Consider the following 57671-nt stretch of genomic DNA (forward strand, 5'->3'; position numbering starts at 1 on the left):
CGCTGTCGCCGCGCTACAACGTCTCCCTGCGCGACGACAAGAGTTACCCCTATGTGCTGCTGACGCGCGAGGACTGGCCGCGGATTGCCCTGCACCGCGGGCCGCGCGCGGTGCAGGGGCGCTACTTCGGGCCCTATACTGGCGTGACCGGCGTGCGCGAGACGCTGAGCCTGATGCACAAGCTGTTCAAGCTGCGCAGCTGCGAAGACAGCGTGTTCCGCAATCGCTCGCGGCCCTGCCTGCAGTACCAGATCGGCCGCTGCAGCGGCCCATGTGTGGATCTGGTGGCCGCCCCCGACTATGCCGAATCGGTACGTCGCGCCACGATGTTTCTCGAAGGCAAGAGTGACCAGCTCGGCGAAGAGATCATGCACTCGATGCAGCAGGCCAGCGAAGCGCTCGAATTCGAGCGTGCCGCACGCCTGCGCGATCTGTTGTCCTCGCTGCGCAGCATGCAGAACCGCCAGTACGTCGATGGCCGCGCCGCCGATCTGGACGTGCTGGCCTGCGCCACGCAATCCAGCCAGGCCTGCGTGTTGCTGCTCAGCTTCCGCGACGGCCGCAATCTGGGCACGCGCGCGTTCTTCCCCAAGACCAACGGCGAAGACAGCGCAGACGAAATCCTGGCCGCGTTCGTGTCGCAGTACTACGCCGAGCATTCGCCGCCACGCGAGATCCTGTTGGACCGCAAAATTCCCGATGCCGAGCTGATCGAAGCCGCACTCAGCGCCGCTGCCGAGCACAAGGTGGCCCTGAAGTGGAATGTGCGCGGCGAGCGTGCCGGCTATCTGCTGTTGGCCACGCGCAACGCGCAGCTGACCCTGGTGACCGAACTCACCAGCCAGAGCGCGCAACACGCGCGCAGCGAAGCCTTGCGCGAAATGCTGGGCCTGGCCGAGCCGGTCAAACGTGTGGAATGCTTCGACATCAGCCACACCATGGGCGAGGCGACGGTGGCTTCGTGCGTGGTGTTCGACGCCAGCGGCCCGGTACGCGGCCAGTACCGGCGCTTCAACATCTCTGGCATCACCCCGGGCGACGATTACGCGGCCATGCGCCAGGCGATCGAGCGGCGCTTCCGCCGCGCGGTGGAAGAAAACGGCGTGCTGCCCGACGTGTTGCTCATCGACGGCGGTGCCGGTCAGCTGGCGCAGGCGCAGGCGGCGCTGGCTGAGCTGGGCGTGGAGAACGTGCTGCTGGTCGGCGTGGCCAAGGGCGAGGAGCGCAGGGCAGGGCACGAAGCGCTGGTCATGACCGATGGCCGTGAACTGCGACCGGGCGCGGCATCGCCGGCGCTGCAATTCATTCAGCAGGTGCGTGACGAAGCGCACCGCTTTGCGATCACGGGCCACCGCGGGCGCCGCCAGAAGGCGCGCATGACCAGCAAGCTGGAGGACATTCCCGGTATCGGCCCGCGACGCCGGGCCAGCCTGCTCAAGCATTTTGGCGGCCTGGTCGGTCTCAAGGCCGCTGGCGAAGCCGAAATTGCCCGCGTGGAAGGGGTCAATGCCGCACTCGCCGCGCGAATCTACGCTAACCTGCACGGGCTGGCGCTTCCCGATGCGCTAGGCGAGCCGAGCCCGTAATGAAGTTGACCATCCCCACGTGGCTGACACTGCTGAGGATCCTGATGATCCCGGTGTTGGTCGTGGTGTTCTACCTGCCGTACACCTGGACCAATTTTGCATCCGCCGGCGTGTTCGCACTGGCCGCCATCACCGACTGGCTGGATGGCTGGGTGGCGCGGCGCTATCACCAGTATTCCGCGTTCGGTGCCTTCCTGGACCCGGTCGCCGACAAGCTGATGGTGGCGGTGGCGCTGTTCCTGATCGTGCAAGGCCACCCGACGCCGTGGATGGCGTTCTGGGCAGCGGTCATCGTCGGGCGCGAGATTGCCGTTTCCGCATTGCGCGAATGGATGGCCGAGATCGGCCAGCGTGCCAAGGTGCGTGTGGCGGTGATCGGCAAGGTCAAGACCACTGCACAGATGGTGGCGTTGCTGTGCCTGTTGTATTCGGTCACGCCCGGACAGATGCCGACGCACGACATCTGGCTAGGCAACCTGATCTTCCGCGCCGGCTACTGGACGCTGGCGATCGCCGCGCTGCTCACGCTGTGGTCTGGATTTCAGTACCTGCAGGCGGCGTGGCCGAGCCTGCGCGCGGACGAAAAAGCCGCAATCAGCAACAAGGCGAAGAAAATCGAAAGCAACAGTTGACACCTATGCTGTTCGCTGTAGAATTTCGCCTCCCAAGCGGGAATAGCTCAGTTGGTAGAGCGCAACCTTGCCAAGGTTGAGGTCGCGAGTTCGAGTCTCGTTTCCCGCTCCAAGTTTCAGCAGGCAGGACGCCTTGCGCTGGATGTTTCGGCCTGGTGGTAGAGTGGTTATGCAGCGGACTGCAAATCCGCGTACGCCGGTTCAATTCCGGCCCAGGCCTCCACCTAAAGCGTTTTCTTCTCATCGACAACGATGGGGGCTGGCGCAACGAAGTGACAAGCTGTACAATTTAGTTTCATGCGGGAATAGCTCAGTTGGTAGAGCGCAACCTTGCCAAGGTTGAGGTCGCGAGTTCGAGTCTCGTTTCCCGCTCCATATCAAGATGACCGATCATACGATCGAGTCGATCATAAAGAAAAAAGGCCGCAAGGCCTTTTTTGTTGTCTTGAATCCGCCCGGCGCTTTCTCTCAGCGCTGGTGGCAGTGCATGCATCCGATGCCGGCGATTCGATCGGTGGATGTCTCACCGCTGTGATGCGCACGCCTGTGGCAGGCGGGTCGTGTCTGCGCCAAGCGGATTGGTCGCGAAGTCTTCGGCCGGGGCCGTGCGCCGGCTCAGGCTGGCCGCTTGTTCGGCAGCGTCGCTGTCATGCACTTTGCAGGCGTTGATCGTACGGGTGTCCAGCGTCGCAGGGTGAGCACACCGATACTGATGATGCAATAAGCCTGTTGCAGCCGTGTACTGGCCCGATGCGCTTGCTTCATTTCGGCGACCAGACGTTAACGATCTTCCAGGACGATTCTCTGTCCTCGCCTTTCATGACGGCCGTCTTCAAATGTTTGACGACGCCAGTAAACGGCGGGTTCTGCCACTGGCTTGCTTTCGCGATGCAGCTCACGCTCAAGCATCGCCAATGTGGCGCCGATTCTGCCTGAGCTGCCGAATGTCGGGCCCACGCCCCTCGGCGCGGCAACGCTCAGCCGCGCAAGATCATGCACTGCACCAGCTGCCGCGTAGATACGCAGGAGCAGGTATGGCGATATATCTTTAAAGTGATTATTAGTATGTTATTTATTGCATAGTAAAGCCGGGTCATTCCTGCCGTGTTCGTAAATTCATCCGGACTTGATTGTGACTCAAATCACTTAATGTCTATGCTGGTGATCGCGCTTCATGATTTTCCGAAGCCTGCTTTCGTGTCTCGATTGATCCGCTGTTGCACGCAATGCCTACTTATAAGAAATAACTCTCGTTCTCGATACTCTAGTATGGAAGTTATCGTGATATCAATGTGCTGATGTAGTCGCACTCACGAGCAAGGAGGATGCAACGAAGCCATGCGGCTGCCGCTTCCATCGGATTTCAGTTCTGGGCACCCAGAAAAATCCAAGCGGCGAATGCAAGCGGTCATCCAATGATGCCACCCTGTGCCGGCTGTAGAAAATGGCGAGCGGATTCCCGGTCGTTGTCTTCTCCAGCATGGCCGGCAGCATAAACACTCCTGTTCGGTAGCACCGGCCCGGCGTAGAGCGGGGCCTACCCGCACGTTATCCATTTGCTGATACCACCGATAACCGTTCGAGCCACTCTCGTGCGTAGCTGTGCTGCGCCCATAGATCATCCTTGCAAGGAATAAAGGCTCATCGCGGATTCGTGTGGGTGCCTTGAGGCCCCTGAATCTGCGTTGAGCCTTGGAAACAGGCCCTTTCCACCGTCCCAGAAGGTGGTACATCCTGTGCTGACTTCTTGACGCGGTGTTCTGCATGAAAACGGGCCGTCGGCTGAGTGAGTTGTTTTCCTTCCCCGGCTTTGCGGCGGAGTCCACGCTCAAGGGCGTGTTCGGCGCCCCGAAGGCGCGGATCGTGACCTTGCGGCGCCGAAAAAAACGGCCGTGTGTTCCAACTGTGGCCATCGGTGTCGCAGCCGCTACGACAAGCGCCTGTGCCGCGCCCGCGACTTGCGGGCGGCCGGCTGGATGCTGTTCGTGGAGTTCGAGCGCTGGCGGGTCGATTGCCCGGGGTGCGGCGGCGTGCACGTAGAGCGGCTGGACTGGCTGGCCAAGAATCCGCGCTACACCGAGCGATTCGCCCTGCATGTGGGCAATCTGTGCCGAAGCATGACGCACAAGGCCGTGGCTGAGCTGGAGCGCCTGCACGACAGCACGGTCAAGGAGCTGTCCAAGCTGTACATGGCCGAGCAGGTGCGCCGGGCGGGGACGCCGGCGCCGCGCGCCATCGGCATCGACGAGATCGCGATCCACAAGGGCCATGACTACCGCGTTGTGGTCAGCGATCTGGAGCGCGGCCGACCGATCTGGTTCGGCGGCAGTGGGCGCACCGAGGCGGACATCGACCAGTTCTTCGCCGAATTGGGCCCAAAACGTAGCGCCGGCATCGACGTGGCGGTGATGGACATGTGGCGGCCGTTTCGCAACTCGGTGGGCAAGAACGTGCCCAACGCCAGCATCGTGTTCGACAAATTCCACATCATGCGCCACCTGTCCGACGCGCTCGATCAGGTGCGGCGCGACGAGTACAAGCGCCTTCAAGGCCAGGATCGCAGTTACATCAAGGGCCAGCGTTACACCCTGCTGAGCAATCGCGAAAACCTCACCCTGGACGGTCGAAAGGCGCTCGCCAAGTTGCTGGCGGCCAACAAACGTCTGAACACGGCGTACCTGCTGAAAGAGTCCTTCGGACAGCTGTGGAGCTACCGCACCGAGCGTGGTGCACGGGAGTTCTTCGAACGCTGGAAGCAGAGTCTGCGCTGGCAGCGGCTTGCGCCCTACCAGACGTTCGTGGGGATGATCGAGCGGCACTGGGACGGCATCGCGGCGTACTGCAGGCCGGAGAACAAGGTCAGCCTCGGCCTGGTGGAAGGGCTCAACAACAAGATCCGGGTCATCCAGCGCAGCGCCTACGGCTATCGCGACGAGGAGTTCCTGAGGCTCAAGATCATCGCCAGCTTCCTGCCCGCGCTACCCGAAAATGCTCGATTGCACCCACAGTGATCCGCGAAGACCCGGAATAAATTATGCCAACCAATGTTCGACCGAGCTTTCCCCTCAGCGGCCCACAGCGAGAGGTCTGGCTGGAGCAGCTGATGCTCGGCCACTCCCTTGCATCGATCATCGGGGGTTATGTTGAGATTGAAGGCGAAGTCGACGTGGCCTGTTTCCGCCGTGCCGTACAGTGCATGGCAGATCAATACGACGTGCTAAGAACGCATATCGTGCAGGAAGTGGACAGCGACGGCATTCCCTTGCAGGCGTTCGCCGACCATCTCGATGTACCGGTGGCCTTGGTCGATGCATCAGGACAGCCAAACCCCGAGCACTGGGTGACTACATGGATTCAGGAGCAGATGGAGACTGCCTTCGAGTTCGATGGCACCCCGCTGTGGCGAATCTCCCTGTGTTGTATTCGGGCGCGAAGATGGTGCTTCGTCGTAAGCGCCCATCATATTCTGCTGGACGGCTGGTCAATCTATCTGGTGCTCCAGACATTGAGCCAGATCTACAATGAGTTGCGCGCTGGCGGCGTTCCGAGCGTGGCGGTGAGGTCGTATAGGGACTTCATCGATCATGACCTGAGTTACCGAGTTTCGACGCGTTACCAGAAAGATCGTGCGTACTGGGCACAGAAGTACGCCATTGTTCCGCAACCAATGTTTGCGTCGGGATCCAAGCCTGCCGGCGATCATAAGAGTCAAGGCAGCACGAAGTTGACGCGCGAGTTTCCGCGTGCATTGCTCGATCGCATGACGGTGTTTGCACAAGCGCATGGCACTTCCCCGCTTCAGGTCAGTCTGGCCGCTCTGTACATTTACTTCTCGCGTACCTTGCAGCGCGACGACATCTCGATAGGCGTGCCGGTCCTCAATCGGTCAGGCCATCAATTCAAGTCATCCATCGGAATGTTCGCCCAAGTGACGCCGGTAAGGATGCGTTTCGATGGGGATCCAAGTTTCCTGGAATTGGTGTCGAACCTGTCCAAAGAACTACGTAAGGACTATCGCCACCAGAACTTCCCGATCAGCGAAATTGGACGCGAATGTGGATTGATGAGGAGCGGAGCTGCCCGCCTTTTCGATGTGTCGTTTTCCTTCGAACAGGAAGAGCACCTGTATCGTTTTGGTAGCGAGCATTCGCGTTCCTTCAAGTGCTCCAACGGCCATGAGGCCGAGCCACTGTCGATCTTCGTCAGAAGCAATGTCCATGACGATGTTGCCTTGTTGCATACCATTTACAACAACGCCTATTTCGAAGCCGGGGAGGTAGAGCTGCTGGCAGAGCGCTGGATCCAGCTGATCGACCAGGGCCTGACCCATCCGGAGCGGCATCTGCAGGCCTTCGAGGTGGCGGTTCCTGCCGAATTAGACGTCCTGGATGCGTGGAGCCAAGGCAAGCAGGCTGATGTCCAGGAAGCGACGTTCCAGGCGCTCTTTCAGGCACAGGCCGCCCGCACGCCGGATGCGATAGCCGTGGTCTGCGCCGACCGGCAGCTGACCTACGCGCAGCTCAATGCCCAGGCCAATCAGCTCGCCCACCACTTGATTGCGATGGGCCTGCAACCCGACGAACGCGTCGCTCTTTGTCTGGAGCGCAGTATCGAGCTGGTCGTGGCCTTGCTGGCGATATTGAAGGCTGGCGGCGCGTACGTGCCGTTAGATCCTCGCTATCCTGCCGAGCGCTTGGCCTACATGCTGGCCGACAGTACCCCGCGCGCTTTGCTGGTGCATGCCGCCACCTCCGCGCACCTGTCCAGCGCGCAAGTGCCGCGCCTGGATCTGGATGCGCCCGAGTGGCGCTCTGCCGCAGAGACCGACCCTTGCGTGAGCGGCCTGACCTTGTCGCATCTTGCGTACGTGATCTACACCTCGGGGTCCAGCGGCCGTCCCAAAGGCGTGATGGTGCCGCATGCCGCACTCGTCAATTATCTGGAGTGGGGCGCCGAATACTACAAGCCTCAACACGGCGCGGTGGTGTCCTCGTCGCTGTCCTTCGATGCCACCGTGACCAGCCTGTATCTGCCGCTGTTGTGCGGCGGCACGACCGAGCTGCTGCCAGAGCACGATGAAATCGACGCGTTGCAGCGTCGCTTGAGTTCAGGCAAGCCGCTGGGTCTTGTCAAGATCACGCCTTCCCATCTTGAAGTGCTTACCCAGCAGCTGATTGCCTGCAACGCAAGTCCCACCGCAGCACTGTTTGTGATCGGCGGCGAAGCATTGCCGGCCTTTACCGTGAAGCGTCTGCGAGCGCTCGCGCCCCACCTGCGGCTGGTGAACGAGTATGGCCCGACCGAGACGGTGGTGGGATGTGTCGTCTATGAGATTCCGCTGGGTTGGGAGTCAACGGCGGCGGCCAGCGTACCGATTGGAAAGCCGATTGCGAACATGCGCGTGCATGTGCTGGACACCGACGGGCGACCAATGCCTATCGGCATCGCGGGCGAAGTCTGTATTGCTGGTGCGCAAGTCACCCGGGGCTATCTGAATCGGGATGAATTGACGCAACAGCGCTTTGTTGCCGATCCGTTCGGTCCTTCGGCGGACGCACGCATGTATCGCACCGGGGATATCGCAAGATGGTTGCCGGATGGAACATTGGACTACTTGGGTCGCAACGACGATCAAATCAAGATTCGAGGCTTTCGTATCGAACCTGCGGAGATTGCATCCAGGTTGCAAGAGCATCCGCAGGTGCGCGATGCCGCCGTGGTAGCCCATACAGATGCAGTAGGACAGAAAGCGCTGTTGGCGTATTACGTGCAGGCCGAAGGGAACGAGCTGTCGCCGGAGCAGCTACGCGGCCATCTGCAGCAGCAGTTGCCGGAGCACATGGTGCCTGCGCTCTATGTGCAGGTGAACGAACTGCCGCTGACACCCAACGGCAAGCTCGATCACAAAGCCTTGCCCATGCCGCAGGCGCAGGCGTACGTCCAGCGCGGGTATGTCGCGCCTGAGGGACAGCTCGAGCAGCTGTTGGCGAAGTTATGGAGCGAGGTGCTCGATGTTGATCGGGTTGGGCGCCACGATCACTTCTTCGAACTCGGAGGACATTCGTTGCGGGTTGTCGCATTGCTGGAACGCATGCGCCGCCACGGATTGCACGCTGAGGTCAAGGTACTGCTGAGTCAGCCGACCTTGATGGCGATGGCGGCGGCAATCGGTGTCAATAGCGACCTGGTGGTACCAGAGAACAGGATTCCCTTGCAGTGCGACAGTCTGGTACCCGCACACTTTCCGTTGGTGGACCTGAGCCAGGAATCCATCGATCACATCGTGTCGACGGTGTCGGGCGGCATCAGCAATGTGCAGGACATCTATCCGTTGGCGCCTTTGCAGGAGGGCCTGGTTTATCACCATCTTTCGGCAAAACGTGGTGACCCTTATCTGCAGTGCGTCAGTTTCATATTTGCTGATCGTGGGCGCTTGGACGCGTTTGCCGATGCATTGCAGCAGGTAGTGGCACGACATGACATCATGCGCACCGCGATCGTGTGGGACTACGTCGATGACCCTGTGCAGGTTGTCTGGCGACATGCAACGGTGCCGTGGGTAGAGTGTCAGCTGGATGATGCAGACGGGGATGTCCTGCAGCAACTCCAGGCGCAGATGGATCCAGGCAGGCAACAGCTTGAACTGGGCATGGCGCCGTTGCTACGCGTCGGCTACGCGCACGATGCCGTTGGTCAACGGTGGATCGGCGTATTGCTTATCCATCACTTGATCGCTGATGCGACATCGTTGGGCAGCCTGCTCAAGGAGATCGGATGCCATCTACAGGAAAATACCGGCGAGCTTCCGCCACTTTTTCCGTATCGGGATTACACGATGCGGGCGCGGTGGAGCCAGCAGTCGCAAGAACACACTGCATTCTTTACCGACATGCTGGGCGAGGTGAACGAGCCGACGTTGTCGTTCGGACGTCAGCATTCTGAGGGTGACGATTGGGCCGTGCATGAGGCGGTGAGGTGGTTGGATGCATCGGTGGACCAACGGTTGCGCGTGCAAGCGAGGCAATGCGGGGTAAGCACCGGTGTTCTTCATCACCTGGCGTGGGCCCAGGTGGTGGGCGCGACGGCCGGCCGGGATGACGTGGTGTTCGGTACTGTCTTGCTTGGCAGAACACAGGGAAACAACATCGAACAAGCCATCGGCATGTTCATCAACACCTTGCCGATCCGGGTCAAACTCGGGAGCACGACAGTTCGTACAGCGATCAAGCAGGCGCAGATATACCTGAATGCCTTGTTGTCGAACGAACACGCTTCACTGGCGCTCGCTCAGCGGTGCAGTGGTGTCCCCGCGCCGTCCCCATTGTTCAACGCGTTGCTGAATTACCGCAGGATTGGCAGAGAACAGCTCGGCGGTACCGTGATAGAAGCTTGGCCCGGTGTCAGCATGCTGGGCGCGCAAGAGCGGAGTACCTATCCGGTGTGCCTGTCGGTGGACGATGTGGGGGACGGCACGCAGTTGACCTTGAGCACCTGTAATACGCTCGACGCAGAACGCCTGTGCAGCTACATGCAGGTGGCGCTGACGCAGTTGGTGGAGGCGTTGGAGGCAGCAGACGAGCGTGCGCTGCAGACGCTTTGCGTGCTACCCGAGGCCGAGCGCCAACGCGTACTGCACGATTTCAATGCGACAGAGCGTGCGTATCCGCAGGCGCAGACCCTCCATGGGTTGTTCGAGCAGCAGGTGGTGCGCGATCCGGACGCCGTTGCGGTGATCGATGGCCAGCAGCACTACAGCTACGCCACGCTCAATCGGCGCGCCAATCGCCTGGCGCACCACCTGGTCACGCTGGGGGTCGGGCCGGGCGATCATGTGGCGATCGGCCTGCCGCGTACGGTCGATCTGATCCTCGCGCAACTGGCGATCATCAAGTGCGCTGCGGCCTACCTGCCGCTGGATGTGCAGGCCCCGCCGGGGCGCTTGTTGACGATGCTGCAGGACAGTGGGGCCCGCTGGGTCCTCACGCACGCCGGGCAGGCGCTGCCAGAGGGTGTCGAGCGTCTGGATCTAGAGACGCTGGACCTGGGCAGGATGGCCGATCACGATCCTGCGCTGCCGCAGGCCAGCGATGCAGTGGCCTGTCTGATGTACACCTCCGGCTCGACCGGAGTGCCCAAGGGCGTGCGCGTGCCGCATCGCGCGATCAGCCGATTGGTGTGCAACAACGGCTATGCCGAGTTCACCGCGTCCGACCGGGTGGCCTTCGCTGCCAACCCCGCCTTCGACGCCAGTACGCTGGAGGTGTGGGCACCGCTGCTCAACGGCGGGTGCGTCGTGGTTGTCGAACAGGACGTGCTGCTGGCACCGGAGCGTTTGCGGCAGCGCCTGCTGGAAGAGCAGGTGACGGTGCTGTGGCTGACGGCGGGGGTGTTCCATCAGTATGCAGCGAGCCTGTCGCCGGTCTTTGCGCAACTGCGTTACCTGATCGTCGGTGGCGATGTCCTGGATCCGGCGGTGGTGGGGCGGGTGCTTGAAGAGGGCGCGCCGCAGGTGTTTCTCAACGGCTATGGTCCGACCGAGACCACGACCTTCGCGACCACCCACCGGATCACCGCGGCACCGGCCTCGGGCATTGCCATCGGGCGTCCGATCGGCAACACGCAGGCGTACGTGCTGGATGCGTATCGCCGGCCGGTACCGATCGGGGCGGTGGGCGAGCTCTACATCGGCGGCGATGGTGTGGCGCTGGGGTATTTGAATCGTCCCGCGCTGACCGCCGAGCGCTTCGTGCCCGATCCGTTCGGCGGCAACCGCAATGCGCGGCTGTACCGCACGGGCGACCTGGCGCGCTGGCAGGACGATGGCACGCTGGCATTCGTGGGGCGTGCCGACGAACAGGTCAAGATCCGTGGATTTCGCGTCGAGCTGGGCGAGATCGAAGCGGCGTTGCGAACGTACCCAGGCATCGCTGCTGTCGCGGTGGTACAGCGCGAGGATGTACCGGGGGCGCGGCAGTTGGTGGCCTACTACTGCGTCGATGCAGCGGTGAGCGAGCACATCGATGCGGCGGCCTTGCGCGAGCACCTGCAGCCGCAATTGATGGATTACATGATCCCGGCCGCCTATGTGCACCTGGACGCGTTGCCGTTGACAGCCAACGGCAAGCTGGATCGCAAGGCCTTGCCGGTGCCGGATGCCCAGGCTCATGCGCACCAACAGTATGAAGCGCCGCAGGGAGCGGTCGAGCAAGCGATTGCCGGGATCTGGAGCGAGCTGCTGGGTCTGGAGACGATCGGGCGGCACGACAACTTCTTCGCTCTCGGCGGCCACTCGTTGTTGGCCGTTCGGGTGACCTCGCGCCTGCGCCAGGCGTTGGGAGTCGAGATCAGCGTGGCTGAGTTGTTTGCAAAGACAACGCTGCAACAACTGGCTGGCTGTGTGGCATCGGCATCGGCCGCGGCCTTGTTGCCGATCGTGCCACTGCCCCCCGATGCGCCGCGCGTGGTGTCCTATGCCCAGCAACGGCTCTGGTTCCTGTCGCAATTTGAGGGCGTGAGCGAGGCCTATCACATCAGTGGTGGCCTGCGCTTGCATGGCAGGCTGCAGGTGCAGGCGCTGCAGCACGCCCTGGATCGCATCGTGGCCCGGCATGCGTCGCTGCGCACACACTTCGTGCAGAGCGATGGCCAGGTGCTGCAACAGATTGCCGCCGAGGACAGCGGTTTTGCGCTGGCCATACATGATCTGCGAGAGGTCCCCCAGCGCGAGGCGCTGCTGGAACGGGTGTTGGCCGACGTGGCGAGCGCCCCGTTTGTGCTGGAGAGCGGCCCGCTGATCCGTGGCGCGCTGGTGCGGCTTGCCGACACCGAGTCGGTGCTGGTGGTCAGCATGCACCACATCGTCTCCGACGGCTGGTCGATGGGGATCCTGATCGAGGAACTGAGCGTGCTGTACCGGGCGTTTGCACGCGGCCATGCCGATCCGCTGGCGCCGTTGCCGATCCAGTACACCGATTATGCGAGCTGGCAGCGGCAATGGTTGGCGGGAGAGAGGTTGCAGCAGCAGGCCAGTTATTGGCGCGAGACCTTGTCCGGTGCGCCGGTGTTGCTGGAACTGCCGACGGACCGCCCGCGTCCGGCTCAGCAGGACCACGCCGGGGCGATGCTGGAGGTACTGCTGAATCAGTCACAGGTGCAGGCACTGGAAGCATTGAGCCGGCGGCATGGGCTGACGCTGTACATGACGCTGCTGACCAGCTGGGCGATGCTGCTGTCGCGTTTGTCCGGTCAGGACGAGGTGGTGATCGGCAGCCCGGCGGCCAATCGTGGCCGCTCGGAGACCGAAGGGCTGATCGGATTGTTCGTCAACACGTTGGCGCTACGGGTGGATCTGTCCGGCTCGCCGACGCTGGCGCAGTTGCTGGCATCGGTGAAGCAGCGTGCGCTGCAGGCGCAGGCGCACCAGGACATCCCGTTCGAGCAGGTGGTGGAGCTGGTACAGCCGCCGCGCAGCCTGTCGCATACGCCGCTGTTCCAGGTGCTGTTTGCGTGGCAGAACACGCCACAGGGAATGCTGGATCTGGGTGATCTTGATGCCCGCAGAGTGGACCTTGCATCCGGGAGCGTGCAGTTCGATCTGGCGTTGTCATTGGGCGAGCATGCGGGGCAGATCGTGGGCAACCTGAGCTATGCCACCGCACTGTTCGAGCGTGCAACGCTGGAGCGATGGATCGGGCATTGGCGGCAGGTGTTGCAAGCGATGGTTGCAGCGGGGGCGGACGATCAGCCGGTGGAGCGTCTGCCTTTGCTGGGCGAGGCCGAGCGACGGCAAGTGGTGCTGGAGTGGAATGCAACGGCAGTGGATTATCCACGCGATGCCTGTGTGCATGCATTGTTCGAGGCGCAGGCGGCGCGGACGCCGGCGGCAGTTGCGGTGGTGCACGGGGAGAGCTCGCTCACCTATGAGCAGTTGAATGCGCAGGCCAATCGCCTGGCACATTACCTGCGCGAGGTGGGTGTTGGTCCGGACGACCGGGTCGCGATCTGCGTACAGCGCGATGTGCGGATGGTGGTCGCCCTGTTGGCAGTCTTGAAATCCGGCGGTGCCTATGTGCCGCTGGATCCTGCCTATCCTGCCGACCGTCTTGCCTACATGCTGGCAGACAGTGCCCCGGTCGCCGTGCTGGCGCAGACAGCGACGGTGGGTCTGCTGCCGATGGCCTCGGTGCCGGTCATCGACATGGATATGCCGTGCTGGCAGTCCCATGACATGGCGAACCCTTCGATCGCAGCGCTGACCTCGGCGCATCTGGCCTATGTGATCTATACCTCCGGCTCGACGGGCCGGCCCAAGGGGGTGATGGTCGAACACCGCAACACGGTCAACCTGCTGATCTGGGCGCATCGCTCCTTCGCGCCGTCCGTCCTGGCCAACACGTTGTTCTCCACGTCGTTGAACTTCGACCTGTCGGTCTACGAATGCTTCGTGCCGCTGACCTGTGGCGGCGCGATCACGGTGGTCGACAACCTGTTGGCACTGCAAGCAGGGTCCGATGGCATCACCTTGATCAACACCGTGCCGTCAGCGTTGAAGGCGGTGCTGGAATCGAGCGGGCTGAGTCCGGACGTGCACACCGTCAATGTCGCCGGCGAACCACTCAAACGGCAGCTGGTGGAAGATCTTTTCGCCAGGACGCAGGTTCGACGGTTGTGCAACCTGTACGGCCCATCGGAAACCACGACCTATTCGAGTTGGGTGACGATGGAGCGCGAGGACGGGTTTGTGGCGCACATCGGCAGACCGGTGGCGAACACGCAGTTCTATCTGCTGGATGCACATCGCCAGCCTGTGCCGATCGGCGTGATCGGCGAGATCTACATCGGTGGTGCGGGCGTGGCACGGGGATATCTCAACCAACCTGCCTTGACCGACGAGCGCTTCCTGCCCGATCCATTCAGTGCCGCTGCGGGAGCGCGCATGTACCGCAGCGGCGACCAGGGGCGCTGGCGCGCGGACGGTGCGATCGAGTTCCTGGGCCGCAACGACCACCAGGTCAAGATTCGCGGGTTCCGCATCGAGCTGGGCGAGATCGAGGCGCGCTTGAGTGCGCATGCGCAGGTGCGCGAATGCGTGGTGGTGGCGCTGGAGGCCAGTGGTGGCGATACGCGTCTGGTGGCGTACTGGGTCGCAACCGAGCATCTGGCTGAAAGCACAAGTGCCCAGGACTTGCACGCTTGGCTGGCGGCGGTGCTCCCCAGCTACATGATCCCCTCTGCCTATGTGCAACTGGAGGCCTTGCCGCTGACACCCAACGGCAAGCTGGATCGCAAGGCCTTGCCGGCACCGGATGGAGCGGCCTATGCGGCGCAGGCGTACGAGGCACCGCAAGGGGAGGTGGAGCAGACCCTGGCCGGGATCTGGCAGTCGGTGTTGGGCGTGGAGCAGGTGGGCCGGCACGACAACTTCTTCCAGCTGGGCGGCCACTCGCTGCTGGCGGTGACGGTGATCGAGCGCATGCGTCGGCAAGGGCTCAGTGCCGATGTGCGGGTGTTGTTCGGGCAGCCGACGCTGGCGGCGCTGGCCGCCTCGGTGGGCGCCGACCGCACCGTGGCAGTGCCGGCCAACCTGATTGCGCCGCAGTGCCCGCGCATCACCCCGGAGCTGCTGCCCCTGGTGGCGCTGTCGCAGGAGGCGATCGACCACATCGTGGCCAGCGTGCCCGGTGGCACGGCCAACGTGCAGGACATCTATCCGCTGGCGCCGCTGCAGGAGGGGGTGCTGTATCACCACCTGGCCGCCCAGGCAGGAGACCCCTATCTGCTGCAGTCGCAGTTCGGGTTTGCCGACCGCTCCCGGCTACAGGCATTTGTCGCCGCCCTGCAGTCTGTGATCGATCGCCATGATATCTTGCGCACCGCCGTGTTCTGGGAGGGGCTCGACCAACCGGTCCAGGTCGTCGTCCGTCATGCGCAGTTGTCGGTGGAAGAGGTGGTCCTCGATCCGGCACACGGCGACATCGCGCAACAGTTGCGTATGCGTTTGGATGCGCGCCATTACCGCCTGGACCTGGGCCATGCGCCGTTGCTGCGGCTGGTGGTCGCCGACGATCCGGCCAGACAGCAACTGGTAGGGACGCTGCTGTTCCATCACGCCGTGCTCGATCATATGGCGCTGGAGGTCGTCGGGCAGGAGATGCAGGCGGTGTTGGCCGGCGCTGCCCAGACGCTGCCTGCCGCCGTGCCGTACCGCAATTACGTGGCCCAGGTGTCCCTGGGTACCCCGCAGGCGGCGCACACCGCCTTCTTCACCAGGATGCTGGGCGACGTCGAGGAACCGACCTTGCCGTTGGGCGTGCAGGAGGTGCAAGGCGATGCATCCGCCATCGAGCAGGCCGTGTTGTGCCTGGATGCCGCGTTGAGCACGCGACTGCGGGCACAGGCCAGCCAGGCCGGGATCAGCGTGGCCAGCCTGCATCACCTGGCCTATGCACAGGTGCTGAGCGCGCTGTCCGGGCGCCAGGACGTCGTGTTCGGGACGGTGTTGTTGGGACGCCTGCAGGGCGGGGCGGGGGCAGACCGGGTGCTGGGCATGTTCATCAACACCTTGCCGCTGCGGGCGAATCTGCAGGGCCTGAGCGTGCGCGCGGCGGTGGCGCAGATGCATGCCAGTGTGAGCGAGCTGCTGGTACACGAGCACGCCTCGCTTGCAACGGCGCAGCGCTGCAGTCGTATCGCAGCACCGAGGCCGTTGTTCAGCGCCTTGTTGAATTACCGCCATAGTGCAGCGAGCGAGGAGCTGGCGCGCAGCGATGCATGGCAAGGCATCGTGATGCTCTCTGCCGAAGAGCGCACCAATTATCCGCTGAGCTTGAGCGTGGATGATCTTGGGCAGGGGTTCCAGCTGAAGGCGCAGGCGGTACCGACGGTGGGCGCAGAGCGCCTGTGCACCTACATGCAGGTGGCGCTGACGCAGTTGGTGGAGGCGTTGGAGGCGTCAGACGAGCGTGCGCTGCAGACGCTTTGCGTACTGCCCCAGGCCGAGCGCCAACGCGTGCTGCATGAGTTCAATGCGACAGAGCGTGCGTATCCGCAGGCGCAGACCATCCATGCACTGTTCGAGCAGCAGGTGGTGCGCGATCCTGACGCCGTTGCGGTGATCGATGGCCAGCAGCACTACAGCTACGCCACGCTCAACCGTTGCGCCAATCGCCTGGCGCACCACCTGATCGCGCTGGGGGTCGGGCCGGGCGATCATGTGGCGATCGGCCTGCCGCGTACGGTCGATCTGATCCTCGCGCAACTGGCGATCATCAAGTGCGCTGCGGCCTACCTGCCGCTGGATGTGCAGGCCCCGCCGGGGCGCTTGTTGACGATGCTGCAGGACAGTGGGGCCCGCTGGGTCCTCACGCACGCCGGGCAGGCGCTGCCAGAGGGTGTCGAGCGTCTGGATCTAGAGACGCTGGACCTGGGCAGGATGGCCGATCACGATCCTGCGCTGCCGCAGGCCAGCGATGCAGTGGCCTGTCTGATGTACACCTCCGGCTCGACCGGAGTGCCCAAGGGCGTGCGCGTGCCGCATCGCGCGATCAGCCGATTGGTGTGCAACAACGGCTATGCCGAGTTCACCGCGTCCGACCGGGTGGCCTTCGCTGCCAACCCCGCCTTCGACGCCAGTACGCTGGAGGTGTGGGCATCGCTGCTCAACGGCGGGTGCGTTGTGGTTGTCCAACAGGACGTGCTGCTGGCACCGGAGCGTTTGCGGCAGCGCCTGCTGGAAGAGCAGGTGACGGTGCTGTGGCTGACGGCGGGGGTGTTCCATCAGTATGCAGCGAGCCTGTCGCCGGTCTTTGCGCAACTGCGTTACCTGATCGTCGGTGGCGATGTCCTGGATCCGGCGGTGGTGGGGCGGGTGCTTGAAGAGGGCGCGCCGCAGGTGTTTCTCAACGGCTATGGTCCGACCGAGACCACGACCTTCGCGACCACCCACCGGATCACCGCGGCACCGGCCTCGGGCATTGCCATCGGGCGTCCGATCGGCAACACGCAGGCGTACGTGCTGGATGCGTATCGCCGGCCGGTACCGATCGGGGCGGTGGGCGAGCTCTACATCGGCGGCGATGGTGTGGCGCTGGGGTATTTGAATCGTCCCGCGCTGACCGCCGAGCGCTTCGTGCCCGATCCGTTCGGCGGCAACCGCAATGCGCGGCTGTACCGCACGGGCGACCTGGCGCGCTGGCAGGACGATGGCACGCTGGCATTCGTGGGGCGTGCCGACGAACAGGTCAAGATCCGTGGATTTCGCGTCGAGCTGGGCGAGATCGAAGCGGCGTTGCGAACGTACCCAGGCATCGCTGCTGTCGCGGTGGTACAGCGCGAGGATGTACCGGGGGCGCGGCAGTTGGTGGCCTACTACTGCGTCGATGCAGCGGTGAGCGAGCACATCGATGCGGCGGCCTTGCGCGAGCACCTGCAGCCGCAATTGATGGATTACATGATCCCGGCCGCCTATGTGCACCTGGACGCGTTGCCGTTGACAGCCAACGGCAAGCTGGATCGCAAGGCCTTGCCGGTGCCGGATGCCCAGGCTCATGCGCACCAACAGTATGAAGCGCCGCAGGGAGCGGTCGAGCAAGCGATTGCCGGGATCTGGAGCGAGCTGCTGGGTCTGGAGACGATCGGGCGGCACGACAACTTCTTCGCTCTCGGCGGCCACTCGTTGTTGGCCGTTCGGGTGACCTCGCGCCTGCGCCAGGCGTTGGGAGTCGAGATCAGCGTGGCTGAGTTGTTTGCAAAGACAACGCTGCAACAACTGGCTGGCTGTGTGGCATCGGCATCGGCCGCGGCCTTGTTGCCGATCGTGCCACTGCCCCCCGATGCGCCGCGCGTGGTGTCCTATGCCCAGCAACGGCTCTGGTTCCTGTCGCAATTTGAGGGCGTGAGCGAGGCCTATCACATCAGTGGTGGCCTGCGCTTGCATGGCAGGCTGCAGGTGCAGGCGCTGCAGCACGCCCTGGATCGCATCGTGGCCCGGCATGCGTCGCTGCGCACACACTTCGTGCAGAGCGATGGCCAGGTGCTGCAACAGATTGCCGCCGAGGACAGCGGTTTTGCGCTGGCCATACATGATCTGCGAGAGGTCCCCCAGCGCGAGGCGCTGCTGGAACGGGTGTTGGCCGACGTGGCGAGCGCCCCGTTTGTGCTGGAGAGCGGCCCGCTGATCCGTGGCGCGCTGGTGCGGCTTGCCGACACCGAGTCGGTGCTGGTGGTCAGCATGCACCACATCGTCTCCGACGGCTGGTCGATGGGGATCCTGATCGAGGAACTGAGCGTGCTGTACCGGGCGTTTGCACGCGGCCATGCCGATCCGCTGGCGCCGTTGCCGATCCAGTACACCGATTATGCGAGCTGGCAGCGGCAATGGTTGGCGGGAGAGAGGTTGCAGCAGCAGGCCAGTTATTGGCGCGAGACCTTGTCCGGTGCGCCGGTGTTGCTGGAACTGCCGACGGACCGCCCGCGTCCGGCTCAGCAGGACCACGCCGGGGCGATGCTGGAGGTACTGCTGAATCAGTCACAGGTGCAGGCACTGGAAGCATTGAGCCGGCGGCATGGGCTGACGCTGTACATGACGCTGCTGACCAGCTGGGCGATGCTGCTGTCGCGTTTGTCCGGTCAGGACGAGGTGGTGATCGGCAGCCCGGCGGCCAATCGTGGCCGCTCGGAGACCGAAGGGCTGATCGGATTGTTCGTCAACACGTTGGCGCTACGGGTGGATCTGTCCGGCTCGCCGACGCTGGCGCAGTTGCTGGCATCGGTGAAGCAGCGTGCGCTGCAGGCGCAGGCGCACCAGGACATCCCGTTCGAGCAGGTGGTGGAGCTGGTACAGCCGCCGCGCAGCCTGTCGCATACGCCGCTGTTCCAGGTGCTGTTTGCGTGGCAGAACACGCCACAGGGAATGCTGGATCTGGGTGATCTTGATGCCCGCAGAGTGGACCTTGCATCCGGGAGCGTGCAGTTCGATCTGGCGTTGTCATTGGGCGAGCATGCGGGGCAGATCGTGGGCAACCTGAGCTATGCCACCGCACTGTTCGAGCGTGCAACGCTGGAGCGATGGATCGGGCATTGGCGGCAGGTGTTGCAAGCGATGGTTGCAGCGGGGGCGGACGATCAGCCGGTGGAGCGTCTGCCTTTGCTGGGCGAGGCCGAGCGACGGCAAGTGGTGCTGGAGTGGAATGCAACGGCAGTGGATTATCCACGCGATGCCTGTGTGCATGCATTGTTCGAGGCGCAGGCGGCGCGGACGCCGGCGGCAGTTGCGGTGGTGCACGGGGAGAGCTCGCTCACCTATGAGCAGTTGAATGCGCAGGCCAATCGCCTGGCACATTACCTGCGCGAGGTGGGTGTTGGTCCGGACGACCGGGTCGCGATCTGCGTACAGCGCGATGTGCGGATGGTGGTCGCCCTGTTGGCAGTCTTGAAATCCGGCGGTGCCTATGTGCCGCTGGATCCTGCCTATCCTGCCGACCGTCTTGCCTACATGCTGGCAGACAGTGCCCCGGTCGCCGTGCTGGCGCAGACAGCGACGGTGGGTCTGCTGCCGATGGCCTCGGTGCCGGTCATCGACATGGATATGCCGTGCTGGCAGTCCCATGACATGGCGAACCCTTCGATCGCAGCGCTGACCTCGGCGCATCTGGCCTATGTGATCTATACCTCCGGCTCGACGGGCCGGCCCAAGGGGGTGATGGTCGAACACTGCAATGTCACCCGCCTGTTCGCTGCGAGCCAGAGGTGGTTCAAGTTCGATGCACACGATACCTGGGCGCTGTTCCACTCGTTCGCCTTCGATTTCTCGGTGTGGGAGATCTGGGGCGCCTTGTTGCATGGTGGCCGCTTGCTGGTGGTGCCGCAGCAGGTGACCCGCACGCCGCAGGAGTGTTATGCCTTGCTCTGTCGGGCTGGTGTGACCGTGCTCAACCAGACACCCAGCGCGTTTCGCCAGTTGATCGCTGCACAGGACTCCCACTCCCATAACCTGCGGGTGGTGATCTTCGGCGGCGAGGCGCTGGAGCCGGCCATGCTGAAGCCATGGTACGCGCGGCCGCAGAATGCAACCACTCAGCTGGTCAACATGTATGGCATCACGGAAACCACGGTGCATGTGACGTACTACCCGCTGTCGCCGGCAGATGCGCAGTGTGGTGATGTCAGTCCGATCGGGCAGCGCATTCCGGACCTGCGCCTGTATGTGCTGGACAGGCAGCAGCAACCGGTGCCGATCGGGGTCGCGGGTGAACTGTACGTGGGTGGTGCCGGTGTTGCGCGAGGCTATCTGAATCGGCCCGAGTTGACGGCCGAACGATTCATTGCCGATCCGTTCCATCCCGGTGCACGCCTATACATGAGTGGCGATCTGGCACGCTGGCGGGCCGATGGTACGTTGGATTATCTGGGCCGCAACGACGAGCAGGTCAAGATCCGTGGATTCCGGATCGAGCTGGGCGAGATCCAGGTACGGTTGAACGAGCATCCGGGCATCCGTGACGCCGTGGTCCTGGCACGTACGGACGAACACGGCTATCAGCAATTGGTGGCCTATGTCATCGCGCAGGATCCGCAATCGCTACCATCGGCGGAGATCCTGCGGACGCATCTGTTGTCTGCATTGGCCGATTACATGGTGCCAAGTGCCTTCGTGCTGCTGGAGCAATGGCCGCTGACACCCAACGGCAAGTTGGATCGCAAGGCCTTGCCGGCACCGGATGGAGCGGCCTATGCGGCGCAGGCGTACGCAGCACCGCAAGGGGAGGTGGAGCAGACCCTGGCCGGGATCTGGCAGTCGGTGTTGGGCGTGGAGCAGGTGGGCCGGCACGACAACTTCTTCCAGTTGGGCGGCCACTCGCTGCTGGCGGTGACGCTGGTGGAGCGGATCAGGCAAGAAGGCATTGAGGCCGATGTTCGGACCTTATTCGATCAACCCACGCTGTCCGATTATGCGGCGGCCATTGAGCAGATGGAGATCGCCCTGTGATTACCGCAGAATTTATTCAGTCGCTGAAGAAAAAGGGTGTGGAGCTGTTGCTCAAGGACGGGCAGTTGATCGTCCGCGGCAACAAGGCTTCACTCGGCGAAGCCTCGATGATTGCTGCATTGCGCGAGCACAAGACGCAGTTGATCGAGCTATTGCAACGTGAGCCCGCAGGCGACACGCCACCGAATCACTCCGGGCTGCCTCACTCAACAGTCCATATCAGTCCTGACATGCTGCCGCTGGTCGAACTGACGCAGCAACAGATCGATCGCATCGTCGCGATGGTATCGGGCGGTGCCTGCAATGTGCAGGACATCTATCCGCTCGCGCCCTTGCAGGAGGGAATTCTTTATCACCACTTATCAGCGGCACAAGGCGACCCGTATCTGCTGCAAGCGCAGTTTGCATTTTCCGATCAGGGGCGGCTGAAGGCTTTCAGCACTGCGCTGCAACAGGTCATTGATCGCCACGACGTGTTACGTACCAGCCTTGCATGGGATGAGCTGGACACACCGGTGCAGGTGGTATGGCGTAAAGCCGTATTGCCGATCGAGGAGATCGATTGCGATCCAGAGGAGGGCGAGGTCATCGAGCAATTGCAGCGTCGCTTCGATGCGCGCAAACATGTTCTGGGTCTGCACCGTGCACCGCTACTCAAGCTTGTTCATGCCCATGACCCAGCCAACGCTCGCTGGGTGGCACTCTTGCTGTTCCATCACCTGGTGCTGGACCATGTGGCATTGCAGACCCTGGAGTACGAGCTGCAGGAATGCCTGCTTGGCAACGCAGACACATTGCCTGCTCAAAAGCCCTACCGCGCGTACGTCATGCGAGCGCGACTGGATGCGATGGAACAACATCATCGTGATTTCTTCGAACAACGCTTGAGTGACGTGGATGAGCCAAGCTTACCGTTCGGCTTGGCCAATCAGCGCGATGATGGCGTCGCGATCGAAGAAGCGAGTTTGTCGCTCAAGCAGGACATCAGTCGCCGGCTGCGAAGACAGGCGCAGCTCCTGGGGGTCGGCGTGGCGAGCCTGCATCATCTGGCCTGGGCGCAAGTGGTAGGACAGGCTTGTACCCGCGATGATGTCGTGTTTGGCACGGTGCTGCTAGGGCGCATGCAAAGTGCTGAAATCGGCTCGTCCTTGGGCATGTTCGTCAATACATTGCCGCTGAGGGTGCAACTGGACCAGCCGGTGCGTGCTGCTGCCCAACAGGTGCACAAGGAGCTGATTGCCTTGCTGGCGCATGAGTATGCTTCCCTGGGGCTGGCACAACGGTGCAGCGGTGTGGCAGCACCGAGTCCACTGTTCAGTGCATTGCTGAATTACCGCCATAGCTCGGCAAACGACGAACTTGCTCAGGGCGACGGGTGGCAAGGCATCACCATGCTAACCGCCGAAGAACGCACCAATTATCCGCTGACCTTGAATGTTGACGATCTTGGCGAAGGGTTCCGACTGACGGCACAGGTTGATCCGGAAGTCGGTGCGGCGCGCGTGTGCAGTTATATGGAAACGGCGCTGACCAGCGTAGTGGAAGCGCTTGAGTACACTCCGGATCGACACGTGGACGAACTTCCCATTCTCCCCCAAGCCGACGTCGAACGGCTGGTCATCCAATGCAATACCCCATGCGCGGAGCTTGCAGAAGAATCCCTTCTCCATCAGATATTCGAGGCGCAGGCCGCTGCGCGACCCGATGCGGTGGCAGTGGAGTTCGGGTCGACCCGCTTGAGTTACCGCCAACTCAATTTGCAGGCCAACCAATTGGCGCACCGTCTGCTGGCGCTGGGCGTGCGTCCGGACGATCGCGTAGCGTTATGCGGGGAGCGCAGCGGTACGTTACTGGTTGGTATGCTCGGGATCCTCAAGGCTGGTGCGGCCTATGTGCCGCTGGATCCGGCCGCACCACCGGAGCGCTTGCGCTTCATGCTGGAAGACAGCGCGCCAGTGGCCGTGTTGACCGATACGGCGTCTATCGAGGTCCTGCCGCAACTGGCGTGCCCGCTGCTATGCGTCGATGCCTGCGACGATCCGCTGGCGGCGCAGCCCACGCACGATCCCCAGATCGCCGAGTTGGCGCCCACGCATCTGGCCTATGTGATCTACACCTCCGGTTCCAGCGGCCGGCCCAAGGGCGTGCTGGTGGAGCATCGCAATGTCACTCGCCTGTTCGCTGCGAGCCAGACCTGGTTCAAGTTCGACGCACACGATACCTGGGCGCTTTTCCACTCGTTTGCCTTTGATTTCTCGGTGTGGGAGATCTGGGGCGCCTTGTTGCATGGTGGCCGCTTGTTGGTGGTGCCGCAGCAGGTGACCCGCATGCCGCAGGAGTGTTATGCCTTGCTCTGCCGGGCTGGTGTGACCGTGCTCAACCAGACGCCCAGCGCGTTTCGCCAGTTGATCGCTGCGCAGAACTCCGCCTCTCACAGCCTGCGGGTGGTGATCTTCGGCGGCGAGGCGCTGGAGCCGGCCATGCTCAAGCCATGGTACGCGCGGCCGCAGAATGCGACCACTCAGCTGGTCAACATGTATGGCATCACGGAAACCACGGTGCATGTGACGTACTACCCGCTGTCGCCGGAAGATGTGCAGCGTAGTGATGTCAGTCCGATCGGGCGGCGCATTCCGGACCTGCGCCTGTATGTGCTGGACAGGCGGCAGCAACCGGTGCCGATCGGGGTCGCGGGTGAACTGTACGTGGGCGGTGCCGGTGTTGCGCGAGGCTATCTGAATCGGCCCGAGTTGACGGCCGAACGATTCATTGCCGATCCGTTTCATCCCGGCGCACGCCTCTACAGGAGTGGCGATCTTGCACGCTGGCGGGCAGATGGCGCGTTGGACTATCTGGGCCGCAACGACGAGCAGGTCAAGATCCGTGGATTCCGGATCGAGCTGGGCGAGATCCAGGTACGGTTGAACGAGCATCCGGGTATCCGTGACGCCGTCGTCCTGGCACGTACGGACGAACACGGCTACCAGCAATTGGTGGCCTATGTCATCGCGCAGGATCCGCAATCACCACCATCGGCGGAGACCCTGCGGACGCATCTGTTGTCTGCATTGGCCGATTACATGGTGCCAAGCGCCTTCGTGCTGCTGGAGCAGTGGCCGCTGACGCTCAACGGCAAGCTGGATCGCAAGGCCTTGCCGGCACCGGATGGAGCGGCCTATGCAGCGCAGGCGTACGAGGCACCGCAAGGGGAGGTGGAGCAGACCCTGGCCGGGATCTGGCAGTCGGTGTTGGGCGTGGAGCAGGTGGGCCGGCACGACAACTTCTTCCAGCTGGGCGGCCACTCGCTGCTGGCGGTGACGGTGATCGAGCGCATGCGTCGGCAAGGGCTCAGTGCCGATGTGCGGGTGTTGTTCGGGCAGCCGACGCTGGCGGCGCTGGCCGCCTCGGTGGGCGCCGACCGCACCGTGGCAGTGCCGGTCAACCTGATTGCACCGCAGTGCCCGCGCATCACCCCGGAGTTGCTGCCCCTGGTGGCGCTGTCGCAGGAGGCGATCGACCACATCGTGGCCAGCGTGCCCGGTGGCACGGCCAATGTGCAGGACATCTATCCGCTGGCGCCGCTGCAGGAGGGGGTGTTCTATCACCATCTGGCGGCCCGGCAGGGCGATCCCTATCTGCAGTCGCTGCAATTGTCCTTCGATGGCCGCGAGCGGCTGGACCAGTTTGCGCAGGCCTTGCAGCAGGTGATCGACCGCCACGACATCTTGCGCACCAGCGTGGTGTGGGAAGGCCTGGATGCCCCGGTGCAGGTGGTGTGGCGGCGGGCGCCGCTGCTGCTTGTGCCGTTCCAGCCGCCGTTGCCCGATGCCGATGCCGTCCAGCAGTTGCAGGCAAGCGTGGATCCGTCGCGGTATCGGCTGGATCTGTCGATCGCCCCGCTGCTGCAATTGCACTACGTCCACGACACGGTGCGCGACCGCTGGGTGGCGATGCTGCTGGTCCATCACCTGGTCGACGATGCCGCCACGATGCATGTGCTGCATGCCGAGCTGCAGGCCTGCCTGTCGGGCCAGGGCGATCGGCTGGCGCCATCGGTGCCGTATCGCAACTACGTGGCGCAGGCTCGCCTGGATGGACGTCAGGCCGAGCGGGAGACGTTCTTCCGCCAATTGCTGGGAGATGTCCAGGCCCCGACCTTGCCGTACGGCCTGCACGACATCCATGGTGATGGCCAGCCTGCCGCGCACGCGGTGCAGGCACTGGACGTGGAGCTGTGCGCACGGTTGCGCCGCTGCGCGACGCAGTTGGGGGTAACGCCCTCCAGCCTGTATCACCTGGCCTGGGCGCAGGTGCTGGGGCAGGTGTCGGCAAGCGAGGATGTGGTGTTCGGGACGGTGCTGCTGGGACGCCTGCAGGCCGGGCTGGGTGCTGAGCATGCGATCGGGATGTTCATCAACACCTTGCCCTTGCGGGTGCGCTTGAGCGCGCAGACAGTGCGCCAGGCGGTCCATGCAGTGCATGCGCAGCTCAGCGCCTTGCTGGTACACGAGCATGCCGCCTTGAGCGAGGCGCAACGGTGCAGCGGCGTGGCACCGCCGCTGCCACTGTTCACGGCACTGCTCAACTACCGCTCCCGGCAGCAGGGGGCTGGGGCCGCAGAGCCCTCGACGCCATGGCCTGGCATCCAGCTGCAGTCGACGCTGCGCAGCAACCATTATCCGGTGGTGATGGATGTGGAGGAACTGGACGCAGGCGTGCAGCTGACAGGACATCTGCCTGCCGGATACGACCCTGTGCGCCTGTGCAGCTACATGCAGGCGGCGCTGACGCAGCTGGTGGAGGCATTGGACGCATCGGACGAGCGTGCGATGCACACGCTTTGCGTGCTGCCCGCGGCCGAGCGCCAGCAATTGCTGGGCTTCAACACCGCACAGCAGCCCACCACGCCGCCACTCACCATCGCGGCGATGGTCGAGCAACAGGCGGCCAGGACCCCCGATGCGGTGGCCGTGCAGTACGAGGGGCAGCCGCTGCGGTATGCCGCGCTCAACGCCCAGGCCAATGCGCTGGCGCAGCAGTTGATCGCGCTGGGGGTGGTGCCCGATGCGCGCGTGGCGATCTGCGTCCAGCGCGGCCCGGCATTGCTGGTGGGGATGCTGGCCATTCTCAAGGCCGGTGCGGCATATGTGCCGCTGGACCCGGGCTATCCGGCGCAACGGCTGCGTTATCTGTTGCACGACAGCGCACCGCATGCGCTGCTGGTAGAAGCAGACACGCGCCAGGCGCTCGGTGCGCAGCTGTTGCGCGAGCTGGCGGTGCCGGTGATCGATCTGGGTAGCCGTGCGCCAGTGGATGACACGCTCCCCAATCCAGTGGTGGCCGCACTGACGCCAGCCCATCTGGCGTATGTGATCTACACCTCCGGCTCCACCGGCGAGCCGAAGGGCGTGATGGTCGAGCATCGGCAGCTGGCGCAACTGGTCGCCTGGCACTGCCGCACCTTCGGCGTCCAGGCTGGCTCGCGCACCTCCAGCGTGGCCGGGCTGAGCTTCGATGCGGCGGCGTGGGAGATCTGGCCGACACTGTGTGCGGGCGGCTGCCTGCTGATGCCGCCGGCCGCTGTGGCCGGCGATGTGGAGGCGCTGTTGGCATGGTGGCAGGCCCAGGAGCTGGAGGTGAGTTTCCTGCCCACGCCACTGGCCGAGCAGGCGTTTGCCGCGCAGCAGATGCCCTTGCGGTTGAGGCATTTGTTGGTCGGCGGCGATCGCTTGCGTCAGGTGCCGGCGGGGCTGCCGTTTGCGGTCCACAACAACTACGGTCCGACCGAGACCACGGTGGTGGCCACCTGTGGCGAAGTGGAACCGCAGGTGCTGCACCCCTCGATCGGGGTGCCACTGCCGCATCTGCGCGCTTACGTGCTGGACACCCAGCGGCGGTTGGCGCCATGGGGGGTAGTGGGCGAGCTGTATCTTGGCGGTGCCGGGGTGGCGCGAGGCTACCTGGGGCGTGAGGCGTTGACGGCCGAGCGTTTTGTTGCCGATGCGTTCTGGCCAGGCGAGCGGATGTATCGCACCGGGGATCTGGTGCGCTGGCTGGGCGATGGTCGCCTGGACTATGTGGGCCGCAACGATGAGCAAGTCAAGATCCGTGGGTTCCGGATCGAGCTGGGCGAGATCCAGGCGCACCTGCAGGCTCATCCGCAGGTGCGCGAGGCGGTGGTGCTGGCACGCGAAGACGCGCTGGGCGAGGCGCCGGGCAATCGGCGTCTGGTGGCCTATGTCATCGCGCAGGATCCGCAATCGCCGCCATCGGCGGAGACCCTGCGGACGCATCTGTTGTCTGCATTGGCCGATTACATGGTGCCAAGCGCCTTCGTGCTGCTGGAGCAGTGGCCGCTGACGCTCAACGGCAAGCTGGATCGCAAGGCCTTGCCGGCACCGGATGGAGCGGCCTATGCGGTGCAGGCGTACGCAGCACCGCAAGGGGAGGTGGAGCAGACCCTGGCCGGGATCTGGCAGTCGGTGTTGGGCGTGGAGCAGGTGGGCCGGCACGACAACTTCTTCCAGCTGGGCGGCCACTCGCTGCTGGCGGTGACGGTGATCGAGCGCATGCGTCGGCAAGGGCTCAGTGCCGATGTGCGGGTGTTGTTCGGGCAGCCGACGCTGGCGGCGCTGGCCGCCTCGGTGGGCGCCGACCGCACCGTGGCAGTGCCGGTCAACCTGATTGCACCGCAGTGCCCACGCATCACCCCGGAGTTGCTGCCCCTGGTGGCGCTGTCGCAGGAGGCGATCGACCACATCGTGGCCAGCGTGCCCGGTGGCACGGCCAACGTGCAGGACATCTATCCGCTGGCGCCGCTGCAGGAGGGGGTGTTCTATCACCATCTGGCGGCCCGGCAGGGCGATCCCTATCTGCAGTCGCTGCAATTGTCCTTCGATGGCCGCGAGCGGCTGGACCAGTTTGCGCAGGCCTTGCAGCAGGTGATCGACCGCCACGACATCTTGCGCACCAGCGTGGTGTGGGAAGGCCTGGATGCCCCGGTGCAGGTGGTGTGGCGGCGGGCGCCGCTGCTGCTTGTGCCGTTCCAGCCGCCGTTGCCCGATGCCGATGCCGTCCAGCAGTTGCAGGCAAGCGTGGATCCGTCGCGGTATCGGCTGGATCTGTCGATCGCCCCGCTGCTGCAATTGCACTACGTCCACGACACGGTGCGCGACCGCTGGGTGGCGATGCTGCTGGTCCATCACCTGGTCGACGATGCCGCCACGATGCATGTGCTGCATGCCGAGCTGCAGGCCTGCCTGTCGGGCCAGGGCGATCGGCTGGCGCCATCGGTGCCGTATCGCAACTACGTGGCGCAGGCTCGCCTGGATGGACGTCAGGCCGAGCGGGAGAGGTTCTTCCGCCAATTGCTGGGAGATGTCCAGGCCCCGACCTTGCCGTACGGCCTGCACGACATCCATGGCGATGGCCAGCCTGCCGCGCACGCGGTGCAGGCACTGGACGTGGAGCTGTGCGCACGGTTGCGCCGCTGCGCGACGCAGTTGGGGGTAACGCCGTCCAGCCTGTATCACCTGGCCTGGGCGCAGGTGCTGGGGCAGGTGTCGGCAAGCGAGGATGTGGTGTTCGGGACGGTGCTGCTGGGACGCCTGCAGGCCGGGCTGGGTGCCGAGCATGCGATCGGGATGTTCATCAACACCTTGCCCTTGCGGGTGCGCTTGAGCGCGCAGACAGTGCGCCAGGCGGTCCATGCAGTGCATGCGCAGCTCAGCGCCTTGCTGGTACACGAGCATGCCGCCTTGAGCGAGGCGCAACGGTGCAGCGGCGTGGCACCGCCGCTGCCACTGTTCACGGCACTGCTCAACTACCGCTCCCGGCAGCAGGGGGCCGGGGCCGCAGAGCCCTCGGCGCCATGGCCTGGCATCCAGCTGCACTCGACGCTGCGCAGCAACCATTATCCGGTGGTGATGGATGTGGAGGAACTGGACGCAGGCGTGCAGCTGACAGGACATCTGCCTGCCGGATACGACCCTGTGCGCCTGTGCAGCTACATGCAGGCGGCGCTGACGCAGCTGGTGGAGGCATTGGACGCGTCAGACGAGCGTGCGCTGCACACGCTTTGCGTGCTGCCCGAGGCCGAGCGCCAGCAATTGCTGGGCTTCAACACCGCACAGCAGCCCACCACGCCGCCACTCACCATCGCGGCGATGGTCGAGCAACAGGCGGCCAGGACCCCCGATGCGGTGGCCGTGCAGTACGAGGGGCAGCCGCTGCGGTATGCCGCGCTCAACGCCCAGGCCAATGCGCTGGCGCAGCAGTTGATCGCGCTGGGGGTGGTGCCCGATGCGCGCGTGGCGATCTGCGTCCAGCGCGGCCCGGCATTGCTGGTGGGGATGCTGGCCATTCTCAAGGCCGGTGCGGCATATGTGCCGCTGGACCCGGGCTATCCGGCGCAACGGCTGCGTTATCTGTTGCACGACAGCGCACCGCATGCGCTGCTGGTAGAAGCAGACACGCGCCAGGCGCTCGGTGCGCAGCTGTTGCGCGAGCTGGCGGTGCCGGTGATCGATCTGGGTAGCCGTGCGCCAGTGGATGACACGCTCCCCAATCCAGTGGTGGCCGCACTGACGCCAGCCCATCTGGCGTATGTGATCTACACCTCCGGCTCCACCGGCGAGCCGAAGGGCGTGATGGTCGAGCATCGGCAGCTGGCGCAACTGGTCGCCTGGCACTGCCGCACCTTCGGCGTACAGGCTGGCTCGCGCACCTCCAGCGTGGCCGGGCTGAGCTTCGATGCGGCGGCGTGGGAGATCTGGCCGACACTGTGTGCGGGCGGCTGCCTGCTGATGCCGCCGGCCGCTGTGGCCGGCGATGTGGAGGCGCTGTTGGCATGGTGGCAGGCCCAGGAGCTGGAGGTGAGTTTCCTGCCCACGCCGCTGGCCGAGCAGGCGTTTGCCGCGCAGCAGATGCCCTTGCGGTTGCGGCATTTGTTGGTCGGCGGCGATCGCTTGCGTCAGGTGCCGGCGGGGCTGCCGTTTGCGGTCCACAACAACTACGGTCCGACCGAGACCACGGTGGTGGCCACCTGTGGCGAAGTGGAACCGCAGGTGCTGCACCCCTCGATCGGGGTGCCACTGCCGCATCTGCGCGCTTACGTGCTGGACCCCCAGCGGCGGTTGGCGCCATGGGGGGTGGTGGGGGAGTTGTATCTTGGCGGTGCCGGGGTGGCGCGAGGCTACCTGGGGCGTGAGGCGTTGACGGCCGAGCGTTTTGTGGCCGATGCGTTCTGGCCAGGCGAGCGGATGTATCGCACCGGGGATCTGGTGCGCTGGCTGGGCGATGGTCGCCTGGACTATGTGGGCCGCAACGATGAGCAAGTCAAGATCCGTGGGTTCCGGATCGAGCTGGGCGAGATCCAGGCGCACCTGCAGGCTCATCCGCAGGTGCGCGAGGCGGTGGTGCTGGCACGCGAAGAAGCACTGGGCGAGGCGCCGGGCAATCGGCGTCTGGTGGCCTATGTCATCGCGCAGGATCCGCAATCGCCGCCATCGGCGGAGACCCTGCGCACGCATCTGTTGTCTGCATTGGCCGATTACATGGTGCCAAGCGCCTTCGTGCTGCTGGAGCAGTGGCCGCTGACGCTCAACGGCAAGCTGGATCGCAAGGCCTTACCGGCACCGGATGGAGCGGCCTATGCGGCGCAGGCGTACGCAGCACCGCAAGGGGAGGTGGAGCAGACCCTGGCCGGGATCTGGCAGTCGGTGTTGGGCGTGGAGCAGGTGGGCCGGCACGACAACTTCTTCCAGCTGGGCGGCCACTCGCTGCTGGCGGTGACGGTGATCGAGCGCATGCGTCGGCAAGGGCTCAGTGCCGATGTGCGGGTGTTGTTCGGGCAGCCGACGCTGGCGGCGCTGGCCGCCTCGGTGGGCGCCGACCGCGCCGTGGCAGTGCCGGTCAACCTGATTGCGCCGCAGTGCCCACGCATCACCCCGGAGTTGCTGCCCCTGGTGGCGCTGTCGCAGGAGGCGATCGACCACATCGTGGCCAGCGTGCCCGGTGGCACGGCCAATGTGCAGGACATCTATCCGCTGGCGCCGCTGCAGGAGGGGGTGCTGTATCACCACCTGGCCGCCCAGGCAGGAGACCCCTATCTGCTGCAGTCGCAGTTCGGGTTTGCCGACCGCTCCCGGCTACAGGCATTTGTCGCCGCCCTGCAGTCTGTGATCGATCGCCACGATATCTTGCGCACTGCGGTGTTCTGGGAGGGGCTCGACCAACCGGTCCAGGTCGTCGTCCGTCATGCGCAGTTGCCGGTGGAAGAGGTGGTCCTGGATCCGGCGCACGGCGACATCGCGCAACAGTTGCGCGTGCGTTTGGATGCGCGCCATTACCGCCTGGACCTGGGCCATGCGCCGTTGCTGCGGCTGGTGGTCGCCGACGATCCGGCAAGCCAGCAACTGGTAGGGACGCTGCTGTTCCATCATGCCGTGCTCGATCATATGGCGCTGGAGGTCGTCGGGCAGGAGATGCAGGCGGTGTTGGCCGGCGCTGCCCAGACGCTGCCTGCCGCCGTGCCGTACCGCAATTACGTGGCCCAGGTGTCCCTGGGGACCCCGCAGGCGGCGCACACCGCCTTCTTCACCAGGATGCTGGGCGATGTCGAGGAACCGACCTTGCCGTTGGGCGTGCAGGAGGTGCAGAGCGATGCATCCGCCATCGAGCAGGCCGTGTTGTGCCTGGATGCCGCGTTGAGCACGCGACTGCGGGCACAGGCCAGCCAGGCCGGGATCAGCGTGGCCAGCCTGCATCACCTGGCCTATGCACAGGTGCTGAGCGCGCTGTCCGGGCGCGAGGACGTCGTGTTCGGGACGGTGTTGTTGGGACGCCTGCAGGGCGGGGCGGGGGCAGACCGGGTGCTGGGCATGTTCATCAACACCTTGCCGCTGCGGGCGAATCTGCAGGGCCTGAGCGTGCGCGCGGCGGTGGCGCAGATGCATGCCAGTGTGAGCGAGCTGCTGGTACACGAGCACGCCTCGCTTGCAACGGCGCAGCGCTGCAGTCGTATCGCAGCACCGACGCCGTTGTTCAGCGCCTTGTTGAATTACCGCCATAGCGCAGTGAGCGAGGAGCTGGCGCGCAGCGATGCATGGCAGGGCATCGTGATGCTCTCTGCCGAAGAGCGCACCAATTATCCGCTGAGCTTGAGCGTGGATGATCTTGGCCAGAGGTTCCAGCTGAAGGCGCAGGCGGTACCGACGGTGGGCGCAGAGCGCCTGTGCACCTATATGCAGGTGGCGCTGACGCAGCTGGTGGAGGCATTGGACGCATCGGACGAGCGTGCGATGCACACGCTTTGCGTGCTGCCCGCGGCCGAGCGCCAGCAATTGCTGGGCTTCAACGCCGCACAGCAGCCCACCACGCCGCCACTCACCATCGCGGCGATGGTCGAGCAACAGGCGGCCAGGACCCCCGATGCGGTGGCCGTGCAGTACGAGGGGCAGCCGCTGCGGTATGCCGCGCTCAACGCCCAGGCCAACGCGCTGGCGCAGCAGTTGATCGCGCTGGGGGTGGTGCCCGATACGCGCGTGGCCATCTGCGTCCAGCGCGGTCCGGCGCTGCTGGTGGGGATGCTGGCCATTCTCAAGGCCGGTGCGGCATATGTGCCGCTGGACCCGGGCTATCCGGCGCAACGGCTGCGTTATCTGTTGCACGACAGCGCACCGCATGCGCTGCTGGTAGAAGCAGACACGCGCCAGGCGCTCGGTGCGCAGCTGTTGCGCGAGCTGGCGGTGCCGGTGATCGATCTGGGTAGCCGTGCGCCAGTGGATGACACGCTCCCCAATCCAGTGGTGGCCGCACTGACGCCAGCCCATCTGGCGTATGTGATCTACACCTCCGGCTCCACCGGCGAGCCGAAGGGCGTGATGGTCGAGCATCGGCAGCTGGCGCAGCTGGTCGCCTGGCACTGCCGCACCTTCGGCGTCCAGGCTGGCTCGCGCACCTCCAGCGTGGCCGGGCTGAGCTTCGATGCGGCGGCGTGGGAGATCTGGCCGACGCTGTGTGCGGGCGGCTGCCTGCTGATGCCGCCGGCCGCTGTGGCCGGCGATGTGGAGGCGCTGTTGGCATGGTGGCAGGCCCAGGAGCTGGAGGTGAGTTTCCTGCCCACGCCACTGGCCGAGCAGGCGTTTGCCGCGCAGCAGATGCCCTTGCGGTTGAGGCATTTGTTGGTCGGCGGCGATCGCTTGCGTCAGGTGCCGGCGGGGCTGCCGTTTGCGGTCCACAACAACTACGGTCCGACCGAGACCACGGTGGTGGCCACCTGTGGCGAAGTGGAACCGCAGGTGCTGCACCCCTCGATCGGGGTGCCACTGCCGCATCTGCGCGCTTACGTGCTGGACACCCAGCGGCGGTTGGCGCCATGGGGGGTAGTGGGCGAGCTGTATCTTGGCGGTGCCGGGGTGGCGCGAGGCTACCTGGGGCGTGAGGCGTTGACGGCCGAGCGTTTTGTTGCCGATGCGTTCTGGCCAGGCGAGCGGATGTATCGCACCGGGGATCTGGTGCGCTGGCTGGGCGATGGTCGCCTGGACTATGTGGGCCGCAACGATGAGCAAGTCAAGATCCGTGGGTTCCGGATCGAGCTGGGCGAGATCCAGGCGCACCTGCAGGCTCATCCGCAGGTGCGCGAGGCGGTGGTGCTGGCACGCGAAGACGCGCTGGGCGAGGCGCCGGGCAATCGGCGTCTGGTGGCCTATGTCATCGCGCAGGATCCGCAATCGCCGCCATCGGCGGAGACCCTGCGGACGCATCTGTTGTCTGCATTGGCCGATTACATGGTGCCAAGCGCCTTCGTGCTGCTGGAGCAGTGGCCGCTGACGCTCAACGGCAAGCTGGATCGCAAGGCCTTGCCGGCACCGGATGGAGCGGCCTATGCAGCGCAGGCGTACGAGGCACCGCAAGGGGAGGTGGAGCAGACCCTGGCCGGGATCTGGCAGTCGGTGTTGGGCGTGGAGCAGGTGGGCCGGCACGACAACTTCTTCCAGCTGGGCGGCCACTCGCTGCTGGCGGTGACGGTGATCGAGCGCATGCGTCGGCAAGGGCTCAGTGCCGATGTGCGGGTGCTGTTCGGGCAACCGACGCTGGCGGCGCTGGCCGCCTCGGTGGGCGCCGACCGCACCGTGGCAGTGCCGGCCAACCTGATTGCGCCGCAGTGCCCACGCATCACCCCGGAGTTGCTGCCCCTGGTGGCGCTGTCGCAGGAGGCGATCGACCACATCGTGGCCAGCGTGCCCGGTGGCACGGCCAACGTGCAGGACATCTATCCGCTGGCGCCGCTGCAGGAGGGGGTGTTCTATCACCATCTGGCGGCCCGGCAGGGCGATCCCTATCTGCAGTCGCTGCAATTGTCCTTCGATGGCCGCGAGCGGCTGGACCAGTTTGCGCAGGCCTTGCAGCAGGTGATCGACCGCCACGACATCTTGCGCACCAGCGTGGTGTGGGAAGGCCTGGATGCCCCGGTGCAGGTGGTGTGGCGGCGGGCGCCGCTGCTGCTTGTGCCGTTCCAGCCGCCGTTGCCCGATGCCGATGCCGTCCAGCAGTTGCAGGCAAGCGTGGATCCGTCGCGGTATCGGCTGGATCTGTCGATCGCCCCACTGCTGCAATTGCACTACGTCCACGACACGGTGCGCGACTGCTGGGTGGCGATGCTGCTGGTCCATCACCTGGTCGACGATGCCGCCACGATGCATGTGCTGCATGCCGAGCTGCAGGCCTGCCTGTCGGGCCAGGGCGATCGGCTGGCGCCATCGGTGCCGTATCGCAACTACGTGGCGCAGGCTCGCCTGGATGGACGTCAGGCCGAGCGGGAGACGTTCTTCCGCCAATTGCTGGGAGATGTCCAGGCCCCGACCTTGCCGTACGGCCTGCACGACATCCATGGTGATGGCCAGCCTGCCGCGCACGCGGTGCAGGCACTGGACGTGGAGCTGTGCGCACGGTTGCGCCGCTGCGCGACGCAGTTGGGGGTAACGCCCTCCAGCCTGTATCACCTGGCCTGGGCGCAGGTGCTGGGGCAGGTGTCGGCAAGCGAGGATGTGGTGTTCGGGACGGTGCTGCTGGGACGCCTGCAGGCCGGGCTGGGTGCTGAGCATGCGATCGGGATGTTCATCAACACCTTGCCCTTGCGGGTGCGCTTGAGCGCGCAGACAGTGCGCCAGGCGGTCCATGCGGTGCATGCGCAGCTCAGCGCCTTGCTGGTACACGAGCATGCCGCCTTGAGCGAGGCGCAACGGTGCAGCGGCGTGGCACCGCCGCTGCCACTGTTCACGGCACTGCTCAACTACCGCTCCCGGCAGCAGGGGGCCGGGGCCGCAGAGCCCTCGGCGCCATGGCCTGGCATCCAGCTGCACTCGACGCTGCGCAGCAACCATTATCCGGTGGTGATGGATGTGGAGGAACTGGACGCAGGCGTGCAGCTGACAGGACATCTGCCTGCCGGATACGACCCTGTGCGCCTGTGCAGCTACATGCAGGCGGCGCTGACGCAGCTGGTGGAGGCATTGGACGCGTCAGACGAGCGTGCGCTGCACACGCTTTGCGTGCTGCCCGAGGCCGAGCGCCAGCAATTGCTGGGCTTCAACGCCGCACAGCAGCCCACCACGCCGCCACTCACCATCGCGGCGATGGTCGAGCAACAGGCGGCCAGGACCCCCGATGCGGTGGCCGTGCAGTACGAGGGGCAGCCGCTGCGGTATGCCGCGCTCAACGCCCAGGCCAACGCGCTGGCGCAGCAGTTGATCGCGCTGGGGGTGGTGCCCGATACGCGCGTGGCCATCTGCGTCCAGCGCGGTCCGGCGCTGCTGGTGGGGTTGTTGGCCATTCTCAAGGCCGGTGCGGCATATGTGCCGCTGGACCCGGGCTATCCGGCGCAACGGCTGCGTTATCTGTTGCACGACAGCGCACCGCATGCGCTGCTGGTAGAAGCAGACACGCGCCAGGCGCTCGGTGCGCAGCTGTTGCGCGAGCTGGCGGTGCCGGTGATCGATCTGGGTAGCCGTGCGCCAGTGGATGACACGCTCCCCAATCCAGTGGTGGCCGCACTGACGCCAGCCCATCTGGCGTATGTGATCTACACCTCCGGCTCCACCGGCGAGCCGAAGGGCGTGATGGTCGAGCATCGGCAGCTGGCGCAGCTGGTCGCCTGGCACTGCCGCACCTTCGGCGTCCAGGCTGGCTCGCGCACCTCCAGCGTGGCCGGGCTGAGCTTCGATGCGGCGGCGTGGGAGATCTGGCCGACGCTGTGTGCGGGCGGCTGCCTGCTGATGCCGCCGGCCGCTGTGGCCGGCGATGTGGAGGCGCTGTTGGCATGGTGGCAGGCCCAGGAGCTGGAGGTGAGTTTCCTGCCCACGCCACTGGCCGAGCAGGCGTTTGCCGCGCAGCAGATGCCCTTGCGGTTGAGGCATTTGTTGGTCGGCGGCGATCGCTTGCGTCAGGTGCCGGCGGGGCTGCCGTTTGCGGTCCACAACAACTACGGTCCGACCGAGACCACGGTGGTGGCCACCTGTGGCGAAGTGGAACCGCAGGTGCTGCACCCCTCGATCGGGGTGCCACTGCCGCATCTGCGCGCTTACGTGCTGGACACCCAGCGGCGGTTGGCGCCATGGGGGGTAGTGGGCGAGCTGTATCTTGGCGGTGCCGGGGTGGCACGAGGCTATCTGGGGCGTGAGGCGTTGACGGCCGAGCGTTTTGTGGCCGATGCGTTCTGGCCAGGCGAGCGGATGTATCGCACCGGGGATCTGGTGCGCTGGCTGGGCGATGGTCGCCTGGACTATGTGGGCCGCAACGATGAGCAAGTCAAGATCCGTGGGTTCCGGATCGAGCTGGGCGAGATCCAGGCGCACCTGCAGGCTCATCCGCAGGTGCGCGAGGCGGTGGTGCTGGCACGCGAAGACGCGCTGGGCGAGGCGCCGGGCAATCGGCGTCTGGTGGCCTATGTCATCGCGCAGGATCCGCAATCGCCGCCATCGGCGGAGACCCTGCGGACGCATCTGTTGTCTGCATTGGCCGATTACATGGTGCCAAGCGCCTTCGTGCTGCTGGAGCAGTGGCCGCTGACGCTCAACGGCAAGCTGGATCGCAAGGCCTTACCGGCACCGGATGGAGCGGCCTATGCGGCGCAGGCGTACGCAGCACCGCAAGGGGAGGTGGAGCAGACCCTGGCCGGGATCTGGCAGTCGGTGTTGGGCGTGGAGCAGGTGGGCCGGCACGACAACTTCTTCCAGCTGGGCGGCCACTCGCTGCTGGCGGTGACGGTGATCGAGCGCATGCGTCGGCAAGGGCTCAGTGCCGATGTGCGGGTGCTGTTCGGGCAGCCGACGCTGGCGGCGCTGGCCGCCTCGGTGGGCGCCGACCGCACCGTGGCGGTACCAGCCAACCTGATTGCACCGCAGTGCCCGCGCATCACCCCGGAGTTGCTGCCCCTGGTGGCGCTGTCGCAGGAGGCGATCGACCACATCGTGGCCAGCGTGCCCGGTGGCACGGCCAACGTGCAGGACATCTATCCGCTGGCGCCGCTGCAGGAGGGGGTGCTGTATCACCACCTGGCCGCCCAGGCAGGAGACCCCTATCTGCTGCAGTCGCAGTTCGGGTTTGCCGACCGCTCCCGGCTACAGGCATTTGTCGCCGCCCTGCAGTCTGTGATCGATCGCCACGATATCTTGCGCACCGCCGTGTTCTGGGAGGGGCTCGACCAACCGGTCCAGGTCGTCGTCCGTCATGCGCAGTTGCCGGTGGAAGAGGTGGTCCTGGATCCGGCGCACGGCGACATCGCGCAACAGTTGCGCGTGCGTTTGGATGCGCGCCATTACCGCCTGGACCTGGGCCATGCGCCGTTGCTGCGGCTGGTGGTCGCCGACGATCCGGCCAGACAGCAACTGGTAGGGACGCTGCTGTTCCATCACGCCGTGCTCGATCATATGGCGCTGGAAGTCGTCGGGCAGGAGATGCAGGCGGTGTTGGCCGGCGCTGCCCAGACGCTGCCTGCTGCCGTGCCGTACCGCAACTACGTGGCCCAGGTGTCCCTGGGGACCCCGCAGGCGGCGCACACCGCCTTCTTCACCAGGATGCTGGGCGATGTCGAGGAACCGACCTTGCCGTTGGGCGTGCAGGAGGTGCAGGGCGATGCATCCGCCATCGAGCAGGCCGTGTTGTGCCTGGATGCCGCGTTGAGCACGCGACTGCGGGCACAGGCCAGCCAGGCCGGGATCAGCGTGGCCAGCCTGCATCACCTGGCCTATGCACAGGTGCTGAGCGCGCTGTCCGGGCGCGAGGACGTCGTGTTCGGGACGGTGTTGTTGGGACGCCTGCAGGGCGGGGCGGGGGCAGACCGGGTGCTGGGCATGTTCATCAACACCTTGCCGCTGCGGGCGAATCTGCAGGGCCTGAACGTGCGCGCGGCGGTGGCGCAGATGCATGCCAGTGTGAGCGAGCTGCTGGTACACGAGCACGCCTCGCTTGCAACGGCGCAGCGCTGCAGTCGTATCGCAGCACCGAGGCCGTTGTTCAGCGCCTTGTTGAATTACCGCCATAGCGCAGTGAGCGAGGAGCTGGCGCGCAGCGATGCATGGCAGGGCATCGTGATGCTCTCTGCCGAAGAGCGCACCAATTATCCGCTGAGCTTGAGCGTGGATGATCTTGGGCAGGGGTTCCAGCTGAAGGCGCAGGCGGTACCGACGGTGGGCGCAGAGCGCCTGTGCACCTACATGCAGGTGGCGCTGACGCAGTTGGTGGAGGCGTTGGAGGCGTCAGACGAGCGTGCGCTGCAGACGCTTTGCGTACTGCCCCAGGCCGAGCGCCAACGCGTGCTGCATGAGTTCAATGCGACAGAGCGTGCGTATCCGCAGGCGCAGACCATCCATGCACTGTTCGAGCAGCAGGTGGTGCGCGATCCTGACGCCGTTGCGGTGATCGATGGCCAGCAGCACTACAGCTACGCCACGCTCAACCGTTGCGCCAATCGCCTGGCGCACCACCTGATCGCGCTGGGGGTCGGGCCGGGCGATCATGTGGCGATCGGCCTGCCGCGTACGGTCGATCTGATCCTCGCGCAACTGGCGATCATCAAGTGCGCTGCGGCCTACCTGCCGCTGGATGTGCAGGCCCCGCCGGGGCGCTTGTTGACGATGCTGCAGGACAGTGGGGCCCGCTGGGTCCTCACGCACGCCGGGCAGGCGCTGCCAGAGGGTGTCGAGCGTCTGGATCTAGAGACGCTGGACCTGGGCAGGATGGCCGATCACGATCCTGCGCTGCCGCAGGCCAGCGATGCAGTGGCCTGTCTGATGTACACCTCCGGCTCGACCGGAGTGCCCAAGGGCGTGCGCGTGCCGCATCGCGCGATCAGCCGATTGGTGTGCAACAACGGCTATGCCGAGTTCACCGCGTCCGACCGGGTGGCCTTCGCTGCCAACCCCGCCTTCGACGCCAGTACGCTGGAGGTGTGGGCACCGCTGCTCAACGGCGGGTGCGTCGTGGTTGTCGAACAGGACGTGCTGCTGGCACCGGAGCGTTTGCGGCAGCGCCTGCTGGAAGAGCAGGTGACGGTGCTGTGGCTGACGGCGGGGGTGTTCCATCAGTATGCAGCGAGCCTGTCGCCGGTCTTTGCGCAACTGCGTTACCTGATCGTCGGTGGCGATGTCCTGGATCCGGCGGTGGTGGGGCGGGTGCTTGAAGAGGGCGCGCCGCAGGTGTTTCTCAACGGCTATGGTCCGACCGAGACCACCACCTTCGCAACCACCCACCGGATCACCGCGGCACCGGCCTCGGGCATTGCCATCGGGCGTCCGATCGGCAACACGCAGGCGTACGTGCTGGATGCGTATCGCCGGCCGGTACCGATCGGGGCGGTGGGCGAGCTTTATATCGGCGGCGATGGTGTGGCGCTGGGGTATTTGAATCGTCCCGCGCTGACCGCCGAGCGCTTCGTACCCGATCCGTTCGGGGCCAACCGCAATGCGCGGCTGTACCGCACGGGCGACCTGGCGTGTTGGCAGGACGATGGCACGTTGGCATTCGTGGGGCGTGCCGACGCGCAGGTCAAGATCCGTGGATTTCGCGTCGAGCTGGGCGAGATCGAAGCGGCGTTGCGAACGCACCCAGGCATCGCTGCTGTCGCGGTGGTGCAGCGCGAGGATGTACCGGGGGCGCGGCAGCTGGTGGCCTACTACTGCACCGATGCAGCGGTGAGCGAGCACATCGATGCGGCGGTCTTGCGCGGACACCTGCAACCGCAATTGATGGACTACATGATCCCGGCCGCCTATGTCCGTATGGACGCGTTGCCGTTGACAGCCAACGGCAAGCTGGATCGCAAGGCCTTGCCGGTACCGGATGCGCAGGCCCATGCGCACCAACAGTATGAAGCGCCGCAGGGAGCGGTCGAGCAAGCGATTGCCGGGGTCTGGAGCGAGCTGCTGGGTCTGGAGACGATCGGGCGGCACGACGATTTCTTTGCCATGGGTGGGCATTCGCTGTTGCTCGTTCGTCTCAGCGCTTTGTTGGAACGAACGCAGTTGACAGCACCGTTGGGGGAGTTGCGCCAGCATTCCACACTTGCCGCAATGGCGACGGCAATTCAGCGCCATCAGGGGGAGCTACACGATGCAGGGATGCCAGGGGTGATCGCTGTGCGCACCGCTGGCACGCAGCCCCCACTGTTTCTGGTGCATGACTTTACCGGACTTGATCTTTACTTCTCGGTCATAGGGAACTACATCGCAGCCGATGTGCCAATCTACGGGCTGCTGGCGACGCCCTTGGGCGAGCACCAAGCATGCACCGTGGAGGAACTTACCAGAGGCCTGATTGCAACGGTGCGTACCATGCAGGAAAAAGGGCCGTATCGAATTGCGGGTTGGTCCTTTGGGGGCCTGGTTGCGTATGAAATGGCCATTCAACTGATTGCCTGCGATGAGCAGGTGGAATTTGTTGGCTTGATCGATACCTATCACCCCTCGCAAATTTCCATAGGGCCCGTGTTTCCGATACCAGAACACACCCAATGCCATCTGTTGCTGCAGCACTGCCTGGCCGCCGCCTCCGAGCACGACGATCCGGAGTCGTCAACGCTGTGTTTGAACGCATTGCTTGGGAAGGTGGAGCAATGGGAGGTCAAGGCGCTGCTTTCCCTGGTTCGTGTGCGTCACTGGATACCCGCAGAATGGGCCGACCATAGCGACTCCATGCTGTTGAACTATCTGGTGCGCGAGGCTGGACATCACCATGCGTACCATCACTACGTGCCGATGCAGCTCCCGACGCCCGTGCATCTGTTCACTGCCGCCGACGTGCTGCCAAGCCAGACCGCTGGCGACGCCAGGATTGGCTGGAAAAGCCTGCTACCAGCGTGGGGGCTGAAGTGCGTGGTGGTGCCTGGCAACCACATGACGCTGTTCGATCCATCGAACGGCCCGGTACTGGGGGCGGAGCTGACCAGCGCGATGCAGGCCGCCCGCCGTGCCCCTGCGCACCGCCAGCACAGGCATCATCCTTTAGTCTGCATCCATAAAGGCCTTGCCAACAGGACGCCATTGATCTGCGTGCCGGGGGCAGGCGACAACGTTGCAGGGTTTGTCGGTCTATCGTCAGCACTGGGCGCATCATGGCCGGTGTATGGAATGCAGCCACGCGGTCTTGATCGGGAGAATTTGCCCTACGGCAGTGTGGAAGTTGCGGCACAGGCGTATGTACATGCGCTGGAGGAAGCACTGCCGAGTCGTGCAGTGCACTTGCTTGGACATTCGTTCGGTGGCTGGGTGGCCTTGGAGATGGCTTGCCTACTTGGCAGGCAAGGGGTTGCCGTTGCATCGCTGACGCTGATCGACTCCGAATTGCCCGGAGGCCAGGGCATCGTCGGCAGACCCCATACGGCAACCGCTGTGCTGGAGTACTTGATTGATTTATTGCAACTCTCCAGCGGCACCGAGTTCGGTATTGCGCTGGAAGCGTTCCGAACGATGGACTACGCAGCGAAACTACACGCAATCCACGCAGGGATGGTTCGGGCAGGGCTGCTGCCACGACGCTCGACGCCCGATGCGATCAAGGGCATGGTGCAGGTGTTCGGCATGACATTGCGCACGGTATATGCCCCCGCTGCCCAATACGATGCGCCGATACGGCTGGTGCTGGCCGACGACCCAACCCAGGATGTCGAGCAGAATCGGTTGGAGCACTGCCTGAAACGCACTGGCTGGAGCGCGCTTTCCCCGCAGCTGAAGGTTTGGCACGGGCCCGGCGATCATTTCACCATCCTGCGTGCCCCGCATGTCGACCGCTTTGCAAGCTGGTGGATGCAAGCACTGGACGGAGAACTTCAGATGCTCAGCGAGGTGTAGATGCGGCTTCGATGACAATCCGACTCGGCGTGCCCGATCCAGGTACGCCGAGTCGCGGCATATGTTCCCCTCGCGTCGATCGGCCCAAGCAACCGTGCCAAACGCTCGCGGCGCGATCGGCTCGCTGATCCAGAATGCTTGCCAGGCTGTCAGCAGCCATCGCCGGCCCGCTATCGTCGTGTTCGCCTTGCCGATAGTCTTTGGGGCAGCCAAGCGCCTGGCAACTCACCAGACGCGGTAGGTCATGATGGTTTGGGGATCGACGAATCCAAAACCAATCTCGCATTGCTGGCCCACGGGCAGCTCGGGACACAAGTGTTCGCACAACTGCAGGCGAACCCATCCGTCGCGAAGGCTCAGCGCAACCACCCGCGCACTCGAAAAATCGAAATAGCGTCCAACCTTTGCAAAGCTCGCCTTGAATAGACTTTCCTTGGCAGAAAAGACCAGCGTCAGCAAGACATCCAATGCGCAGCCGGTCGACCTGCAGATCGACTGCAATAGCAAACGTTCGGAATGGTCGACAACGGTGTTCAGCAGTGCCTGATGGGTGCCGGCATCGACAATGTGCTCAAGATCGATCCCGATCCCACGCCAGGCGTCTGCGGCCGCCACCGCGGCGGCGGCCAACCGGCTGGTATGCGAAATGCTGCCGATCGACTGAGCCGGCCACACCGGTGCGCGCGAGCGACCGATGGCGATCTGGGGAATGCCATCGGCAGGAAGCCAGGCCTGCTGGCGCAGGCTCTCGCATGCGGCCAGTCGTCCGAAAAAGTATTCAGCCTGTCGCTTGCGGACGCTGCGGGCGATCGTATCGGGGCATGCGATATTGCACAGGTCAAACGCATCGGGCGAGAAGCGTTCGAGTTCGAAGGCGATCACCTGCACCGTCAGCATCCTGGCATCCGGGCAGGGCAGGGTGTATTGCCAGCGCGCATGGATGGACGGCAGGGAATCGGCCAGCGGTGCGCCGGAGGGCGCCGGCCATCTGGTCAGTAGCGGACCGCAGACCTGCATGCCGGCGTCTTCATCATGTGGCGGAGCAGCCATCGTCACACGCAACCCTCCGACTACTTCCGCCAAGCCTGCGCCGTGGGCAAACGCACCCCATGCCGGGGCCGCCCCACCCACGACTGCGCAACCGAAATGTGCCCGGGGCGGGGGTCGAACCCGCATAACCTTGCGGCTGAGGGATTTTAAGTCCCTTGCGTCTACCAATTTCGCCACCCGGGCATGGCAATAGCGTGCCTGATTACGTTGCGATTGTGAATCTCCACGCTCAGATTCGCGCCCATCGCCGGTCGCGATCCGCGTGCGCTATGCTGCCGCCGCATCCCTGCGCGGTCACCGATCGCGCACGCGCCCAAGGAACTGCATGTCCGGCAACGCCCTTTCCCAACCGCAGCAAGCCCAGATCGCCGTCATCGGGCTGGGGTATGTTGGCCTGCCGCTGGCCGTCGCCTTGGGCGAACAACGCAACACGCTGGGCTTTGACATCGATGTGCCGCGGGTTGCACAACTGCGCGCCGGCCACGATGCCACGCTGGAACTGGACGATGCCGAGCTGGCCGCTGCAACGCATCTGCGTTACACCGCGGCCGCCGCAGACCTGGCCGCGTGCAGCATTTTCATCGTCACCGTGCCGACCCCGATCGACAGTTTCGAGCAACCGGACCTGGAGCCGTTGCGCAGCGCGACCCAGCTGATTGCCAGCGCTCTCAAGCCCGGCGATCTGGTCATCTACGAATCCACGGTGTATCCGGGCACCACCGAAGAAGTCTGCGTGCCGCTGCTGGAGACCGCATCCGGGTTGCGCTTCAACCACGATTTCTTTTGTGCCTACAGCCCGGAGCGGGTCAACCCCGGCGACCGCCAGCGCCGCCTGCGTGACATCCGCAAGATCACCTCCGGCTCCACACCGCAGGCCGCCGATGCGGTCGATGCACTGTACGCGTCCATCATCACAGCGGGCACCTGGCGCGCGCCGTCGATACGCGTGGCCGAAGCGGCCAAGGTGGTGGAGAACATCCAGCGCGACGTGAACATCGCGCTGGTCAACGAGCTGGCGCTGATCTTCGACAAGCTGGGCATCGACACGCTCGACGTGCTGGAAGCGGCGGGCACCAAGTGGAATTTCCTGCCGTTTCGCCCGGGGTTGGTCGGCGGGCACTGCATCGGCGTGGACCCTTACTACCTGCTGCATAAATCCGAAAGCGTCGGCTACCACCCGGACCTCATCCACACCGCGCGCCAGGTCAATAATCGGGTCGGTCGGCACGTTGCCGAGCGGGTCTGCGGCATGCTCGCTATCGGCGGCGTTGTGCTCGCGCAGGCGCGGGTGCTGGTGCTGGGTGCCACCTTCAAGGAAAACTGCCCGGACCTGCGCAACAGCCGTGCACTGGAACTGGTGCAGTTGCTGCAGGCGGCCGGCCTGCAGGTGGATACCTGCGACCCATGGGCCGATCCTGGCGAGGCGCTGCAACATGCCGGTGTGCAGCTGTGCGACGGACCGGAGGAGGGAGCCTACGACGCGGTCGTGCTGGCGGTGGCGCATGCGCAGTACCGCGACTACGACGCTGCGCGCATCGCGGCGCTGGGTAAACCCGGCGCGGTGGTCTACGACGTCAAGTCGGTGTGGCCGCGCGTGGCCGTGAGTGATCGGCTGTAGCACCACCGCGTTGCTGCATCAGCCAGTCGACTGCGCCGAGTGCGGCGCGGCGTCCGCTGGCAAAACAGGCGGTCAGCAGATAGCCGCCGGTCGGGGCTTCCCAATCGAGCATTTCGCCCGCACAGAACACGCCGGGCCGTGCAAGCGCCATCAATTGCGCGTCCAGCCCTTCCAATTCCACGCCGCCAGCGGAGCTGATGGCCTCTGCAAGTGGGCGTGGCCGCAACAAACGCAATGGCAGGTGCTTGAGCGTGCGTGCGACCCGGGCCGGATCGTCACCGGCCTGCTTGCCGAGCAGCTCATAGACCAGTGCGGTCTTGACGCCCTCGATACCGACCTGGCGACGCAGGTGTTCGCTGAAGCTGCGCCCCTTGCGCGGCATGGCCAGCTCTGTGGCGATACGCTCTGGCGAGCGCCCGGGCAGCAGATCCAGCGCCAGATCGGCCATGCCGTGCGCATCGATCTGCGCGCGTAGCTCGGCCGCAATCGCATAGACCAGGCTGCCCTCGATGCCGGTCGCGGTGACCACGCACTCGCCCTGCAGTGCATGCTGCACGCCAGTGCTGTCGCGCCAATGCGCAACCACCGGTTTGAGCGGTGCGCCGGCGTGCCGTTGTGCGAAATAGGCACTCCATTCGACATCGAAGCCGCAATTGGCTGGCACCAGTGGGCGGACACCGATGCCTTGCCGCTGCAATGGCACCTGCCACGCCCCATCGGAGCCAAGCTGCGGCCAACTGCCGCCACCCAGCGCCAGCACCGTTGCATCGGCCTGGCAGGCGATATCGCCGGCGGGCGTGGCAAAGCGCAGTGCGCCATCATCGCTCCATCCAAGCCAGCGATGAAGCACATGAAAGCCGACGCCCTGCTCCTTGAGTCGGCGCACCCAGCCACGCAACAGGGGCGCGGCCTTGCGATCGAGCGGGAATACCCGCCCGGAGCTGCCCACATAGGTCTCCACACCCAGCTCGCGCGCCCAGGCCCGCAGCGCATCGGCATCGAAGTCCTGCAACCACCCCGCAACGGCAGATGCGCGTTCGCGGTAGCGCTGCGCAAATTGCGGCATCGGGTCGGAGTGGGTGAGGTTCAACCCACCTTTGCCAGCGATCAGGAACTTGCGCCCCACCGAGCCTTTGGCCTCGTACAGGTCCACCGCGATCCCGGCGGCGCATGCCACTTCTGCAGCGATCAGGCCTGCCGGACCGCCGCCAATCACTGCCAGTCGCGGCGCGCTCGCATCCTTCATCGATCGGCCACTCAGCGCGGCTGCACGCCGAGCAGCTCCACGTCGAACACCAGCGATGCGCCCGGCGGTATCACGCCGCCCGCGCCGTTGTCGCCGTAACCGTACTGCGGTGGAAGCAGCAAGGTGCGCTTGCCGCCCACGCGCATGCCGGCAACCCCTTCGTCCCAGCCACGGATCACCTGGCGGCCACCCAGCACAAACTGGAATGGCTCGGCGCGATCGAGCGAGCTGTCGAACTGCTTGCCGTGCTTGTCGGCGGCTTTCTCGTCGTACAGCCAGCCGGTGTAGTGCACGGTCACCTTCGCGCCCGGCGTGGCCGGTGCGCCGGTGCCGACGGTGCGGTCGATCCGCTCGAAGCTGGCAATGGTGCCACCGGAGGGCGGTAGGGCAGGCGTACAGCTGGCAAGCAGCAGCGCGGCACACAGCGTCAGCACAAGGCGCATCGGAATATCCGTGAAGGAGAACGACCATTATCGCATCTTGCTCCCGTTATCATCTGCGCATGGCCAAGCTGCTGCTCAACCTGCGCAATGTTCCCGACGACGAAGCCGACGAGGTGCGGGTTCTGTTGCGCGAGCATCTGGTGCAGGTCTACGAGACGCGCCCCAGCCCCTGGGGAATCTCCGCAGGGGGCATCTGGCTCAGCGCCGATGCCGATTACCCACGCGCCAGGGCCGTGCGGGATGCCTACCAGGCCCAACGCGGTGCGATCGCGCGTGCGCAACGCCAGGCCGCGATTGCCGCAGGCACCGCGGAAACCTTCGGGGCCTTGCTGCGCAAGCGGCCGGTGTTCGTCATCGCCACCGTGTTGGGCATGTTGATCGTGGCATCCCTGGTGTTGCTGCCCTTCGTGCTGTTGCGCGGCTGATCGCCGACGCGAACCGCCGCTCACCGTCCTGGTGCCCGAACCGAATGGATGGATTGTGATGGCTGCTCCGCGCATCTGGCTACGCGGAGCGCGCTTGTCCGGACGTGCTCGCTACGCAAGGCGCTGCGCTTTAAAATAGCCGCATGATTACCAACACCGCCGCCTACCAGTTCGTCGCCATCGCCGACCCGCAATCGCTTGCCGACGGCGTGTTGGCGAACGCACAGCAGCAGGGCCTGAAGGGCTCGGTGCTGGTGGCCGAGGAGGGCATCAACCTGTTCCTGGCCGGCGAGGCCGACCAGGTCGGCGCGTTCTACGTGTGGTTGCAGGCCGATCCGCGCTTCGCGTCGATGCGCATCAAGTACAGCTTGAGTGCACAGCAGCCGTTCGCGCGGCTCAAGGTGAAGGTCAAGCCGGAGATCATCAGCTTCCGCCGCGAGAGTGCTTCGCCATTGCAGGGCCGCGCACCGGCAGTCACGCCGACGGTGTTGCGCGACTGGTTGCGTCGCGGGCACGACGACAACGGTCGCCGGTTGGTGCTGCTGGACACGCGCAATGCACAGGAAGTGGCCCATGGCACGTTCGAGGGTGCATTGACGTTGCCGATCGACAAATTCACCGACCTGCCGGCGGCAGTGCAGGCGTATCGCCCCGCGCTGGCCGATGCCACGGTGGTGAGCTTCTGCACCGGTGGCATTCGTTGCGAAAAAGCCGCGCTGTGGATGCAGGCCGAAGGCATGGACAACGTGTTGCAGCTGGAGGGCGGCATCCTGGGCTATTTCGAGGACGTCGGCGGCGAGGGCTACCAGGGCCGCTGCTTTGTCTTCGACGAGCGTATCGCGCTGGATGCAGACCTGCGCCCATTGCTGGACGGTGCGCCGATCGGCGAAACAGGAAAAATCTGACCAGGCACGACTGACTTGTCCGATACGCGACGTGTTACCGGCACCTGCATGATGTTGATGCGTTGCGTTGCGACGGATGGGTGACGATGACTCGCCTGCGTTGCTCTAACGTATAGGTAATACGTTGCATCAAGCTTGCCCTGAATTATTCATGGAGATAGGCTGCACCAGCCAGCCGCACTGCGAGGACAACAAGGATGACCATCAGAGTTTTTCTGATCGACGATCATGCACTCGTGCGTACCGGCATGAAGATGATCCTCTCCAAGGAAGTGGACATCGAGGTCGTTGGCGAGGCAGAGAGCGGCGAGGCCGCGCTGCCGCAGATCCGTCAGCTCAAGCCGGACATCGTGTTGTGCGATCTGCATCTGCCGGGTGTGAGCGGCCTGGAGATCACCGAACGTATCGTCAAGGGTGATTACGGCACGCGTGTCATCATCGTTTCCGTGCTGGAGGATGGTCCGCTGCCCAAGCGCCTGCTCGAAGCCGGTGCATCCGGATATGTGGGCAAGGGCGGTGACGCGCACGAGTTGCTGCGCGCGGTACGCGAAGTCGCGTTGGGGCGGCGCTACCTAGGCAATACCATCGCGCAGAATCTGGCCTTGTCCAACCTGCAAGGTGGCCGGTCGCCATTTGACACCTTGTCACCACGCGAGCTGGAGGTCGCCTTGCTGCTCACCCAGGGGCTGCGCCAGGAAGACATCGCAAAGCGCCTGAGCCTGAGTGCCAAAACCGTCAATACCCATAAGGCGCGTCTGTTCGAAAAGGTCGGCATCCAGGACAACATCGCGTTGGCGCGGTTGGCCAACCAGTATGGCCTGACCGATCCTTCCAGAGTGCTGTAAGCCGTCGGCTTGGAGTGCATTGTGCAGCCCTGCACGGCTTCGCAATGTCTGGCAAACCACGCGACGGGGCAGGACCAGGCTTGCCGGAAGACGGCGGGACCCGGCGCTACAACCGCGTCAACTGGAGTCCGTGATGGAGCCGAACAAAGACGAGGCGCTAGTGTCGATCGCTGCAAGGTCGGTCCCGTTGGTCATCGCGGTGGCGTGACACCAACAGCGCGCACGTGGCGAGCAGTCTTCAGGCGTGGACGGCACGCTCACAACGGAGTGCACAATGGTGTCTGCCGATAGCCGCGCCCGGCTGGCGGCTGCATAGTCGTTTGGTTAGCCGCATAAAAACACAGCGGCCCGAAGGCCGCCGTGTTTTTATGCGGGCATCGCCTGTCAGTTGACAGGCTAGCCCAACCTGTTGCCCGCGACGATCAGCGATCGCCCTGCGGCTTGTCGCCATCGTCGTCCTGCGCCTCGTCGGCCTTGGGCGATGGGGCAACCGGCCTGACCGCTTCGGACACGACCACCGTCGGCTTGGGCTTGGCTGCCGCCGGCTGCTGCGCGGTGGCAGCCGTTGCCGGGCTTTCGCCCGCAACAGCTGCCGGCGTTGCCGCATGGTTCGGGCTCAGCGCATCGAGCAGGGTGGTCTGCACGGGTGCATACGGTTTGCGTGCCGGAGCGGCATCTGTCTCCGGGCTGGCCTGCACGACCGTCGTAGAGGTCGTCACCACCTCGGCCGAGGGTGCCTGCATCACTGACGGTTCGGCATGTGGCGCCTTGACCGTCACCACTGCCGCGTGCGCCGCCGGCGCCGCTGCCACAGGCGCCGACAGGTCGGCCGCATGGGTCGCTGCTGCGGCCGGTGCCGACGCCGATTGTCCGGCTTGCGCCGAAGCAGCAGGCTGCGGCTTGTCGGCCTCTGCTGCGGCAGGATCACGCGCCGGTGCAGCCGCCGATGCCGAGGGCACCGGTTGGCGTGCAGTCCTCGCCGCCGCGTCGGCTGGCGCCGGTATTGCGACAGTGGGGGTAGCACCCGATGGAGCATCGGCTGCTGCCGTGGCTGTGGTCGCTGCGACGGGGGCTGAGGCAGATGCGGCCGTGACCACAGGGTCTGCACGCATGGCGGTCGACGCCGGTGCAGCAGCGGGCGCGCTGTCAGCGGCGTCCTGCTGCGCCACCGAAGCCGGGTGCTGGCCCACGGCCTGCACTGCAGCACTTGCACTGGCGGCCGTCGAGACCGTTGCCGCAGGCGCAGCCTTGGCGGGTGCCGGCTCCGCTGCAGCAGTGGTCGCGTCGGCACGTTCGCGATCGGTGACAGGAGCAACTGGCGCTGCTGCCGCCGGCTGTGCCGATGGCGCAGCCGTGGAGACAGGTGCGGTGGTCGAAACCGTATCGATGGCGTTCTGTGGCTCCGCCCGTTCTTTCGGCACCGGGCGCGGCTTGGCGGCGGCCTGGGCAGCAGGGTCGGTCTTTGCACGCGCGGGCGCTGCCGGTGCGTCGTCGTCGAAGTCGAACTCCGGCTGGCCAGCGCGCGGTGCAGCAGCGGCCAGGGCCGGTGAACCGGCCTCTTCACCTTCGCTGTCGCCTTCGAGATCGCTATCGGTATCGCCGTCCAGATCGTCGGCTTCCAGGCCATCGATGCTGCCGCCGCCTTCACCATTGGCACCGGCACCACGACGACGACGACGACCGCCACGGCGACCGCGACGACGACGGCTTCCGCCCTCGCCATTGGCCGCATCGTCGCCCGAGGCGTCTTGGCCCGGCACGGTCGCATTCGCGTCGGTGCCGCGGTCGGCAGTGGTTTCGCTCACCACGACCTCGACCGGATGCGCCGGAGTCGCCTCGTTGGCATTGCTCTGGGTGTTGACCGGTGCAGTGGCTTCGGCGATGGCAGACACCACGCTCGACGTCGTTGCCGTTGCAGCAGTCGCGGTGGTGGTCTGCGCTGCCGCCGTTCCCTCATCCTGGCGTGCCGGACGCGGCTGACGTTCGGACGGCGCGCCGTCCTGCTGTGCGGGCGCACGCGGCAGGCGCGGGGCTTGGTTCTGCGGCTTGGGCTTCTGCTGCTGGGGCTGCTGCTGGGGCTGCTGCTGGGGCTGCTGCGGTTGCTGCTGCTTCGGTGCCTGTGCTTCGCTGCGCGGCGGCTTGGGCACCTGCACCTGCTGCTGTGCCTGGGTGCCGTTCTGCGTACCCTGGCCGCTGGCCGGCTGGCGGCGCTCATCGCGACGCTCCTTGTTGGCACCGTTGCCGTTGCCATTACCGCCGTTGCCACGGTTGTGGCCGCCATTGCGGGCATCGCGACCATCACGGCGTTGACCGCCACGCTCGCCACGCTCATTGCGGTTTTGACGACCAGCATCGTTCTGGCGCGGACGCGGAGTCGACTCTGGCGCAGGAGCGACCGGCTCGATGCCACCGAAGATGCGCTTCAACCAACCGACCACGCCGGTGACCGGGGCCGGAATCGGCACGCTCACCACCGGCGCCGGCGCGGCGACGGGCGCGACCGGGGCAGGGGCCTCTTCGCGCACCGGGGCGGGCTGGCTCGGCTTGATCGATGTCACCGCCGGGGCAGCCGGGATGTTCAACTGCGCCTTGGTCAGCGCATGCACCGGCAATTTGCGCGGGGTACCGCGCTGGTAGCTCGGCTTGCCGCTGTCTTCGCCCAGCTCGTTCTCACGCAGGCGCGTGACTTCGTAGTGCGGGGTGTGCAGCTGTTCGTCGGCGACGATGATGATCGGCGACTCGTGGCGCTGTTCGATCTCACGCAGCGCGCTGCGCTTTTCGTTGAGCAGGTAGTTGGCGATTTCCACCGGCGCCTGCACCAGCACCTGCCCGGTGTTCTCCTTCATCGCGTGCTCTTCGGCCACGCGGATGATCGACAGCGACAGCGACTCGACGCTGCGCATGCGTCCATGGCCATCGCAACGCGGGCACACGATCTGGCTGGATTCGCCCAGGCTCGGGCGCAGCCGCTGGCGGCTCATTTCCATCAGGCCGAAGCGCGAGATGCGACCCAGCTGCACGCGCGCACGGTCGTACTTGAGCGCGTTCTGCAGCTTGTTCTCAACTTCGCGCTGGTGCTTGGACGAGGCCATATCGATGAAGTCGATGACCACCAGGCCGCCCAGGTCTCGCAGGCGCAACTGGCGCGCGACTTCTTCGGCCGCTTCCAGGTTGGTCTGGAACGCGGTTTCCTCGATGTCGCTGCCCTTGGTGGCGCGCGAGGAGTTCACGTCGACGGCGGTCAGGGCTTCGGTCTGGTCGACCACGATCGAGCCGCCCGAGGGCAGGCGCACGTTGCGCTCGTAGGCGCCTTCGATCTGCGATTCGATCTGGAAGCGATTGAACAGCGGGATGTCGTCGGTGTAGTGCTTGAGCTTGCGCAGGCTCTGCGGCATCACCTGCTTCATGAATTCCTGGGCGTCGGCAAACAGCTCGGGCGTATCGACCAGGATCTCGCCGACGTCGGCGCGCAGGTAGTCGCGCAGGGCGCGGATGATGAGGCGCGACTCCTGGTAGATCAGGAAGGCGGCCGGCTTGCTCAGCGCGGCTTCGGCAATCGCCTTCCAGGTCTGCAGCAGGTAATCCAGGTCCCACTGCAGCTCTTCGGCGTCGCGGCCGACGCCGGCGGTGCGGATGATGACGCCCATGTCGTCGGGGATATCGAGCTTGTCCAGCGCTTCCTTCAACGCGGCGCGGTCTTCGCCTTCGATCCGGCGCGAGACGCCACCGGCGCTCGGCGAATTGGGCATCAGCACCATGTAGCGGCCAGCCAGCGAGATGAACGTGGTCAGCGCCGCGCCCTTGTTGCCTCGCTCTTCTTTGTCGACCTGCACCACGATTTCCTGGCCTTCGCGCAGCAGCTCGCGAATGGTCGACTTGTTGTGGTCGACGCCGGCCTGGAAGTAATCGCGGGAGATTTCCTTCAGCGGCAGGAAGCCATGGCGCTCGGCACCATAGTCCACGAACGCCGCTTCCAGCGAGGGTTCGAGCCGGGTGATGCGGCCCTTGTAGATGTTGGACTTCTTCTGTTCCTTGGACGGCTGTTCGATGTCGATGTCGTACAGGGTCTGGCCGTCCACAATCGCCACGCGCAGCTCTTCGGCCTGCGTTGCGTTGATGAGCATTCGCTTCATTGTTGCGTTCCTTACGCGCTCTACCGCGCGGAACGCCGTGACGTTTCGCCTCTGGAACAGGTCGCCGGCCTTTCGCGCAACGCGCGGACAGGCCTGGCTAGGGTTTCCAGCGCTGCAACACCACGGCAGGCCGCGGGAGCGCTTCTCTTGAAGTTTTTAGGTGTTTCAGGGCCGGCGCTGCGTCCGGACGATACCGGGGCCGCGCACGGGACATGTTCAACGCAACGGTCAAAAACCGCTGGCGATGGCCGGGCAGGCCGGTGAGCCGCTAACATGGCCGCCCCGGGGGCGGTGGTCGCGCACTGTGCCGGAATCATCGGAAGTCAGGCTTCTGGCCCATCAACTTCCAACGAAATCAAACCCTTATCTCGCCCGCCGAGTGTAACAGAATAAATAGCCGGATGACCGACCCCCAGTGCCCCAAGCCACCTGCCGACCGTGTGGGCGTGCGTATTCTCAAAGTTCCCGAAGACCGTGCCGGGCAGCGGCTGGACAATTTCCTGCTTGGCCAGCTCAAGGGTGCGCCGCGCAGCCTGATCTACAAGCTGGTCCGCAGTGGCCAGGTACGGGTGAATGGCGGCCGCGCCAAGGCCGAGCGCAAGCTGGAAGGTGGCGAGGACATCCGTATCCCGCCAGTGCGCGTGGACGAGGAGGGCGACAAGGGCGCGCCACCGGCAGCGTTCCTGGCCCGGCTGGACGCGGCGATCGTGTTCGAGGACGCGCGCCTGCTGGCGCTGAACAAGCCCTCGGGCGTGGCCAGCCACGGCGGCAGTGGAATCAGCTTCGGCGCGATCGAAACCCTGCGCGCACTCCGTCCGAACCAGAACCTGGAACTGGTGCACCGGCTCGACCGCGACACCTCCGGCCTGTTGATCGTGGCCAAGAAGCGCTCGGCGTTGACCGAGTTGCAGGCGCTGATGCGCGAAGACGACCGCGTTGAAGGCCGCGGCATCACCAAGCGCTACCTGACCTTGCTGGTCGGGCGCATGCCCGATGGGGTGATGACGGTCGATGCGCCCCTGCATATCGGCCTGCGTCAGGGCGGCGAGCGGCACGTGCAGGTGAATGCAATCGGCAAGCCGTCGCTGAGCCACTTCAAGCTGCTGGAGCGGCGCGGTGGGCATTCGTATTGCGAAGTCCGCATCGAGACCGGGCGCACCCACCAGATCCGCGTGCATGCCCAGCACCTGGGTCACCCGGTGGCCGGCGACGACAAATACGGCGAGGCCGAGGTCAACAAGCGCCTGCGCGACCAGCTCGGGCTGAAGCGGTTGTTCCTGCATGCCGCATCGCTGGAGTTCGCGCTCGACGCCGGCAAGACCCCTTACGTGCTCAGCGCGCCGCTGGCGCCGGAGCTGGCCGACGCCCTGGACCGCCTGGGGCGCTGATGCGGGCGATCCAGCTGCGTTTGTCACCCGTCTATGAGGTGTGCCTCAGCTGTCGTGGCGATGGTCATGATGCTGCGATGCCTGCGCACGCTGGCGCTGCGGATGCGTTTCGGCCGGCCGGGCAGGGGCCTGACGAGGCGGCGTAAACGACGCCACCCGCTGCGGGTGCTGCTGCGGTGGCGCTTGCGCTTGCGCCGCCTGATGTTGGACTGGGTACGACAGCTGCCGCCCCCGTTCGACACGTTGCGGTTCCACGAACGCGGCATGTTGCTGGGGCGGGGCGCTTGATTGTCCGCGCATCGGGGCATTCCGCAGTTGCGGCGCCTCCCGTTCCGGTTGCCTGGCCTGATGCGGTTGCTGGAGGTTGGCGAATGCCTCGCGCGGTGGCAGCGTAGCCTGCGGTGCATGTTCGATGCCTGCCAAGCGGGGCAGTACCGTCTGCAGGGAGCGTGGCGGCGCAGGCATCGCCGCACGCGGAGGCCGCGCGCTCTGCAATGCAATCGCTCGCGTGTCCGGGTGTCGGGTGTCCGAGTGATCGGCTGAAGCGACCATCGGGGCTGGGACGCTCTGTCCATGCAGCGCCACTTGAGCGGGCGTCGGCAGATTGGCGGGCAGCGGTGAGGGTGCGTGCATGGTCACCGGGCGGCCTGGCTGCAACATCTGCGCATTGAAGCGCGGCGCAGACAGATGCGCGTAATCGGGTGCGCGATGTGGGTCGCTTGGCGCCCTGGCAAATGCGCCGGAACGCGGCGCCGCCTGCAAGGACTGCGCGCTTGCCGCCATCGCGACCGGTACCGCTGTACGCACCCCCGGGCTGGCGTCCGGCACCACTGCCGTACCGGACGCAGACGGCAGCGCGCCGTTCGACCACCGACGCTGGTCCTGACGCACGTACGAGCGGGCATCGGTATAGGTAGTGCGGTTATTGATGACGGTGGTCTGTGGCGCGTAGACATGCTGCTGGTAGACCACGTAATGCGGCGCTGAAGGCGGCGCATTCCAGTCCACGCCCCAACTGTTCCAGCCCCAGCGGTGCCATGCGGGTGCCGGGCTTGCCCAACCAAACCAGCCATGATGGTGTTCCAGGGCACTGCCCACGAGCACGCCGACCCCGAAGGACACCAGGCCGGTGGTCACCACATCGCCTTGGTCGTACCAACGCACCGGGTGATAGCGGTAGGTGCGGTCTACATCGACCGGCGTGCCATACACCACGCCTGGGTCGTAGCGCGGCAGATACACCACGTCCGGTTGCGCCGGTTCAATGGTAATCACTTGCGTGGGCGGCGGCACGCGGCCTGCGTCGAGGATCGGCGTGACCACCACATGTCGCGCCACCTGCACCTGCTGCTGCGGGCTACTGCGCAGGTGACCACTGGCCTGGGCGCGCTGGCGCATGATCTGCACGGCGTTGAGCACGTCATTGGGATCGTGCGCGTAGGCATCGCCCAGCGCCCGCGTCCAGTCGAGATTGCCGGCGAGTTGGTCCACCACATCCGGGAAGACGGTCAGTGCCTTGATGCTGGGGTCCCAGGATTGCGAGACGGTGGCCTGCGCGCGGTCGCTGGCACTCAGGCCGCCATGACTGCGTAACCAGTCCTGCGCGGCGATGAGTTGATCCGGGTATACCGAGGCCGCCAGCGTCTGCGCCAGCAGCTTGTCGGGAAACAGGGCGATCGGCGCGACCAATTGGTAGAGCTGGTCGGCAGTTGGCGGCGTATACGCGGGCGCTGCGGCAACCGGAGGGGGCGGATCTGAGGGCGACGCTGCCGTCTGCGATGGCGCGCTACCTTGGCAGCCGCCGAGCACCATGGCGCCGGTGGATGCGATGGCAAGCGCCCAAGCCAGGCGCTCCCAAGACTGTGTGCGTTGCATACGGCACCTCGCTCAGTGCACGTGGATGACGCGCTTACCATGCGCCGCATTGAATGTCTGGAAGCTTGCTGGGTCGGCGGTGTGGCGTTTTCGCGCGAGCATGTTCAGCGTGCAGGCGGCGACTCGTCGACGAGCCGGTGTGCCGTATCACGTATTAGTTAAAAGCGCGTGGAAGATGCGTTTGAAATTACCTGCCGGAGGCTGGTCGTGCCGGCTCGCGCTGTGCGTGAGAAGCGGTGGCTTGCGCGTCAGCGGTGACACGCCTCAAGGCGCTGCAAAGCGAAACAGCACCAGGCTGATGGCGAGAATTCCCATCCCCGACACCAGGCCGTAGACGGTTTCGTGGCCTTTTGCATAACGTTTTGCGGCCGGTAACAGCTCATCCAGGGCCAGGAACACCATCACCCCGGAGATCAGCCCGAACACCGTGCCGAATACCGCATCGGACAGCACATCGGCCAGCGCCAGGTAGCCGATCGCTGCCCCAACCGGTTCGGCAAGGCCGCTCAACAGGCTGGCACCGAACGCATAGAACTTGTTGCGGGTGGCAAAATACACCGGCACCGCGATGGCAATGCCTTCAGGGATATTGTGGATGGCGATGGCGAACGCCAGCGGCATGCCCACGGCGGGGCTTTCCAGAGTGGCGAAGAAGGTCGCCAGGCCTTCGGGGAAATTGTGCGCGGTGATCGCGATGGCGGTCATCAGGCCCACGCGCCGGATGTAGGCGCGGTTGTCGTCGCGGAATTGCGGGTCGTCGGTGGACAGGCTCTGGTGCGGATTGGGCACCAGGCGGTCGATCACCATGATGAGCAGCATGCCGGCCAGGAAGGCCATTGTGCCAAGGGTAAAGCCCAGTTTGTCGTTGTATGCGGCTGAAAACGCGGCGATCGATTTGTTGAGGATTTCCGACAGCGACACATACACCATCGCGCCGCCTGCAAACGCCAGCCCAAACGCCAGCAGGCGCGGATTGGGCTTCTTGGCGAACACCACCATCAGGCTACCCAGCCCGGTGGCCAGACCGGCCGCCAGGGTGACCGCCAGCGCGATCCAGACGTTGTGCGATGAAACCTCAATCATGCGACGCGATGCCCTCGAAAAAGACTGGATTCCGCCACGGCGCATGCATCATCGGAGGCACCCACGGCGGCGGCCGCAGCATGGCAGTACCGCCATGCTGCGCGCGTGGTCTG

The 57671-nt window shown here is 65.0% G+C and carries 17 protein-coding genes and 4 tRNA genes (1 of these 21 running past the window's edge); 14 read left to right on the plus strand and 7 right to left on the minus strand.

The features are described 5' to 3' along the window. The 9 genes from uvrC to ACCQ13_RS11475 all read left to right on the plus strand — a co-directional run. Positions 1-1586, plus strand: partial view of an excinuclease ABC subunit UvrC gene (uvrC, locus tag ACCQ13_RS11435; protein ID WP_159407207.1) — the 3' portion only. It extends 271 nt beyond the left edge of the window; the window shows 1586 of its 1857 coding nt (coding positions 272-1857); its start codon lies beyond the left edge, outside the window; the stop codon is at positions 1584-1586. Next, positions 1586-2218, plus strand: coding sequence for a CDP-diacylglycerol--glycerol-3-phosphate 3-phosphatidyltransferase (pgsA, locus tag ACCQ13_RS11440; protein WP_159407208.1), 633 nt, complete (start codon positions 1586-1588; stop codon positions 2216-2218). Before uvrC ends, pgsA begins: the two co-directional genes overlap by 1 nt. A 36-nt stretch (positions 2219-2254) precedes the next feature. Beyond that, positions 2255-2330 (plus strand) — tRNA-Gly (locus ACCQ13_RS11445). Between the two features lie 37 nt (positions 2331-2367). Further along, a tRNA-Cys gene (locus ACCQ13_RS11450) sits at positions 2368-2441 on the plus strand. Between the two features lie 76 nt (positions 2442-2517). After that, positions 2518-2593: transfer RNA gene (locus ACCQ13_RS11455), tRNA-Gly, on the plus strand. Positions 2594-2600: 7 nt separating this feature from the next. Continuing rightward, on the plus strand, positions 2601-2753 hold the full coding sequence (locus ACCQ13_RS11460) for a hypothetical protein (protein ID WP_159407209.1): 153 nt from the start codon (positions 2601-2603) through the stop codon (positions 2751-2753). A 1357-nt stretch (positions 2754-4110) separates the two neighbouring features. Continuing rightward, complete coding sequence (locus tag ACCQ13_RS11465) at positions 4111-5229, plus strand: ISL3 family transposase (protein ID WP_159407655.1); 1119 nt, start codon at positions 4111-4113, stop codon at positions 5227-5229. A gap of 23 nt (positions 5230-5252) precedes the next feature. Beyond that, on the plus strand, positions 5253-21203 hold the full coding sequence (locus ACCQ13_RS11470; protein ID WP_372372074.1) for a non-ribosomal peptide synthetase: 15951 nt from the start codon (positions 5253-5255) through the stop codon (positions 21201-21203). Further along, positions 21200-42547, plus strand: coding sequence for an amino acid adenylation domain-containing protein (locus ACCQ13_RS11475; RefSeq protein WP_506185047.1), 21348 nt, complete (start codon positions 21200-21202; stop codon positions 42545-42547). The genes ACCQ13_RS11470 and ACCQ13_RS11475 overlap by 4 nt, the downstream gene beginning before the upstream one ends. 225 nt (positions 42548-42772) lie before the next feature. On the opposite strand, the gene ACCQ13_RS11480 is transcribed toward ACCQ13_RS11475, so the two are convergent. Next, on the minus strand, positions 42773-43597 hold the full coding sequence (locus ACCQ13_RS11480; RefSeq protein WP_223214456.1) for a 4'-phosphopantetheinyl transferase family protein: 825 nt from the start codon (positions 43595-43597) through the stop codon (positions 42773-42775). Positions 43598-43696: 99 nt separating this feature from the next. Then, positions 43697-43780 (minus strand) — tRNA-Leu (locus tag ACCQ13_RS11485). Positions 43781-43922: 142 nt separating this feature from the next. On the opposite strand from ACCQ13_RS11485, the gene ACCQ13_RS11490 reads away from it, so the two are divergent. Then, positions 43923-45215: a nucleotide sugar dehydrogenase gene (locus ACCQ13_RS11490; protein WP_159407211.1), complete on the plus strand. Its 1293-nt coding sequence runs from the start codon at positions 43923-43925 to the stop codon at positions 45213-45215. Here ACCQ13_RS11490 and ACCQ13_RS11495 read toward each other — a convergent pair. Together ACCQ13_RS11495 and ACCQ13_RS11500 are read right to left on the minus strand one after the other, a co-directional pair. Beyond that, complete coding sequence (locus ACCQ13_RS11495) at positions 45172-46461, minus strand: TIGR03862 family flavoprotein (RefSeq protein WP_104604872.1); 1290 nt, start codon at positions 46459-46461, stop codon at positions 45172-45174. The two genes, ACCQ13_RS11490 and ACCQ13_RS11495, sit on opposite strands and share 44 nt — an antisense overlap. Before the next feature lie 11 nt (positions 46462-46472). Further along, positions 46473-46904: an FKBP-type peptidyl-prolyl cis-trans isomerase gene (locus ACCQ13_RS11500; protein ID WP_167526907.1), complete on the minus strand. Its 432-nt coding sequence runs from the start codon at positions 46902-46904 to the stop codon at positions 46473-46475. A gap of 59 nt (positions 46905-46963) precedes the next feature. Here ACCQ13_RS11500 and ACCQ13_RS11505 point away from each other — a divergent pair, with 59 nt between their 5' ends. The 3 genes from ACCQ13_RS11505 to ACCQ13_RS11515 all read left to right on the plus strand — a co-directional run bounded on the left by ACCQ13_RS11505 (position 46964) and on the right by ACCQ13_RS11515 (position 49079). Beyond that, positions 46964-47329 carry a DUF6164 family protein gene (locus tag ACCQ13_RS11505; RefSeq protein WP_104604870.1) on the plus strand — a complete coding sequence of 122 codons (366 nt, stop codon included), beginning with the start codon at positions 46964-46966 and terminating at the stop codon, positions 47327-47329. Positions 47330-47472: 143 nt separating this feature from the next. Then, a complete protein-coding gene (locus ACCQ13_RS11510; RefSeq protein ID WP_104604868.1) occupies positions 47473-48234 on the plus strand; it encodes a sulfurtransferase in 762 nt (253 codons plus the stop codon). Positions 48235-48431: 197 nt separating this feature from the next. Next, on the plus strand, positions 48432-49079 hold the full coding sequence (locus ACCQ13_RS11515; protein ID WP_104604866.1) for a response regulator: 648 nt from the start codon (positions 48432-48434) through the stop codon (positions 49077-49079). Positions 49080-49501: 422 nt separating this feature from the next. Here the strand turns inward: ACCQ13_RS11515 and ACCQ13_RS11520 are convergent, their stop codons facing one another. Continuing rightward, on the minus strand, positions 49502-53203 hold the full coding sequence (locus tag ACCQ13_RS11520) for an Rne/Rng family ribonuclease (protein WP_159407984.1): 3702 nt from the start codon (positions 53201-53203) through the stop codon (positions 49502-49504). 410 nt (positions 53204-53613) lie between these two features. Here ACCQ13_RS11520 and ACCQ13_RS11525 point away from each other — a divergent pair, with 410 nt between their 5' ends. After that, entirely contained in the window at positions 53614-54600 is a 987-nt protein-coding gene (locus tag ACCQ13_RS11525; RefSeq protein WP_104604860.1) for an RluA family pseudouridine synthase, read from the plus strand. A gap of 45 nt (positions 54601-54645) precedes the next feature. Here the strand turns inward: ACCQ13_RS11525 and ACCQ13_RS11530 are convergent, their stop codons facing one another. Continuing rightward, positions 54646-56475 (minus strand): DUF3300 domain-containing protein, encoded by a 1830-nt coding sequence (locus tag ACCQ13_RS11530; protein WP_159407212.1) that lies wholly within the window; start codon positions 56473-56475, stop codon positions 54646-54648. 264 nt (positions 56476-56739) lie between these two features. After that, positions 56740-57558, minus strand: coding sequence for a zinc transporter ZupT (gene zupT / locus ACCQ13_RS11535; RefSeq protein ID WP_159407213.1), 819 nt, complete (start codon positions 57556-57558; stop codon positions 56740-56742). Between the last annotated feature and the right edge of the window lie 113 nt (positions 57559-57671).

The organism is Xanthomonas sp. NCPPB 1638 (assembly GCF_041475635.2).
Classification (GTDB): Bacteria; Pseudomonadota; Gammaproteobacteria; order Xanthomonadales; family Xanthomonadaceae; genus Xanthomonas; species Xanthomonas cucurbitae.

Coding starts and splice junctions, on each gene's coding strand:
- pgsA (WP_159407208.1), top strand. CDS start 1,586: ATGAAGTTGACCATCCCCACGTGGCTGACACTGCTGAGGATCCTGATG.
- ACCQ13_RS11460 (WP_159407209.1), top strand. CDS start 2,601: ATGACCGATCATACGATCGAGTCGATCATAAAGAAAAAAGGCCGCAAG.
- ACCQ13_RS11470 (WP_372372074.1), top strand. CDS start 5,253: ATGCCAACCAATGTTCGACCGAGCTTTCCCCTCAGCGGCCCACAGCGA.
- ACCQ13_RS11480 (WP_223214456.1), bottom strand. CDS start 43,597: ATGGCTGCTCCGCCACATGATGAAGACGCCGGCATGCAGGTCTGCGGT.
- ACCQ13_RS11490 (WP_159407211.1), top strand. CDS start 43,923: ATGTCCGGCAACGCCCTTTCCCAACCGCAGCAAGCCCAGATCGCCGTC.
- ACCQ13_RS11495 (WP_104604872.1), bottom strand. CDS start 46,461: ATGAAGGATGCGAGCGCGCCGCGACTGGCAGTGATTGGCGGCGGTCCG.
- ACCQ13_RS11500 (WP_167526907.1), bottom strand. CDS start 46,904: ATGCGCCTTGTGCTGACGCTGTGTGCCGCGCTGCTGCTTGCCAGCTGT.
- ACCQ13_RS11505 (WP_104604870.1), top strand. CDS start 46,964: ATGGCCAAGCTGCTGCTCAACCTGCGCAATGTTCCCGACGACGAAGCC.
- ACCQ13_RS11510 (WP_104604868.1), top strand. CDS start 47,473: ATGATTACCAACACCGCCGCCTACCAGTTCGTCGCCATCGCCGACCCG.
- ACCQ13_RS11515 (WP_104604866.1), top strand. CDS start 48,432: ATGACCATCAGAGTTTTTCTGATCGACGATCATGCACTCGTGCGTACC.
- ACCQ13_RS11520 (WP_159407984.1), bottom strand. CDS start 53,203: ATGCTCATCAACGCAACGCAGGCCGAAGAGCTGCGCGTGGCGATTGTG.
- ACCQ13_RS11525 (WP_104604860.1), top strand. CDS start 53,614: ATGACCGACCCCCAGTGCCCCAAGCCACCTGCCGACCGTGTGGGCGTG.
- ACCQ13_RS11530 (WP_159407212.1), bottom strand. CDS start 56,475: ATGCAACGCACACAGTCTTGGGAGCGCCTGGCTTGGGCGCTTGCCATC.
- zupT (WP_159407213.1), bottom strand. CDS start 57,558: ATGATTGAGGTTTCATCGCACAACGTCTGGATCGCGCTGGCGGTCACC.